The organism is Pseudomonas sp. LBUM1647, assembly GCF_059716175.1.
Map to the genome: position 1 here is coordinate 6,700,532 of NZ_CP166809.1, position 57,671 is coordinate 6,758,202.

Sequence of the window (57,671 nt, forward strand, 5' to 3'; positions counted from 1 at the left end):
TGGCGATACAAGGCGTCGCGGATGCCTTCGAGCTCGAGCATGCCGCGGGCTTGCACGCGGTACTTGCCTTCGAAACCGAGGGACAAGCACAGGTACATCAGCTCCAGCATCGGCAGGTGCTTGACCGGGTTTTTCGACAGGCGATCCAGCAGCTGGAAAAACTTCTCGCCGCCGAAGGTTTCGTTGTGGAAGCTGCTGAGCAGGCTCATCTGCGACCACTCGCTTTCGTTGCCCCACGGCGTGGTCACGACGGCTTCGTCGACCACGGTGCACAGCACATAACGCGCGGCCATCACCTGGCTGCTTTCGGCGCCGTTGTGCAGCGCACGCACTTCAAACAGTTTCAGCCCGGCAGTCAGTCGCTCGTTGAGCGCGTACATGTCTTCGCGGGTGGCGCTGTGCTTGAGCCGCACCACTTCCGACAACAAGTCGGACGCCCCCGCGACCAGCGAATTGAGGCTGATGTTGAAGGCTTCGGCCGGGCGCAGGCGCGCGGCATAAATCATCCGTTCTTCCAGCTGTTCAATACGCGGCGGTGCGGCGAAATCTGTCAGCGGACTCTGCGCCGGGCCGTGGCCCTGGCGGTCGAGCAGGACGGTTTTATCGTCCTGGTTGTGTTCCATGTCCTTGATCATGTCGGTCAGTTCCTGATGGCCCAGAATTTCAGTTCAAGCTCGGCAAATTCGCCGGACACGTGGAACGCGAAGCCGCCGGAGCGCTCGAGTTGTGCCAGGTCTTCGGAACTGAGTTCGAGAATGAAATAGGTTTTGTTGGAGTGGAACGCGATCTGCCGCGGGGCCACCGGCAACGGTTTGACCTTGATGCCCGGCAGATGCAGGTTGACCAGTTGGCGGATGCGCTCCACGGGGCCGACCTTGAGGTGCGCCGGCAAGCGATGGCGCAGTTCTTCGGAGTCGCAGTTGGCACTGGCGGCGAGCACGAACGAGGCCGAGCCCAGGAGTTTGTGGTCGTGCAACGGCGAGACGATGATCCCGTACTGGCGTGCTTGCAGGACCAGTTCGATGGCGTGCTGTTCGAGCACCATCGACAACACCTGACGAATCGCTTCCATCAGCTTGCGGAAGCTCGCGCCCTGGTCGCTGTGCTGGTAACGGCTGTCCAGACGCGGGCGTTTGCTGTCGCTGGAAAAGGTAGCCAGATCGCCGAGCATGGTCAGCAGCGTGCGGTACAACTCTTCCGGGTGAACCTGTTCCAGGCCGAGGTAGTGGCGCAGCAGCAGTTCGGTGCGGTTGATCAGTTGCAGCATCATGAAATCGCCGACTTCCGCGCCACCGACTTTGCCGTTGGAGCGGATCCGCTCGGCGATGGTGTCGCCACGGTGGCCGAGCATGCTGATCACTTCTTTCAGGCACGACAGCAGGTAGCTGGACGAATGCGCCTGAATGTAGGTCGGGACGAAATCCGGGTCGAGGCTGATCACGCCGTCGGGCGTGGTGTCGAGCACTTCGCAGATCTTCAGTTTCACGTAGGCCTGGTCGCTCTGCTGCTCGCCGAGCAACAGTTTGAAGTCCGGGCGGCCGCAGCTGACCTGGCTGGCGGAATCGTCGCCGGCGTTGGAGTCAGCGACTTCCGCTTCGTACGCGGTGTAGCGCGCCAGCACGTCGGATTGCTCCGGACGACGCGACTCGATGTGGTTACCGGTGACCAGCGGCAGCGCCAGGTAGATCGGCGTGTTGCCGGTGTTCGGCGGCACGTCGAGCGCCAGCGGTTCGGTGTTGCCGCCGAGTTCGAACAGGCTGCCGTCCGGCAGAATCCCCGAGGCCTGGCTGATCACCAGTTTGCCCATGTTGAGGAACTGCAAGTCGATGTCCAGGTTCAGGAAGCCCCAGGTGTAGCTGCCCAGCAACTGAGTGCGGGTCTTCATCTGGTGGTCGTAGTAGCGATCGTTGTGCTGGAAGTGCTGCGGGCGTAGCAGCATGCCTTCCTGCCAAATCACTTTATGGGAATTCATGATCAGTCATCCGCCTTGGCGAGCGTTTCGTTGCTATTGCGAATACCGGCCTGGTCGAGGGTCAGATCAGCGTCAGTGACTTCCACCGGGGTGACTTGCACCGTGTAGCGCCATTTGGTTTCCGGCAGATCGCGGTAGGCGGCGAGGATGCCGACGTAGCGACTGCCCTCCTCCACGCTGAGTTTCATCTCCACGGTTTCACCCGGGCGCAGTTCAATTTCTTCGCTGGCCACCAGGTCCGGGGCCAGGGATTCCTTGGCGCGCTCGTACAGGCTGAAGAAATCAGCGTTCTCGAACGTCACCGGATGCTTGAGCTCGAACAGACGCACAACGATCGGCGATGGACGCCCGTTGAGGTCCGGGTTCAGCTGATCGCTGGCGGTCAGCTTCAGGTTGAGTTTGGTGACGTGGGAATACGGCGACAGCGACGAGCAGCCGGCCAGAAGCACCAGGGCGGTGAGCGCAGTCAGCATCCTGAAAAAAGCGGTCGAGCAGCGAGACATGCGCATCATCCTTGGTGGTCGGTGTGAAGGGTGGAAATCAGGCGGATCTGTTCTTCGTAGGCCTGAGCGAAGTCGCGGGCCAGCAGGCGCTCGCTCCAGTCATCGTCCTGACGCAGGGCCTGGTGATAACGACCGTAAGCTCTCCAGCGACTGCCGGACGTGGCCATAATCGGCTTGTTGTCGCGCTCGAAACGCAGGGTCAACTGCTCTGGCGAGAAGTGCTCCAGCGTGCCGCGAACGGCGGCGCGGCTGGCGGTCAGCAAGGCCACCTGATGCGCCTGCAAATCACGGAACGCACGGGAGATTGCTTGCTCAGCTGGCAACTGACCTGGCTTGTTCGGCTGCAACAAAATGCCCAACGCTTCACCGGCATCGACGGCAAATTTCAGCGGGTTTTTGTTCGTGCCTTGCACGGTGGTCTGGGCCAGACGCAGTTCGTTTTTCAGTTCACTGCGGGTGCGCAGGCTCTGCTGCAAACCGCCGACGCTTTGCTTGAGCAGGCGTGCGGCGTTCAGCGCCAGGGCTTCGCGGGCATCGTGGTCGAGGCCTTTGAGGTCCACGCCCAACGCCGCACCGAAGTGCTCCCAGAAACCTTCGCTCTGACGCTCGACCGCTTTGGGCGGTGGTGCGGGTGCTGGCTCTGCGGGAGCGTTGATCAGCTCCGGCACCATCAGGCTTTCCATGTCGATGCGCGCATAGTCGGCGCGCTGACGGGTGTCCTCGATGGTCGTGCTCGGGGAGATCAGTTCGTCGATTTCCGAGTAAACGCGCTCTTGCTGATCGAGGGCATTGAGCGGGTCGAGATCGAGAAACGCATCGTCCGGAATGATGCTGCCCGCCGCTTGCGGACGGCCGACTTCAACGTCGAAGGTCGCCGGGTCGCGCACCAGCCGCGCACGGATCTCGAAGTCACCCAGCACGTAGACACTGCCGTGCTCGATGCGCATCGCTTCGCCCTTGCGCAGGCGTGCGCCGCTTTCGCTGTCCTTAATACCGTTGCTGCTGGTATCGGTCAGGAAAAACGTGCCTTCGCGGTAGCTGATCAACGCGTGGTGGTTGGACAGGTGACGCTTGCGGTCCGGGATGATCCAGTCGCAATCCTCGCCCCGACCGATCACGCCACCGGCCTGTTTGAAGGTCTTCTGGCACAAATCCGTGGGCACGAACTGCTTGGTGTTCAGCATTTCGAAAACCAGTTCCATGGTGATACTCCTTGCGGTCACTTGCCGCGATTGACCGCCTGCGGATCACCCAATGGGCGATAGGTGTTGTCGTTGTATTTGTAATTGCCGCTACAGCCGCCGAGGCCGCATAGAACGACGAGGGTCAGCAGGACGGCTTGCCAGTGACGAACAGACATCAGAGGGTCTCCAGGGGTAGACAAAGTACAAAGCGCCGACCCGTTTGGGCGGCGCTGTTAGAAGCGGATAAGTTGGATTGGGAGGCTCTATTCCAAGGCCTATAACCAATCACAAGGGAAATGGTGGTCCCCTGTGGCGAGGGGACTTGTCCCCGCTGGGTCGCGAAGCGGCCCCAAAACCGGCTGCCCCGTTTATTCAGGCAGACCGCGTTGGCTGGATTGCGACTGCTGCGCAGCCGAACGGGGATAAATCCCCTCGCCACGGGGAATTCCCTCGCCACAGGGAGCTTGCTCACCTCAGGAATTTGTTTTGGATTAACCATCGAAGTCACCCAGGTTGATATTCAGGCGCCCGAGGCGGTACAGCAGTGTGCGGCGTGGCAGCCCGAGTTCGCGGGCGGCGAGGGTCTGGTTGCCGTCGTTTTTGCGCAGGCAATCGAGCAGCAGACTGCGTTCGACCTGCTCCAGGCGTTCGCGCAGGTTCAGGCTGCTGCTGTCTTCCGGCATGGCTTCCATGCGCAGAGAGAAATGTTCGGCCAGTAACTCACCGCCCTCGCACAGCAGCACCGCGCGTTCGACCAGGCCTTTGAGTTCGCGCACGTTGCCAGGGAAGGCGTAACCGGACAGGTGATCCAGCGCCGCATCGGACCAGCACACCGCATCGCGCTGCAAGAACGAGCACGCCTTGTCGGCGAAGTGCCGGGCCAGGTCGAGGATGTCGCCTTCGCGCTGACGTAAGGCCGGCAACTCGATCGGGAATTGCGCGAGGCGGTAGTACAAGTCCTCGCGGAATTTGCCTTCGCTGACCAGCACCGACAAATCCCGGTGAGTCGCGGCGATGATGCGCACGTCGATCTTGTGGGTGTCGTTGGAACCCAGTGGGCGTATCTCGCCCTCCTGCAGAACCCGCAACAGCTTGGCTTGCAGGGACAACGGCATGTCGCCGATTTCATCGAGCAGCAAGGTGCCGCCGTTGGCCGCGTCGAACAGCCCGGCACGGTCGCGATCAGCACCGGTGAACGCACCTTTGCGGTAGCCGAACAGTTCGCTTTCCAGCAGGTTCTCGGGGAACGCCGCGCAGTTCTGCACGATGAACGCCTGTGAGCGTCGCGGGCCGCAATCGTGAATCGCCCGCGCCACCACTTCCTTGCCGGTGCCGGTTTCGCCGCGCAGCAGCACGGTATACGGGCTGTGCAGGACTTTGCTGATCAGCGAATAGGTCTGGCGCATGGCCGAACTCTTGCCGATCAAACCGTAACCGCTGGCGCTCGGAACGCTGACCTTCGCCGGTCGTGCCTCACCGGTAGGCTGACGCAGACGTTGCAACAAATGCAGTTGGCCGAGCACGAACGAACCGAGTTGACCGAGGGAATCGGCGAAGCCTTGCAGGTCGATGTGCCGGCGACTGGCGCACACCAGCAAGCCTTCCACGGCTTTCTGCTGATTGACCAGCGGCACACACAACAGCGACTGCCAAGGCATGGCCTGAGGCGGCAGGAAACTGGTTTCGTGCAGGCTGCCGCTCAACTCGCTGAGGCACACCACGCGGCTCTGGCACAGGGCGAACTGCAGCAGTTGTTCACCGTTGTAATCCGCCGGCAGGCTCGCCGCTTCCCGGGGTTGCAGGATGCCGTTGAGGCATTCGGCGTTCATCCCCAGGCACGTGTGAGTCGCGTCCAGCAGGTACAGCTGCGTCAACTCGCAACCGCTGAGCTCGGCCAAGCCGCGCACGAAGTCACCCAGCAGCGCAGCACCGTCCGCCGCGCGCGACAGGCTGGCGAATTGCGCCAGCAAGGCTTCGGCATAGACCAGCGGTTGCGGCACTTGAGTGAACATCACACCCACCTCAGACGAACTCGCAGGTCACGCTGGCGTTGCCGTCGAGCGTCGCGTGAACGCGCTTGAGGCTTTCGCCGGTGGCCATCGCATCGAGCAAGCGGTCGGCCACCAACGGCAGCACGTGCAGGTCGAGCAAATGGTCGATCAGGCGCGCGCCGCTGTCGCTTTGGGTGCAGCGTTCGGCCAAGTGATCGACGAGGTCTTGCGAGTACGTGAAATCCAGCTGACGACGATTCAGGCGCTCGCCCAAACGGCCGAGTTTGATTTCGATCAGCTCGCGCAGCACTGGGCCGCCCACCGGGTAGTAAGGCACCACACGCATACGCGCCAGCAGCGCCGGTTTGAAGTGTTTGCTCAGCACCGGGCGGATGGTTTCTTCAAGGACTTCGGCCGACGGCCGCGCGCCGTTTTCACAGAGCTCGGCGATGCGGTCGCTGCCCAGGTTCGAAGTCATCAGGATCAGCGTGTTGCGGAAATCGATCTCGCGCCCTTCGCCGTCGTTGGCCACGCCTTTGTCGAAGATTTGGTAGAACAGGTTGAGCACGTCCGGATCGGCTTTCTCGACTTCATCGAGCAGCACCACCGAGTACGGTTTCTGGCGCACGGCTTCGGTGAGCATGCCGCCCTCACCGTAACCGACGTAGCCCGGCGGCGCACCGATCAGGCGCGAGACGGTGTGTTTCTCCTGGAACTCGGACATGTTGATGGTGGTGATGAAACGATCACCGCCGTACAGCAAGTCAGCGAGGGCCAGCGCGGTTTCGGTCTTGCCGACGCCGCTCGGGCCGACCAGCAGGAACACGCCAACTGGCGCATCAGGTTTGTTCAGGCCGGCAGCGGTGGCGCGCATCGAGCGGTCCAGTGCGTGAACGGCTTGTTCCTGACCACGGATGCGGGTGCGCAAGTCGGTGGCGAAGCTCGCGACCTTGGCGTTGTGCTCACGGGCCAGTTGGGCCAATGGCACACCGGTCCAGGCGCTGATCACTTCGGCGACCAGACGCGGGCAGACTTCGAAGCTCACCAGACGCTCTTTGACCTGAAGCTCGGTCAGGGCTTTGTGGGTTTCATTGAGTGCGGCTTCCAAGGTTTCGACGCTTTGCGCTTCATCCTCAGGCACTTCGAGGGTTTCGATGACGGTGCCTTCGGTGTCTTCTTCAACCGTGACGGTTGGCTCGACGGCAGCAGCCTCCCGAGCCTTGGCCAGTTGCTGACGCAGGTCCAGCAGGCGCTCGGCCAGTTCTTTCTGTTCAGTCCACAGCGCTTCGAGGGCGACCATTTCGTCTTCGGCTTCAGCCAAACGATCTTCCAAAGCGTCCAGCGCTTCGTGATCGATCAGCAGACCCGCCTCGGCATCACGGCGCAGGGCCTGACGCTGACGGCCACCTTCAGCCAGTTCACCACGCAGGCGTTCAAGGCTTTCCGGTGCGGCGGCGAGGCTGATGCGCACACGGGCGCACGCGGTGTCGAGCACGTCGACGGCTTTGTCCGGCAGCTGACGGCCCGCGAGGTAGCGAGCAGACAACTCGGCCGCCGCAACCACCGCGTCGTCGCGCAGGTAGATGCCGTGGCTCTTCTCGTAGACCTGAGCCAGGCCACGCAGGATGGTCACCGCTTCGCTGACGGTCGGTTCGTGCAGTTGCACCGGCTGGAAACGACGGGCCAGGGCCGGGTCTTTTTCGAAGTACTTCTTGTACTCCGCCCAGGTGGTGGCGGCGATGGTGCGCAACTCGCCACGGGCCAGGGCTGGCTTGAGCAGGTTGGCCGCGTCGGAACCGCCGGCATTGCCGCCCGCGCCGATCAGCGTGTGGGCTTCGTCGATGAAGATGATGATCGGTTTCGGTGAGGCTTTGACTTCGTCAATTACGCCTTTGAGGCGACGTTCGAATTCACCTTTGACGCTGGCGCCGGCCTGCAACAGGCCCATGTCCAGCGACAGCAGCTCGACGCCTTTCAAGACTTGCGGCACTTCACCGGCCGCGATGCGCGAGGCCAGGCCTTCGACAATGGCGGTTTTACCGACGCCGGCTTCACCGACCACAATCGGGTTGTTTTTGCGGCGACGGGCGAGGATGTCGACCATCTGACGGATCGCGCCATCGCGGCACAACACCGGGTCGAGTTTGCCGTCGCGGGCCTGTTGGGTCAGGTTGTGGGTGAAGCGCTGCAGCAGCGATTCGCCGGGCACAGCGGTTTTACCGGTGGCCGGTTGTTCTTTCTGCGACAGGGCAAATTCTTTCAGGCGCTCGATGTTCAGCTTGGCCAGCAATGACTGGTAGCGGCTGCCGGCGTAGCGCATCGGATTGCGCAACAGCGCGAGAATCAACGCGGCTTGTTCGACCTGGCTTTGGCCCAATTCAAGGTTGGCCACCAGCAACGCGTCTTGCAGCCACTGCACCAGTTCCGGGGCGAACACCGGGTTGCGCGAAGCGCTGTGCTCGACCCGCGATTGCAACGCCGCGCTCAGCTCACCGGCATCCACTTCGGCGTCTTGCAGCGCGCGTGCGAGCAGGCCTTGCGGGCGCTCCAGCAAGCCCAGCAGCAAGTCTTCGACGAGGATCTTACTGCCGCCACGGGCGACACAGCGTTCGGCCGAACTTTCCAGGTCACGACGGGTTTCGGCGTCCAGCGCCTGGATAAGTTGTTGCAGGTCTACGTTGATCATAGGTCTCACGTCCTTAATGAATTTTGCTGCCCAGGGTCACCACGCCGTCCGCTTTTTCGCGGCCGAGCCAACTGGTCCATCCCAGGCGACAGGCGTTCTGCTCACCGATGCGCAGTTCGCGGATTTCTTCCTGGCGCAACACCAGGCGAATGTCGTAATCGAGCGGGTCACGCAGGGTGAACCGCACCAGCGCACAGAGCGGCTGGTAGCCGAAACCGATCGGCAGGAATTCGTGGAAGCGTTGCCAGTCGAGTTCGCGAATGTGGATGCGGAACTTGCCGCTGCGGTCGCGCACGTGTTCGCCCAGCACCAGGTCTTCGCCGAGCAGACTGTTGGCGCGGCCCAAACGATTGCGCTGCTCGTCGAGGATTTCGACGCGACGCTCGATGCACTGCTCGATGGTCAGTTCGGCATGCTTGAAGTAGTAACGCAGTACCGCTTCGATCAACGCCGCCGAATGCGCCCGCAAGCTGAGCAAGCCGAGATACGGCAGCAGGCGTTTCCAGTTCAGTTCCTGGGCTCTGCGGATCTCTTCGCCACCGAGGCCGATCAACGCAAACAGCTGCGACGAAAACGGGTCGAGGGCGCCGCTCTGGAAGCTTGCGCGGTAGCGGTACTTTTTCCAGATCGGCAGCATCAGCCGTTGCAGGCGATGGTGAAACAGGTCGAGGAAATTGCGGGTTGGGTTGCCGTCTTCGCTATCGCCCAAGGCCTGTTCGCCGTAGAACGCCGGCAGCGGCGAACCGGAACCGACCAGGCCGATCAGGTTGAAACGCAGACGCGCGCGCATCTGCCCGTGCTCTTCGAAAAACTCCACGCGATCGACGTCACTGCCGGGGAAACCCAGGCTCGGGTTGGCCTGGAATTCCAGCTGGTCGTACAGATCGTCTTCGCTCAGGTACGGGTGCGCCTCGCGCAGCCGGTCAACCACCAGCAGCACGGCCTGAAACAGCGAGTACTCGCGTATTACCCGGGTCAGCCCGCTTAAAGCAGGGGTTGCAGACCCATACGTGGTGTCCATTGGTACACCTCTCCCTGTGTGCTTTTTACTCGCAGCTCGTGGTACGAGTTGAGACTGGCGTAAAGCGCGAAAAACTCGTTAAGAACCGAAGCGAAAACGAACAGGTCGCCCTCGCCGATATACCCTTCCGGATCGATGGTCAGCTCGGTGCGCAACCCGCGTACCGGCAACCCTCGGTGCAAGCGGTCGACGTGTTGGTGCTTGATCGACTTGAGCCCGCCCAGCAGGCGCTTGCTGACTTTTTCAGCGTGTTGGTCGTAGTAGCGCGGCAGGTCGTAGGTTTCGAGAATCACCTTCAACGCATTGACGTCGGCCAGCGACAGATAGTTAAGCGACATGTTGCTGATCAGCTTCCAGAGGAAGTCACGGTTCAGCGGCGGCGCATAGCTGGGCGTGGCCGGGGTGATGTTGCGAAAACTGAGGAACTCCGGCGTCTCTTCGCAGGCCATGCAGATGTCGCCGAGCTTGAGCTTGCGCGGCAGGTTCTGGTTGGTGCACATCAGCTCGATCGACAGGGTTTCGTGGGCTTCGGTGTGACGGATGCCGAAGCTCAGGTAAGTGTCGAGGCCGTCGTGCAACGAGGACGAACGCTGGCGAATGCTGTAGTGCGGACGGCTGTTGGGCACGTCGAAACTCGGGTCGTGCTCGAACGATTCGAACGGCACGTACTCCTGATAACCGAGGCCGCCGGGTTTCCAGCCGGTGACGGTTTCCACCGAAAACACACCGCAGTTTTCCAGGTCGTATTCGGCTGGCAGCAGCAGGTATTCGTCCTGCTTGCCGTCGAGGCGGATCGGCAGTGCATCGTGCTTGAACAGGTTAACGATGGGCGTGCAGTAGAGCTTCACGTTGTCCAGCGTCGGGCGCAGGCGCTGGATGCCGCTCTTGCGAATGTCGAAGCGCAATTCCAGGCCGCGCACCTGCTTGAGCGTGTCTTCCGGCAGGGCCTTGAGCAGGTCCAGACCGTTAACATCGACGAACAGGAATTTGTCCTGGAAGGCGAAATATTCCTGCAAGTAGCGGTAGCCACGGAAGGTGTTCAGCGGATACGGGATCAACGCCTCTTCTTCGGCAAAACCCACCGGCTGCACGCGGTCGCCGGGCATCTTGAATGCCATTGGCGTGCCGTTCACACCGTTGATGGGCTTGCCGGCACCGTCCAGCGGGATCAGCTCGATGCCTTCCAGGTTGCGCAACAGGCTCAGGTACAGCATCTGGCTGATGTAGCGCTCACCGGCGAAGTGCAGACGCAGACGGCTCAGCTCCAGCTCACCGAGATGACCGTCAGCGCTCATCTCCAGACGCAGGCTCAACAGCGAACCGTCGCCTTTCACCGAGTAATTCAGCGCGGCCAGATCCAGCGGCAGGACTTCGGTCGGGTAGCAGGTACGGAAACGGCAACGCACGTCATCGATCGGCACACTCTCGACCGGTGTGTCGCGCTCGACCATCAACGCAGGTCCCGATCGCTTCAACGGATCGAACTGCAAAATGCTGAACGCCGGTAGCGGCCGCATGTAGTTGGGCCACAGCAAATGCATCAGCGAATGGCTGAGTTCCGGCAACTCGTCGTCGAGCTTCTGACGCAGGCGGCCGGTCAGGAAAGCGAAGCCTTCCAGCAACCGCTCTACGTCCGGATCCCGCCCGGCCTGACCCAGGAAAGGCGCCAACGCCGGGCTACGCTCGGCGAATCGACGACCTAACTGGCGAAGTGCGGTGAGTTCGCTTTGGTAGTAGTGGTTAAAGGACACGGGTTACCTGCCTGGTAGTGGATCTCATGGAAAAGCGGCCCTGAAGAACTCGGCCGTATGACCCAGAATCGCGATCATTGGCCGCCACCTGTGGACGGGACATGTTCGACACGACGAGTGAAGGTTCGTAAGGCCAAACGCAACTCGATGACTTGAGTAACAAGGATCGCCAACAACGTGGCACAGCCTTGAGCCACACCGTAAAACAGCGCTTATTCGGGGCGTTCCCATTTTTCACCTTTGGCTCAGGACCAACGCCGTGAAATCAGTCGATCTGCCATCAAACGCGAGACCAACGCCAAGAGGCTCATGCTGCTTGTTAGCCCGCTATAAGCCATTGCCCTGACCGGATTCTCAGGAAGAAAATAGAGTAGAACGATGCCTACCATTGCCCCTAACAACACCAGCTTTATTGCAAGCTTTGGAACTAAGAAGACGATCAGATTAATAAAAATGAAAAAATAGAACGTCAACTCTGCGGTCACGCCTATCCCGACACCTCGCGCAGTAAACCCACCCATATGCGTTTTATAAAAGTCCACACCATAGTCATGAACAAAGAAATACAGCACACCCACCAGCAAATAAATAATCAACCCAACAACAATCTTTAGAATCATGGTTTCCACGTCTTATATTTAGCAAGAACATCTGGAGTTATAGATGTTTTAAGTCGCACAACCGAAGACGGCACGAACACTGTATTCATAACTTCTGCGGCATTTGGACCAACTCTTTTTGCTCCAAGACTTTTCTTCTCGGAAACCAAAGTAAAGTTCTCAGATGCCCACAAACAAGCTCTGATAATTATAAAGTTGTCGTATACGTTTTCACTTCCTTTGTCGCTTCCACCCAGTGATCCATCTGCCCACTCCAGTCCGGTGACCCCAGTTTTCCGGATTGCGGAATCGACTTCGAGCGTCTTCTGCCAATACATCCGGAATGTATCTATGGCAAACGGTATCTGTCCCAGGCCGTCAGTCCAGTACGGCTCCCCCTCCACAAGGGTAAGCAGGAAACCGTTTCCGCCGTCTGACTGTCTCTTCCAATCGCCAGGCATATGGTTGTAAAACATCAGGGAGTCACGATCAACAATGGCAAAATCTATAATCGATTGCCATGTATGCTGTTTATATGCGCCATATACTTCCGAGCCTTCGAAACGACTCTTTGGATTAACCCATATCAACTCGCGATAATTATCTGCCAGTGGTTCGAACCATTGAATCGCTTCGGCATAAAGTTTTTCAGCAGTCAAAATACGAAATGGCTTATCGCAAGCATCCGGCTTTACAGCAAACAGGGGCACGCCATTAGAGCGAGTAATCACCCAGGCTTCTGGAAGCTTCAAATTTTCCGGAACCACATCATCACTCGCAGTAGTGACACTCTCGAGTTTTAGAGCTGCGGCGCCATCATTGACAACGAAGGTGTAAGGCAATCCGTCAACTTTAATAATCGTTTCCAAAAAGCTTACTCCGCCGAAATGTAAATCGTGACAGGCTCGGCTTTCTGACCTGTCGAAAAGCTCCCGGACATACTTGACATCGCTGTACCGACTTTTTCAGTTCCACTTTCAGAACGAAGGCTATAGTTCAGGCCCTCAACGGTTTTTCCATTAGCAGTTTTAAAAGAAAAAACACGATTGAATATCCCTGGAATAATCACCGGCAACGGCGCCACAAACGGCACCGGAGAATGCGAATTCCCGATAATCACCGTCCCGGACCCGGCCGTAACCTTGTTGCCATGCGTCCCAACGGAATCCACCGTCGCAGCCGCTTTCCCGTTAATCAAAACCGTCGTCGCCAACCCGCCCGACATCGCACCACCACACGCCGAGGCATCGCCTTGACGGGCGGCCGCGAGGCCGTCGAAGAAGACGTCGCCGGAACCGGCGACAATCGGGTTGGTGCCGTGGCCGGGGAGCGGGCAAGCGGTGGGGTCGGATACGCGTGCTGCGGGTTTGCCGGACATCGGAGTCTCCTTAGTTGACCTTGACTTGACCGCTACCATCCAGGCGCGCGGCGAAACTGACCTGACGCTTGAAACCATCAACTTCCAGCAAGCCTTCGATGCTGAAGGACAGGCGAAGCTGATCGTGGTCACGCGGCAGGGAGATGACACGCACATTGCTCAGGCGTGGCTCGTAGGCCTCGATGAAATTTTCGATGGCCAAACGGGCCTGACTCAGAGAGTCGTGCAGGCTCAGACGCATGTCATTGAGATCGGGTAGCCCGTAATCGGACAGCGTTTGCACGCTGCCCGCACGGGTGCTGAGCATCTTGGCCAGATGGGCAGCCACGGACGCCATGGCGGAGACCTCGCGGCTCCAGCCGACGCGTTTGTCCGCGTCGCCACCCAGGCGTTCGAAAAGGCTGCCGTATCCAGTCATGAGTTAGCTCCGCTTACTCTTTGTCCAACTTGCCAACCAGCGACAGGGTGAAATCGGCACCCATGTACTTGAAGTGCGGGCGCACGTTCAGGCTGACGCGGTACCAGCCAGGCTCGCCTTCAACATCGCTGACGATGATCTGGGCAGCGCGCAGTGGACGACGGCCACGCACTTCGGCGCTTGGGTTTTCCTGGTCGGCCACGTACTGGCGGATCCACTTGTTGAGTTCCAGCTCGAGGTCGGTGCGTTCTTTCCACGAACCGAGTTGCTCGCGCTGCAGCACTTTCAAGTAGTGAGCCAGGCGGTTGACGATCATCATGTACGGCAGTTGGGTGCCGAGCTTGTAGTTCAGCTCTGCGGCCTTGCCTTCTGCGCTGATGCCGAAGAACTTCGGCTTCTGCACCGAGCTCGCGGAGAAGAACGCCGCGTTGTCGGAGCCTTTGCGCATGGTCAGGGAGATGAAGCCTTCCTCGGCCAGTTCGTATTCACGACGGTCGCTAACCAGAACCTCGGTAGGGATCTTGGTTTCGATTTCCCCCATGCTTTCGAAATGGTGCAACGGCAGGTCTTCAACCGCGCCACCGCTCTGCGGGCCGATGATGTTCGGGCACCAGCGGAATTTGGCGAAGCTGTCGGTCAGCTTGGTGCCGAACGCGTAGGCAGTGTTGCCCCACAGGTAGTGCTCGTGGCTGTTGGCGACGGTTTCTTTGTACACGAACGATTTGACCGGGTTTTCTTCCGGGTCGTACGGGTTACGCAGCAGGAAACGCGGCACGGTCAGGCCAACGTAACGGGAGTCTTCCGACTGGCGGAAGCTCTGCCATTTGGCGAATTGCGGGCCTTCGAAGTGATCTTTCAGATCCTTCAGGTCCGGCAGACCGGTGAAGCTTTCCAGGCCGAAGAATTTCGGGCCGGCCGCGGCGATGAACGGCGCGTGGGACATGCAGGCGACGCTGGACACGTACTGCATCAGTTTCACGTCCGGCGAGCTTGGGGACATGAAGTAGTTGGCGATGATCGCGCCAACCGGCTGACCACCGAACTGACCGTATTCAGCGGTGTAGATGTGCTTGTACAGACCCGATTGCATTACTTCCGGCGAGTCTTCGAAATCGTCCAGCAGGTCTTCTTTGGAGACGTTGAGGATTTCGATCTTGATGTTTTCGCGGAAGTTGGTGCGGTCGACCAACAACTGCAGGCCACGCCACGACGATTCCAGGGACTGGAAGTCAGGGTGGTGCAGGATTTCGTCCATCTGGCGGCTGAGCTTGGCATCGATCTCGGCGATCATGCGGTCAACCATGGCTTTCTTGACCGGCTCACCGTTGTTCTGCGGCTTGAGCAGCTCTTCGATGAAGGCCGACACACCGCGCTTGGCGATGTCGTAGGCTTCGTCGTCCGGCGTCAGGCGGGTTTCGGCGATGATGCTGTCGAGAATGCTGTATTCGCCGTTCTCTTTGCTCTTTTGCTGTGCTGCGCTAGTGCTCATTGTGTTGGCTTCCTTGGCTGATGGAGACTCAGGCGTCCTGGGCTGCGGCGTTCAAGCCCAGCTCGCCCAGTACGCGACCGCGGGATTCGTCGTCGGCGAGAACGCCTTCGATGGCTTTGCGGAACGCAGGCGCGTTACCCAGCGGGCCTTTGAGGGCCACCAGCGCGTCGCGCAGTTCCATCAGTTTTTTCAGCTCAGGCACTTGCTCGACCAGGCTGGCCGGGTTGAAGTCCTTCATCGAGTTGACGCGCAGTTGCACGCCCAGCTCTTCAGTGCTGCCCTCTTCCTGAAGGCGGTTCGGCACGTTCAACGTCAGGGTCAGCTCTTGCTTGGCCAGCACTTCGTCGAAGGTCATCTTGTCGATGCTGATCGGCTTGCGATCTTCGACTTTACGTTCGTCCTTGCGGTGGGTGTAGTCACCGATTGCCAGTAGTTTCAACGGCAGTTCAATCTCTTCCTGAGCACCACCGGTGGCAGGTTTGAAAGTGACGTTGATGCGTTCCTTGGGGGCTACCGAGCCTTCTTTGGCCATGGCTATTCTCCTTGCGGTTGTGGCCCTGGGGCCTATTCGAGTACCACTTCGAGATCGAGGTGGCACAGCCTGCGATAAATCTCTTCCTTGCGTTCACGTACGGCATGGTTCTGCGGTAACAACTCGCAGCAGCTATGCAGTAAATGCAGCACTTCCAGCGCAAGATCGGGCTCCCAGGCGTTCAGGCCTGAGTCCTGTAATGTTTGGTCCAGCGTTTCGAGTTGGGTCCTGGCCAGTTCGTATTTCTTGGCCATGAAGCACAACCGCGCGAGGGCGAACTGCCAGAAGAATCGGACGCGTCCGCCTTGGGCGCTTTGCAGGCCTTGCTTGAGGATCTGCACGGCGGCCTTGAGGCCGTCCTTGCGCAGGATCGGCAAGACTTCTTCCAGGGCCAGTTCCCAGGCCGGCTGGGTGTCGGCGACTTCGACCTTGCGCGGCGCACTGGCGCTTTGCAGGTGCGGCATGACGTGGGCGCTGACCCAGGCGCGGGTGGCCGGATCGGCAAACGGGGCGCCGTCATGGAAACGCAATTCGATGATGCCGGGCAGGCGCTGAATCAAAAGCGCGAAGTGGATTTCCACTTCGCGCATAGCCATCTCGGCATTGAGCCCCTGGAGGCACTCCCAAACCATTCGCTGGCCATCGAACCAGAACGGCGCCTTCGCCAGGCTCGCCTCCAGTTCCACCAGCAGATCGGCGTATTTGGCCTGGTCGTAACGATCCTGGTAGGCCTTGAGCTTGTCGGCCGGCAACCCGCGCAGAACGGTGATCTGCTCGGCATTGCGCTCGGGCACCGCATCGATGGGCAACCACAACAGTGTGCGATTGAGGCGCAAGGCGCGCAGATCGGTGGCTTTCTGCTTGAGCCACCAGGCGCACAACGGCCGCGCGCTTTCCTGCTGGGCGCGCAGGGCTTTATGGGCTTCTTTTTCGTTGTCGATCGGTGCGCCGGGGGTGAACAGTTGCGTGGCGGCTTGTTTGACCTGAGCCACCGCTGCGCCGACGACGCCAGGTTCCGGCTGATTGTCGGCGGCACGCTGGACCATGTTCTTCAGGCGGCGGGAGATCGGCAGCAGCAACGGCGCATCGTCGCCCAAGTGCTCGGTGCAAGCGGCATCGAGACCTTCAAGGTGTTCGACCAGCCGCCGGAACATCGGCAACTGCTCTTTGATCGCGACGTTTTCGGTCAGTACCTGCTCAAGACGCGGTACCAGCCAACTGATGGCAGCGGAGCGGGTGCGGGCCTTGTTCGGGTGGACTTCGGCCCAGTGGCTTTCGCACAGGTAGTGCAGCAAACCGAGGCCGGCCAGCAGCCCTTGAAAGGATTCGCGCTGGTACAGCGCCCAGGTCAGCCAGGCGCCAACCCGCAAATCCTTGGACTGGGTGCGCAGGAGGCTTTCGCTGTTTTCGCGGATTTTCAGCCAGTCGATCTGACCGCTTTCGTGCATGGATTGGGCTTTGCCCAGCTCGCTTTCCAGCGCCTCATATTCGCTCGAAAAGCGAACATCCTCGCCCGCGAAATTCTCTTTGGAAACAGAGGCTTTTGCGAGTTCGAGGTAATGAGCGGAAAGTTTGCTTGAGTAGGACATCCATGGCCTTTAATTAGGATTACAGTCATACGCCCATTGGAGTTCCAATGACGCGAGACAGAATCAAAGAGCTGCGATGAGTCTCATCCAATTGAGTTCGTGCTCTTTCAAGTGCGCGCATCGTACTCACGATGATGGCCACTAGCAAGCATCTGATTAAACAACAAGACGAAGTGTCTTTTCATCTCGTAGGAGATCTCCCTATATGTAGCAGGGGAATCCCCGAGATCATTCTAATTATTCATCGCCCCACCCACTGACCGGAAACCGTTGAGATAGAGCCTTCCGTCGCTTCCGTCTTAATAAACGCAGTATTCATTGCCGATTCGCTCCCTGAGACAGGCGCGAAGCATGCCAAAAATAAAAAAAGATAAATGTAGGATCATTCCGAAATGTTACCGGCATCAGCGAATAAAACGATGAGTGACAACAGGCAATAAGAAAAGTGCCATCACTGTGATGGCATTTTATAGTTACAACAAAGTTCCAAAATGGAACTTTTGGTATCGCGGATATTTCATACCTGGCTTCAAGATCTCTCCTACATCAATACTTTGGATGCCTTGTTAGCGTGCCCGGCATTTTGGCGACCTGCTCGGACCAGGCATGGCTCGGGCATCGCGATTTTTTCTCTCTCAGCTTAAGGACGAGCTAAAAAAGCAAAAGGATAAGCGTGTTCGCACCGGCCAACGCTGCCCACTTGGCAGTCTCACCTGACTACCACAGATGCCTGCCCATCGAGCTGCACAGTCAGGCGGATGCATTTATCCGTTATCTGCACGAGCTACCCAATAAATCACCGGTCGAATGCCCGCAGTGTGGTCATCCACGCTTCAGACTGGAGGCCATGCCAAACCTGCGTCTTCCGTTTTACCGCTGTGCAGCTTGCAATAAAGGCTTTAACTGTCTGTCGAAAAATCCATTTTCGGGGTACGGGCTTATGCACCTGTGGTCCACCTATGGACAGTACCTCTTAGCAGGCTGGCCTATGCCCAATATTGCCAAAGCGCTGGGCATTTCCCCCAGTACCACGTGGCGCTGGATTAAACCCTGCCGAGCGGTAATGGCTAAAGAATTTCCAGCGTTGTACCACTGGTGGTCTGCGCGACAAGATCGAACCGATCTGGAACCGCCGCCGCATATTGCGGCCCAGGCACAGGCGTTCCTGAGTGGGTTAGAGCATTTACTGACGACTCAACAGGCTGTTTGCTCAAGGTGTGGCTCGCTTCAAATGCGGCGCGTCGATGAGCGGCGCCCCAATTTCTACTGTTCTGGCTGCTCAAGCACGTTGAGCTTACTGCGTGGCACGGTGCTGTCCCGATTGGGTTACCCGGAACACTGGCTGGGTTTAGCTCAAGGGGTGATCAATGGCGAAAGCGTGGTTGATTTGCAACGCCGTACGGGGCTTTGCGGAAATGCCTGCAAGCGCTGGCAAGTGCGTTTTACCCAGATGCTGGAACAGCAGGGATATACCGAGTTGATCCAGTGGATTACCTGGCTCCGTAGCCGCCGGGTTAAAGAGGTGAGTGATTTTGTGCGTGAAGGCGGGCAATTGGAGGTTGTAACCGGTTCTCGCTACACCGGTGATTCAAAGCGGCGTCTTTTCGTTCCGCCAAAACGCTTGCGCAAACAGTAATGAAGACATTTCGAGCAACAGGTCCTGAACGACATTAAAGGCTCTCACTGTTGTCAGCTAATTGTCCGAACAACAGTACGAAGGCCCTCTCTTAACGTATTGATTGCTACGCCTGCTTCGTACGTGGAAACAACATTCCGTAACCACCAACCGAATATTTCAGGCTCACCGACTGATCCGGGAGTTACCACTGAAAACCGGGGCTTCAAGCACGTCTCTATAACTCATGCGCGACGCTTATCGGTCGGATTCAAGCGCTGGACCTCGGCAAAAATCTCGGTAATGGCTCGTCTTGGCTGTCGCTTGTGCAGTGCTCGTACTTGTTCGCTCATGCGCAGCAGTTCGTCGCTTGGCTTGGCCCATTGTTCCTTCGGCAACGGCTCTGACCACTGACGCATTGCCTCGGGCAACGTGTGTTGGCCCATGGTTTTGATGCGGCGGATTTCCCATTCGGTCAGGTAGTTGGGAATCGTCCACAGCGTCATGACGTGGTAGAGGTACCAGAAAAATCCCGAGAGCCGGTTGCGTGAACCGTCGCGGATTTGCTGATGCATGCGCGCGCGGGCGTTGTGGAAGGTATGCAGGCCTTCGTGGGGCGGGTCGTCGGGGCCTTGCAGGTCTTGCGGGTCCTGGATGGATTTGAGGTCGTGGATTTCGTATTCCATGTAGCCACGAATCGCTTCCCAGTGGCTGATGGCGATAGGCAGGCCGGTGCAGGGGAATTCGACGCTGGTCAGGGTCTCGCCGTGCTGGAAACCGATGCCCATGCCGTATTGGCGGCGGATACCGTACTGGGTGGCGTTTTGGGCTTCGATGACCCAGGCCGAGAGGGACTCCCAGGGGACGAAGACCGGTTCGGTGGCGGCTTCGGGCATGAAACAGACTTCACGGCGCTGGCGGTTGAAGCGGGTGGGGATGATTTCGGCGCGTTTGTTGTGGTTGTGGAGCCAGACGCAGAGGCCGATGAATAGGGTGATGAAACTAGTTTGTAAAGATAGTCCGTAGGCTTCATGAAAGATCCCCTCTATGGCATGAGAAATATCGTCCCAACCCATCCCGAACAAAAAAAACATGAAGCCGCCAATTAATGGGAATAGGAAGGCAATCATAAAGGCAAGGGTGAATGGTCCGCCTAATATGACCTGCCATGAAAACACTTGAGGTGAACCCAACCCGAAGTCCATGTACACCTCATTTAACTCCCCTATATGAGGGCCATGAGGCGGCAACGGTGTAGGAAGCGGCAACGGCGCGAGATAGGTGATCTTCCCGCTTGGAAAGGGCTCGACATCTCCGGCTTTGCGCGATTGCTCAAGGTGCGGTGTCGGCGTGGGGCTATCAAGGTTTTGGGGCATGGTCGACCGGCTCCAGCAAATGGGTTTCAACCAGCAATAGAGGTGGAGGCTCGGTGACTGATTTTGGCGGCAGCGAAGGAAAATAGCCTTCGCCCCGAGGGTTTAAGTGAATGACGTGAGTGCGAGAGATCCACTCGCCTTTGGCGTTCAGCGTTTGCACGCACACCCCCAGCTCCAGTGTCTCGACCACCGGCGTCAGAGGGGCGTCACGGTTCAGTGGATATTGAAGGCATAGAATCAGCGGGTCTGCTTGCACGACCTGCAGGCTGTCAGTGACTTCATCGCTGATCACATCCTTGCGTTCACGCGCGGTCCCGCGGCTGTCCAGTGGGCGGAAAAGCCGATGGGCGCCGATACCCAGGCGGTGAGACGGTTTACCGCTTAACGGTGGCTGGAAGTCGCTCAGGTTCACCCCCGGCAGCGCCAGATGTATATCACTGGGTTTGGCGCGCAAAAACAGGTTCTTCAGCAATGAATCATGCTTGTTCAGGCCAAGTTGTGCAGAAGGGGCGTGAAGCAATTCGCCGAGGTAACGTTGGTACTGATCCAAGGTGTAGTTACCGCGTTCATCGCTGTCCAGGCTCCATGGCGTGGTTTTGAGCCATTTGTCGTGGGCGCTGATGTTGTAGCGGTTGAATAGCCAGGTGCCGCCGAACTCCAACACGGTAAACAGGAAGCCGGCCAGGTTGACTCGGAAAAACACAGTAGACAGGCGTGTACCGGCTGCGGCCCAAGCGGCTGTGCGTGCCGCGGCACTCCTTGCAGCCACTACTTTAAAAGTGGCGTGGACAGTATGACTAAGGCCATAAGCATTAACAGCTGTCATGCCGGCTGCACCCACTGTAGCCAGAGCAGCACTGCTTTGGGCCGCGCGATTGCCGCTGCGCGTTGCTTGCTGCCAATTCTGCTGTTGGGTACTCAGGCTGTATATTGAAGAAATAAGACCAAGCCCGTAGGTAACGAAACCCAGTCCCACATGCATCTTCCCCATTTGCACATGCACACTCTCCAAGGCGTGATGTTGAGCTGCCCAGACCAGCTTATCGCTACGTGCCTTCAGAGCGGTGTCTGCCAGGCTCTGTGCTGCGGCAAACCCTGCGGCACCTGTGGCTGTGAGGGCGTTGATAACTGGTCTCCAGACCCGTTCGTCCCTGGATTGATTCACCAACACCCTAATGACCACCACCAAATTCACCGCCTGCGCCAAAAACACCAACAACCCAACCCCTTCGCTCTTGATCAAGTCTGCCTTCGGCACGCTCTGAACCCCCAGCCGAATGTTCTTCAGCAAACTCCTCACTTCCTGCTGCTGCGCCGGTGGAAACACCACCGTCACCCCCGCCCGAGCCGGGGTAGCACCGTACGTGCGCACCGACCCATCCGGCAACTCAGCAATCGGGCTCAACGCACCCGCCAGTCGGCCTTCGAGTTGAGTCAATTGCGCTCGCACCCGGACGATCTCGGTCTGCAACTCAATCGCCCGTTGGGTCTTGTGTCCCGGCAGTTTTTTGTTGTGGGTCAGCCGGTTGCGCTCACTGGTCAAACTCTTTTGGTAAGCGCGCTCACTGAGCACGTCCTTGATGTCGGTTTGCAGCGCCGTGTGTTCGGCCGGGGTGGCGACGGTGAACGTCACCCCGGTGCTTTTCGCCGCATCGAGGATCCGTGCCGGCAGCGCTTTGGGCAGATGGCGGAACAGTTCGTCGAGGTCGGGGACTTTTCCACCCGCCAGATCGAAGCCTTCCAGCGCCCGGCTCAGGCCCAGGTTCAACGCTGGGCTGTAGCTGTGTTGCACCGCGTCGGCCATGGCGCGGGTGTGTTCGGGCAAATCGTCGAGGGCAGGCAGGTGCGGTTGTTCGATTTTTCGCAGGGTTTCCAACCATTGGGGCAGCTTGCTGAACAGACCGGTACCCGCATTGGACACCAGGCTGTATTGCACCAGCAGCTCAGGCCTGACGCGCAACGGCAAGGTATAGAACGGGGACCGCGTCAACTCCGGGTGTTCTTCCAGATAGCCAAGCATTTCTTTGCTTGCGTGGTCGCTGCGGCAGATGTCTTTGATGCAGGCGTATTCGGCAGCGAAGACCTCGGCCAATTGCTGCGGCTCGTGCGCGTCGTAGTACCAGGCCGAACGATGGTAACGCCCGGCACATACCAGCATCGTACGGTCAGCGGTGATGCGTTCGAGCAAGCGGTTCCAGCGCCCGAGGTCTGCGCGGTGCTGAAACAACGCGTCGTCCATGGCGGGGCGGTCGATGAAATCGTTGATCCCGCGTTTGCCCGTGAAATCGGAGCCCTCGATCACGTCCTCAATGCGTTTGTTTTGCTCCTTGCCGAGCTTGATCAGGGTTTTGAGGTGCTGCCCAACGAAGTCGGTGGGGGCCATCGCAAAGTGCTGGCGGGTGTAGTAACTGCGGTCCGCGTCGTCAATGGCGCGCCTGTGTGCAGTGATGTCTGGATTGCCCCCCTGATACTTGAGCATCTCCTGGACTTCGGCTTGGGCTTCCTTGCGCAGTTGCACCAGCTCCGGGGGGGCTGGTACGTCGACCGGCTCGACCTTGCCACCCTTGTTCAGGTAATCCAGCAAGGCTTTGCGGATGTGTTCCCGGGTTGGTTCAGGCAACTGTTGCAGATCGACAAGCAGCGCATTGACCGCCGGGTCGTCGCTGGCGTCGGCCAGGTTGCCGACATCCGCCGGACTGAGCTGGCTCAAGGATTCGATGTAGCAAGCCAGCAGATAATCGCGTTCGTTGTGGTCGGTATTGCTCCAGCCGTCGACCCAACCGACCACGGTGTCCTGATATTTGGCCAGATCGCGCAATACGCCGAGGTCATCCTGCACCACGAGGAACAGCGTGTCGTCCTGATAGGCCGGGCGGACCCGCCCGAGGAACTCGCCGATATGCGCCTCGCGAAAGCGCGGCGGCTTTTCCCACAAATAGGGTTCACGTTCGTGCTCGGGGGCATCGCTGACGTGCACCGTCGGCAATGGAACGGCGTCCGGTGGCAACTCGGCTTCCTGTTCCGCGCGGTCTTGTGCGGCTTGTGCGGCTTGCGCCTGCCGGGCCGGATCGGTCGCAATCTCTGCCAGCCACTGTTTGCCTTGCGCGACCGTCAGCAGATGCTCACCACCGGTTTGGCAATGCACCGGGCCGAGATCGACGGCCTGCATGAAGTGGTCACGCTCGGCGCGGCTGTCGAGCACTTGCATGCATTTGGCCGCCGTCCATTGCACTTCGGCGAAGGTCACATGCAGGGTGCTGCGCCGCGAAAACACCAGCGCCGGACGCTCTTCGATGGGCGTGCGCTGATCGCTGTCGACCTTGGCGCCCTTGTGCAACAAGGCGCTGACCAGTCCGTTGAGTACCTGGTATTCGTGCAGGTGGCCGGTCACGCTGTCGATGATGTACATCCAGCCATCGCGCAGCATGCGAATGCCCAGCGGACGGGTCGTCAGGGTGTACGGCAGCTTCAGCTTGGCACTCGGGTCGAGGGGCTTTTCCACCAGTCCGTAACGCAAGGGCAGCAGCTGCACGTGGGTTTGGCGCAAAGGGCAAGCACCCAGAGAGCCGATGGGGGATTTGGATGCCGCCGCTGCGGCGAGGTTCGCAGGGTGAGTCATTGGTGTCCTCCTTGGCTGGCCCAGCGCTGGGCCAGATCAGCGGCCAGCGCAACGCGCTCGCCGGGCGATTGCAGTGATGGCGTATGCAGCAACCCGTTGATCTGCGGATGCTGGTCGAGTGGTGAGCCGTCCAGCCAGGCCATGACGTTGGCATAGTGGAAAAGCTCGGATTGGCTGCTCAAGCCCAAGGCGCCGGCCTCGGCCTCCAGTTGTTCGAGCGTTGGCCAACGCTGGGCCACGGCTTCACCGCCATAACGTTCGGGAAAGTAAGCAAGCAGGTGAGTGTCGAGTTCGAGCAGTACGCGGCGCCGATCAGCGTGGTCCAGCGCCGAATTCTGTTCAGGGCTCAGGCGATAAGGCGTCGGCAGGTCAGGACGCTCGGACGACCGGGGTTGGTGGCGATGCCAATTCGCGTCGACGCTATCGGCGGTTACCACACAGGACAGAGGCCCAAACAATCGCTGATCGCCGCTACCGAACAGGGCACGCGCCACGGCGGCATCGGCCAGTCGTAGCAAGACCGGCAACCCCTCTGGCAACTCAACCGTCAACAGTTTGCGCAAGTGCTGAGCGACGTCATGCGCAGGCGTGGTGCTGAACAACAGCACGCCCCACTCTTCGTGCGCTTGTTGCAGATAGAACTGAACAATCGTCTCGTCAGGTTGTTGGATCGCCACCAGCATCGGCGAGATATCCCGTAGCGCAGTAAACGACGGGCAGTCATACAGCGCGACGGCGTTGGCGCCGGGACTCAGTTGATTCAAGCGTTCCGGCAAATCGCTCAAGGTCGCGCCGTCCAGCAACAGGAAAGCCTGTTGCTCGCTCCAGGGCAGGTCTTCAGGCAGAGAGGTCGAGAGGTGGTTCATCCTTGGGCGGCCTCACAAATCAGGCAGCGCGAGGTGCGGGTTGAAATCAGCGCATGACGTTGCTGTACCGCGTCGAACGTCACTTTCAGCAAGGGCAAGGCGCCCGGCATCAGGGGCTCGGCGGGTAGACCCACGCCCGGGGCGCCGCCCACTAGAATCGGCACGCTGCTGAAAATGCCTTCCGGCCCCAGCGTCAGCCAATGACCGCCAGCCTGGACTGCCAGGTGCGCTCCGCCATCAATGACGACTTGTTGCCCGGCACTCAGGTGAATCTGTTGCGTGGCGCTGAGTCGCTGACTAGCGACGCGGATATGTTGATCGCCATGGACCAACAGGTGGTCGTCCTGCTTGAGTTCGGTCAAACGGTTGCCGTGGGTCAGGTGATGTTCTTCACCGCGCAGGTCGTGGCTGGCAACCCCGCCGATGACCACGGTGCGTTGGTTATCGACTTGAAGGCGTTCGTCGTTGAGAACGTGCTGGACAAAGTCGCGCTGGGCACGCAGGGCAATCTCCTCGGCGCCTTGTCTGTCCTCGATGCGCAACTCGTTGTAACCGCCGCCGCCGGGACTGCTCTGGCTGCGCAAAATGCTTTGCGTATGCTGAGCGGGCAGATCCAGTGGCACCGGGGTTGAGGCGTTGGGCATACAGCCAAGGACGAAGTGTTTGTCAGGATCGCCCTCACTGAAGCCCACCAACACTTCCATGCCGACTCGCGGGATCAGCACGCTGCCATAGCGGTCATGGGCCCAGCCAGCGGCAACTCGTAGCCAACAGCTTGAGTGTTCGTTGTGTTGGCCATCGCGGTCCCACGGCAGTTGAACCTTTACCCGACCGTAGTCGTCGCAGTAGATCTCTTCACCGGGCGGGCCGGTGACGATGGCATGCTGGTTGCCCGTTATTCGCGGCTTGGCGTGTTCAAGAGCCGGCCTGAACAGGACGTCCCAAGGTGTCGCGACGAAGTGGTTACGGTAGCCCTGACTGAAACCGTCCGCCGGGCTGACGTCTGTGATCGACTCTTCCAGCGGTTGGGGTTGTAAGCCAACATGCTCGACCTCGGTCAACAACCACAAGCCATTGCGGTCAGCGCGTGGGTGTTCCGTCATGTCGACGAAATGGCCGCTGCGCATCGTACTTTCGTCACTACGTCCATCGGCTAGCTGGTAATCGGCGCGGTGACGTTCCAGTGCCCGATTGGCCAGATGTTTACCGCGCTCACGATGGGTGAACTGGCCTGGGAAACCATAATCCTCAAGGTGCGGCAGCAGCGGGTTTTGGGCCTCGCTTTCCAGTTCCAGACGCGGTTTCTCGAAGTCGTAATCACGACGGCTGACGTGGGTCGGGCGGGTTTCCAGTCGCAGTTTGAAACGGTCAATCACCGGCGCTTCGGCGACCATGCCACTGCCTGGCCTGTACGCGGTTGACTGGGAGGGTTTCGAGAAGCTGGTTTGATCGTCGCCGAACACCAGCACATGGCCGTCGGGGCTGTGCTCGAAATGAAAGTGCAGACCTTCTTCCTCGCACAACCTTTGAACGAAGTGCAGGCTGGTCTCGTACTGAACGCAATACAGCCGTGGTCGGTACTCGGCGCTCAACTGGAAGCGCCAGGTATCGGGCTGCATTCCTTGGTCTTTCAGCACGCTGGCGATGATTTGCGGCACGCTCAGGTGCTGAAAAATGCGCTGGTTATGGCAGTGGGTGAGGTAGGCGAGCTGGGGCACCAGGGTCATCTGATAGCGGGTCAGGCGTTTGCCTGAATCGCCTTGGGCGATTCGATAGACCTGCCCATGAATGCCGGAGTTGTCAGGACCGAAGCGCAGAAAAGCCGGGTGATGAAGCAGAGACTCGAGGTCCAGGTCGGGGCGTTCGCTGACCAGTTCGAGTTTGACTGCGTAGGGTCGGTTGAGCCTTTCCTTGGCGCGGAATTCGAGTACCTGAAGGTCGTGGGGAAAACCTTCAATGTCGAGTTTGAAAACGACCTGCTTGGCATCGCTGAGCATCCACATGTCCCTGTGTCTATTTGTAGGCACGGGACTTTGCGTGGATCTATAAATTGGCGCAGTCAGACGAATCGATATTTGGCGTAGGACGCTTCCGTTAAGCCGAATGGTTGTCGAATATCGTTTCTTGCCAACATTTCCGATAGCCAAACACCGCTCGACAGCGCTTGTTTAAAACGGCTCAAGGTTACTTCCTGCAAGCTACAACACCTTGCGTCGTTGCCTACAGCTACGCCAGAATCCGCCGGCTTGTGCGCCTTAGCCTTGGCCTCTATCGTTTCCCTGCCACTGCCCATCAGTGGTCGGGTTTAGTCGCCCGTCGTTGCTAAGTCGCATAGTTCCAATTGGTCAGGTATCCCATCCCTGTACTTATGGTGGCTGTGCGCAGGGCACTCTTGGGTGCGCCGATTTCTTAGCTCGTCGGTCGACTAACCTGTGCACAGCTGCCTCCCATTCGTTTAGTCGCGAACTGGTTGCAGCCTCACTCAAGAGAGAGAGCTAAGACATGTTCAAGGTAACTCCAAATCCGCCGGACACCGATCCGGTCTCCCCCTACGAAAGCCCCGACTCAAACAAACTCAACGAAGCCGCCGAGCGCGCCCTCGACCATCACTTCCCGCCAGCCGACCCCAAACCACCGAAACGCATCGGCCAGCTCTTCAGCGTCTGCCCGGGTATCAACCCTGAAACCCTTCTCGCCAATGCCTCGGAAGATTTGCTGTCCATCAGCGCCATCGCCGCCAACCTCGCCGATGATGTGGACGGCTCACGCCGCTCCGTAGCCTTGGCGCTCAGCCGCATGGCTGACGGCGTGCATTTGTTGGTGGAGCGAATGCTGGATCATCTGGATGAACCCGAGATGGCGGCGATTTTCGCCAAGCAACAAAGCAAAGTCAGCTAATTCACCAAGTCGTAAAGCAACCCCGATGAGTGTGTTCCTCGCCATCGGGGTTTTTCTCGTCACGGTGCCCTGCACACAGCTGGGAGCACAAAAACCAACACAATTACCTTCTCTGTTTCCGGAACACTTGTAGGACGCGTCCGGTTTGGTCTCCTTGGGCTTGAAGTGCCTATCTGCTTCGGTAGTTTGCACAAGCACTCTCAATGCTGAGTCGGTGCGGCACGTCGCTTATGGCTGCGCGCTCACGCTTAGGGCGACCACAGACAGGGAGTTCAACCAGATCATGACTACTCGACGCAATAAAAAATGGACTGTGGCCTTCGGGAGCGTATGGGGGGCCATGATCACACTCGTAGGTAGCGACTCTGTTCGGGCTGAGCCTACTTATACCCCCTCGTCATTCACTGGATACGGGTTGCTCATCACAACGGTCGGACCGTTTATTACGACAACGAACGACATCAAAAAAGGCTTTTCCAAACTCTACATTCAGGCAGTGAAAGACGATGCCGCCGCTTATATCGCTACCGACGGCGACCTCGATGGATCCGTACTTGAATCTGCATGGCGCGCGCACCTGGAGCAGCAAGCTGATTTTCGGCCAAGCAAGAAAGAGTTTGCCCACATGGTATTAGCTACCTATGGTTGAACAGCCGAACGCAGGCTTCGCCAGCTGCTACACGGATCGCGTCTTGGCTTAACTGATTGGCGTTACCCTCGCCCCATAAAAAAATGGGCACCCAACCTCGTTGGCGTGCCCATTTTTTATCCCGCTCACCCGCTACGCGGGAAGTCGGTGCGTGTTACGGATTAACGCTGTCTTTCAACGATTTGCCTGGCTTGAACGCAACAGTGTTGCTGGCCTTGATTTTGACGGGCTCACCGGTTTGCGGGTTTTTGCCGGTGCGGGCACCGCGGTGGCGTTGCAGGAAGGTACCGAAGCCCACCAGCGTAACGCTGTCCTTGCGGTGCAGAGCGCCGGTGATTTCTTCGAGAACGGCGTTGAGAACGCGGTTGGCCTGCTCTTTGGTGAGGTCTGCTTTTTCAGCAATTGCAGCGGCGAGTTCTGGTTTACGCATTAGTGAAGCCCCTTTGACGGTTTTTTGTTGTTATGTCCGTGCTGTTCTCGTTGGAACAGCGCCCAAAGCGCCGCAGGTGCTCTACTCTGCGGCAGACGGGAGTGAGGATGGCACGCAGCGAAGAGCCGCGCCAGTCTCGACGCGACCTTTGTAAGGGCAAAAGAGGGGTGATTCCGACAGAACGACCGGTATTTACGCCAGCAGTGCCGGAAGCTCTTTGTTCAGGGCCAGTTTTTCCATCACCGCCGCGCCTGTCAGGGCATAACCCAGCAGTTTGCCGCTGGCATCGCGGCACAATACCTTGATGTCCGCGCCCTGCCCTTCGACTGTCCAGACGCCTTCCAAACCCCGTGGTGGCGGTGAAACCACCAGTGGGCAGACCGGCGTTTTAACGGTGATGGGCATCGGGCCATAACTCACCGCCGTCGGGTTTCCGGCGAGGGTCTGAGCCAGCGCTCTCGCACAGCTCATGAGGGGCATGACGTACAACAGATTCAGCCCATCGACTTCGGCGCAGTCGCCCAAGGCATAGATATTGGCGTGGGAGGTTTTCAGCTGACGATCGACCACCACCCCGCGATTGACCTGCACACCGGCCGCAGCCGCCAGGTCGATGCGCGGACGCAGACCAATAGCCGACACCACCACATCGCAAGGGATCACCTGGCCATCGGACAGATGCGCTTCCAGTCCATCAGCAACTCGCTGCAAGCGATTGAGCACCGGCCCCAAGTGGAAGCGTGCGCCCAGGCTTTCCAGCCCGGCCTGGACCGCAGCGGCTGCCGCCGGATGCAGCAGGGTCGGCATGACCTGCTCGCACGGTGCAACCAGTTGCACCTCGTAGCCGCCAAGGATCAGGTCGTTGGCGAACTCGCAACCAATCAGGCCGGCGCCCAGTAACAACACTCGACGCTTGCCGGCCGCCGCTGCGCGAAAGCGCGCGTAGTCTTCCAGGTCGTTGATCGGGAAAACGGCGTCAGCCGCATCGCCTTCGATCGGCACTCGCACGGTTTCCGCGCCCCAGGCGAGGATCAGGTCACGGTAAAACACCGCTTCCTCACCGATCCACAAGCGCTTGTGGCCAGGATCGATGCCGCTGATGCGCGTGTGAGTACGCACTTCGGCCTTCAATTGCTCGGCCATGGTGCCGGGTTCGGCCATGCTCAGGCCGTCGGCGTCTTTGTTTTTTCCGAATCCGGTGGAAAGCATCGGCTTGGAGTAGGAGCGTCCGTCATCGGCAGTAATCAGCAGCAGCGGGGTTTCGCCATCGAGTTTGCGAAACTCCCGGGCCAGGTTGTAGCCAGCCAGCCCGGTGCCGACGATCACGACAGGTGCGTTCATTCCTTACTCCTCTAAATGTCTTAGTTGATTTCGATCATTTCAAAATCCATCTTGCCCACGCCGCAGTCCGGGCACAGCCAGTCTTCCGGCACGTCCTGCCACAGGGTGCCCGGCGCAATGCCGTCATCCGGCCAGCCGTCGGCTTCGTTATAAATCAGGCCGCAGACCACACATTGCCACTTTTTCATTCACGTACATCCTCAAGATTCAGGCTTTTGCCGGCGCGAACGGTCAATGGTTGGAGCGCTGCCGTTCGGCTCAGGGGCGTTTTGTACTGATCGGGCCCGGCAGATGCAAGCCTGTTCGATGCAACGGCTGGCCGGATCAATCAAAATCGCCAGCTGACATGGTAAGCTCGCCGCCTCATTTGCTGCCAATAATGACTCACTGTGCCGCACTCAAAATCCCCCGCCGCGACCCCGCTTTGGCTCCCTCGAAGCCAACTGATGCCCCTCCCCGACACGTCTACCCTCGACTGGCTGTTCGACGAAGGCTCTTTGACCCGACGGCTGATCCGTCTGTCGAATGACGGCTTCAGCGTCACGCCACTCTTCGAAGGCTGGCAATCACTGCGCGCCGACGAATGTGCTGCGCTGGACCTGGCCGAAGGCAGCGAGGGCTGGGTGCGCGAGGTGTATCTGCGCGGCCACGGCGAAGCCTGGGTATTTGCGCGCAGCGTTGCGGCGCGTAGCGCGTTGCAGGGCGACGGTCTGCACATGGACGAATTGGGCAGCCGCTCCCTGGGCGAATTGCTGTTTTGCGATCAAGCGTTCCAGCGCCGCGCTATCGAGGTTTGTCACTATCCTCAGGAGTGGCTGCCGATGGAGTCCCGGGCACCTGAGCTGTGGGGCCGGCGTTCGCGTTTCGACCGCGGCGCCTTGAGCGTGCTGGTGGCCGAAATTTTCTTGCCGACCTTGTGGAACGCGACCCGCGCCCATCCGGAGAATTGCTGATGTACCAGAGCCTGCTCAAGTCCCTGAATCGCTTGAATCCACGGGCCTGGGATTTCATTCAGCTGACGCGCATGGACAAGCCGATCGGCATTTACCTGCTGCTGTGGCCGACGCTGTGGGCCTTGTGGATCGCTGGTAAAGGTTCACCGTCACTGGCCAACGTCGTGATTTTCGTCCTGGGCGTGGTGCTGACCCGCGCCGGCGGCTGCGTGATCAACGATTGGGCAGACCGCAAGGTCGACGGCCACGTGAAACGCACCGAACAGCGGCCATTGGTGAGCGGCAAGATAAGTTCCAAAGAAGCGCTGGTGTTCTTCGCACTGCTGATGGGCGTGAGTTTCCTGCTGGTGCTGTGCACCAATGCGGCAACGGTCTGGCTGTCGTTCGGTGGTTTGGCACTGGCCTTCACTTACCCGTTCATGAAGCGCTACACCTATTACCCGCAAGTGGTGCTGGGCGCGGCGTTCTCCTGGGGCATGCCAATGGCGTTCACTGCCGAAACCGGTGAACTCCCGGCGGCGGCGTGGTTGCTGTGGATCGCCAATCTGCTGTGGACGGTGGGCTACGACACCTACTACGCCATGACCGACCGCGACGACGACTTGAAGATCGGCGTGAAATCCACGGCGATTCTGTTTGGCGAGGCGGACCGGGTGATCATCCTGACCCTGCAAGGGTTGGCGCTGGGTTGCCTGCTGCTGGCCGGGTCAAAATTCGAGCTTGGCGGCTGGTTCCACCTCGGATTGCTGGCGGCGGCGGGTTGTTTTGCGTGGGAGTTCTGGTACACCCGTGGCAAGGACCGGATGCGTTGCTTCAAGGCGTTTCTGCACAACCACTGGGCCGGGTTGGCGATATTTGTCGGGATCGTGCTGGATTACGGGCTGCGTTGATGGGCACGCTTTTATGTAGCAGCTGGCGCAGCCGAACGCAGGCTTCGCCAGCTGCTACAGGTTTACATTTTCGGCCCGGAGTTGGTGATGACGTGCCAGACGTCCTTCATTTTGTCACCAGCCTTGTCTCCCGGTTTCGCGTCCTTCACGAAGTAGTACAGCGGTTTGCCCTTGTAGGCCCACTGCATCGTGCCGTCGTCACGCTTGACGATTGTCCAGTCACCTTCGGCCTTGGCACCCGCTTCCGCCTTGAACGGCGGCCAGTTATCCGCGCACTGGCCGGTGCACACAGACTTGCCACCCGTGTCTTTGTCGAAGGTGTACAGGGTCATGCCCTTGTGGTCCGCCATCACACCTTCTTTCATCATCACAGGCTCAGCCGCGAAGGCCATTGATGGCAACGCCAAGGCTGCGGTCAGCATCAGAGCCTTGAAGGATTGCGAGTATTGCTTCATGGAAACCTTCCTTTTGTGGTTGTCAGGATTCGGAATTAGAGCTTAGTTCAGGATCACGACAATCGCAGGGCGACTAAAATACTGTCACACGACTGCAATAATTCCGTTATCTAATGCGGCGCAAGACAGTTAAATGACAAGAGGATTAAAGGCATGGTTGGCAGGAGCATTCTGATCGTCGACGACGAAGCGCCCATTCGCGAAATGATCGCCGTTGCGTTGGAAATGGCCGGCTATGACTGCATGGAGGCTGAGAACTCGCAGCAGGCCCACGCCATCATTGTCGACCGCAAGCCGGACCTGATCCTGCTCGACTGGATGCTGCCCGGCACGTCCGGCATCGAGCTGGCCCGACGCCTCAAGCGCGATGAGCTGACCGGGGACATCCCGATCATCATGCTCACCGCCAAGGGCGAAGAGGACAACAAGATCCAGGGCCTGGAGGTCGGCGCTGACGACTACATCACCAAACCCTTTTCACCACGTGAGTTGGTTGCGCGCCTGAAGGCCGTGCTGCGCCGTGCCGGTCCAACCGATGGCGAGACGCCGATCGAAGTCGGCGGCCTGCTGCTGGACCCGATCAGCCACCGCGTGACCATCGACGGCAAGCCCGCCGAGATGGGCCCGACCGAATACCGTCTGCTGCAATTTTTCATGACCCACCAGGAACGTGCCTACACCCGCGGCCAGTTGCTGGATCAGGTCTGGGGCGGCAACGTTTATGTCGAAGAGCGCACCGTCGACGTGCACATCCGTCGCCTGCGCAAAGCCCTCGGCGATGCTTACGAAAATCTGGTACAAACCGTGCGCGGCACCGGTTACCGGTTTTCCACCAAGGCCTGACCCGGACCTTTCCCGCCCGACAAGCTGACAAGGACGCGCGTTCAAGTGAACCAAAACTGGCATGGCACCCTGATCCGCCACATGCTTTTGCTGGTGACCGGTTGTCTGGTGATCGGCCTGATTACCGGCTATTACGGCTGGAGCCTCGCCGCGGGCCTGGGCCTTTACCTGGCCTGGACCCTCAAGCAACTGCTGCGTCTGCACGAATGGCTGCGCCTGCACAAACCCGATGAAGCACCGCCCGATGGCTATGGCCTGTGGGGCGAAGTGTTCGACAGCATCTACCACCTGCAACGTCGCGACCAACGTGTGCGCGGGCGATTGCAAGCAGTGATCGACCGAGTCCAGGAATCCACCGCCGCGCTGAAAGACGCGGTGATCATGCTCGACAGCGACGGCAACCTCGAATGGTGGAACCGCGCCGCCGAAACCCTGCTCGGCCTCAAGACCCCGCAAGACAGCGGCCAACCGGTCACCAACCTCGTCCGCCATCCGCGCTTCAAGGAATACTTCGAGCAGGACAGCTACGCCGAGCCGCTGGAAATCCCGTCACCGATCAATGATCGCCTGCGCATTCAGCTGTACATCACCCGCTACGGCAACAACGAACACTTGATGCTGGTGCGCGACGTGACGCGTATCCATCAACTGGAACAGATGCGCAAAGACTTCATCGCCAACGTCTCCCATGAACTGCGTACGCCGCTGACGGTGATCTGTGGCTATCTGGAAACCCTGCTCGACAACGTCGAGGACGTGAACCCGCGCTGGTCCCGTGCCTTGCAGCAGATGCAGCAGCAAGGCGGACGCATGCAGACGTTGCTCAACGATTTGCTGCTGTTGGCCAAACTGGAAGCCACCGATTACCCGTCGGACAACCAGCCGGTGGCCATCGACGGCTTGCTGCAATCGATCAAGAGCGACGCTCAGCAACTGTCCGCCCAGCGCAATCAGAAGATCACGCTGGAAGCCGACCCGACGATTCTGCTCAAGGGCAGCGAAGCCGAGTTGCGCAGCGCGTTTTCCAATCTGGTGTTCAACGCGGTGAAATACACCCCGGCCGAAGGCAATATCCGTATTCGCTGGTGGGGTGATGAGCAAGGCGCACACCTGAGCGTGCAGGACTCTGGCATCGGCATCGACAGCAAACACTTGCCGCGCTTGACCGAACGCTTCTACCGCGTCGATTCCAGCCGCAACTCCAACACCGGCGGCACCGGGCTTGGGCTGGCGATCGTCAAACACGTGCTGCTGCGCCACCGCGCGCGGATGGAAATCAGCAGTGTGCCGGGCCATGGCAGCACCTTTACCTGCCATTTTGCGCCGGCCCAGGTCACCAAATCCCGGGTCATCAGCGCCACCGACTGATACCGGCCGGCACGCGCCACTAGTCAATCACTTGGTCAGCCGCTACATTGGCTGACTTGCGCCTGCCCTTCAGGCGCACTTTTTTCTTTCCTTTCGAATACACGGAACCCGCAAAACTCCATCATGGACCCTTCCCCTGGCTTGACCCTCGCGACACTCTTCGCCGATTTCGGCATGATTCTTTTTGCTCTGATCCTGGTTTTGCTCAACGGTTTTTTCGTTGCGGCGGAATTTGCCATGGTCAAATTGCGCTCGACCCGGGTCGAAGCCATCGCTGAAAAAAACGGCTGGCGCGGACACATCCTGCGCACCGTTCACAGTCAGCTCGATGCTTATCTGTCGGCGTGCCAATTGGGTATCACGCTTGCGTCCCTTGGTCTTGGCTGGGTCGGTGAACCGGCGTTCGCGCACATCCTCGAACCGCTGCTTGAAGCCGTCGGCGTGCAGTCGGCCGAAGTGATCAAAGGCGTGTCGTTCTTCGCCGCATTCTTCGTCATCTCGTACCTGCACATCGTGGTCGGTGAGCTGGCCCCAAAATCCTGGGCCATCCGCAAACCCGAACTGCTGTCGCTCTGGACCGCCGTGCCGCTGTACCTGTTTTACTGGGCGATGTATCCGGCGATTTACCTGCTCAACGCCAGCGCCAACACGATCCTGCGGATCGCCGGCCAAGGCGAACCCGGCCCTCATCACGAGCACCATTACAGCCGTGAAGAACTGAAACTGATCCTGCACTCCAGCCGTGGCCAGGACCCGAGCGATCAAGGCATGCGCGTTTTGGCCTCGGCGGTTGAAATGGGCGAGCTGGAAGTGGTCGACTGGGCCAATTCCCGGGAAGACCTGGTGACCCTGGAATTCAACGCACCGCTGAAGGAAATCCTGGCGATGTTCCGTCGCCACAAATTCAGCCGTTATCCGGTGTACGACAGCGATCGTCAGGAGTTCGTCGGCCTGCTGCACATCAAGGATTTGCTGCTGGAACTGGCGGCTTTGGACCACATTCCCGAGTCGTTCAACCTCGCCGAACTGACCCGGCCGCTGGAGCGGGTTTCGCGCCATCTGCCGCTGTCGCAGTTGTTGGAACAGTTCCGCAAAGGCGGCTCGCACTTCGCCCTGGTCGAAGAAGCCGATGGCAACATCATCGGCTACCTGACCATGGAAGATGTGTTGGAAGTACTGGTCGGCGACATTCAGGACGAACACCGCAAGGCTGAGCGCGGGATCCTGGCGTACCAGCCGGGCAAGCTGCTGGTACGCGGCGACACGCCGCTGTTCAAGGTCGAGCGCCTGCTGGGCATCGATCTGGACCACATCGAAGCCGAGACCCTCGCCGGGTTGGTCTACGAAACCCTGAAACGGGTGCCGGAAGAGGAAGAAGTGCTGGAAGTCGAAGGCTTGCGGATCATCATCAAGAAGATGAAAGGGCCGAAGATCATTCTGGCCAAGGTGTTGATGCTGGATTGATCAGGAGCTGGCGGGCTTTTGTGGAGAGGGGATTTATCTGTGGCGAGGGGATTCATCCCCGTTGGGTCGCGAAGCGACCCCGCTTTAACCAGCAGCTTTGGGACGGCTTCGCCGTCCAACGGGGATAAATCCCCTCGCCACAATTAATCGCCATCACCTTCACTGTTTGCCGAGCGCAAAGTTCGGCAGGCTGCCCACCGGTTGATTGAACTGGTACGGAATCGACACCAGCCCCAACCCGGTATTGCGCTGCACCACGAAATGCAGGTGCGGCCCGCTGCTGTTGCCGGTATTGCCCGACAAGGCCAGCGCACTCCCCACCGACACCCGTTGCCCCTCGCGAACGCTCACCGAACCTTGTTTGAGGTGCAGATACACGCCCATCGTCCCGTCATCGTGCAGCACCCGCACGAAGTTGCCCGATGGGTCTGTACCGCGCCCGGTCTGGGCATTCTCGGTTTTCACCACCACCCCGCCTCGCGCCGCGATGATCGGCGTGCCTTCGGGCATGGCGATGTCCATGGCGTAGCGGTTCTTGGGACCGAAGTGGCTGTATTGACCGTTGGCCCCCTGACTCAGCCGAAACGGTCCGCCACGCCACGGCAGCGGGTATCGATAGGCCATGGCGGCCCCTGAGGGGTCGCCCAGGGAGTATTCAAATTTTGGGGTATACGCGAGCGGCCTTTCGGGCTGCGTGGCCGTGAGCAGCGCCAGACGAATACTGCTGCGTGCCGGCATCACCCGGCGAATCGGTCGGCTCGGCGCACCACTGACGTTCTTCAGCCCGCCGAAGCTCAACTCGATTTCTACCGGCGCATACAGGTCATTGCGCACGTAAACGCTGTCCACGCCCTTCTTCTTCGTGATGACGACGTACACCTGGCGCTCAAGATTCTCGACCATGCGATCACGAAAAACGAACACCTTGGAGCCTGTCGTGGGGCGGTCGCTGTAGGAGACCACGCCATTGGCGTCGGTGGACTTGTAGATGGTCATGGCCATGGCCGCGGTGGACGCCATGAACAGACCACAGAAAAACAGCAGGCGCGCGAGCATGGGCAGGATTCTGTCGAGTAAGGCCTGGGTAGGAGCCTAGCAGCTGCAATGGACCCGGGTAGTCGGCAGATGTTTCAAAATGGGCCGTTCAGCGGATGTGCGGTGACTCTGATGGCCCCTTCGCGAGCAGGTCGGATCGCCGCACCGTCGCTCCCACATTGGAATGCATTTCAAATGTGGGAGCGAGCCTGCTCGCGAAGGCGGCCTGTCAGGCGATGAAGATTACGCGCCTGGAACGAAATGCTTCTGCGCCGTACCACGTGCTATCAATCGGGAGATGTAATCGAGCTTCTGCGCATCCTGGTCGACGAAGCGGAAGGTCAGTTGCAACCAGTCGCTGTCGGGCTTCGGCTCGTGGGCGACGATGGCGTGCAGGTAGCCGTTCAGACGGGCGGTTTCGGCGTTATCGCCCTGCTCCAGGTCGAGCACGGCGCTGTCGAGAACTTGCGGCAGAGTGTCGGTGCGCTTCACTACCAGCAAGGCTTCCTTGAGACTCAAGGCCTTGATCACACATTGCTGAATGCCGTTCGGCAGGCGCAATTGGCCCTGGCCACGACCGCCCGTTGGCGCTGCGGAGGACGCTGGAGGCTTGATCGGTGGGCTGTTGAGCAGACCGCGAGACGGAGCAGCCGCCGGGGCCGGGGCGGCGGCGACAGGTTTGGCGAACGGGTTGACCGGCGCCGCGGCGGGTGCGACCACGGCAGCCTTGCCGCCGGTCAATGCGCTCAGGGAGTCGTTGCCGAACGCCGAGTTCATTTTGGTCGGGGCGCTGTTCATCAAAGTGTCGAGCTTGCCGACCTTGTTCAGGGCCTGCTTGACCTTGGTCAGCAACTGCTCGTTGGTGAATGGCTTGCTGACGTAGCCGGAAACGCCGGCCTGGATCGCCTGGACGACGTTCTCTTTATCGCCCCGGCTGGTCACCATCACGAACGGCATGGTCTTGAGGTTGTCCTGCTCGCGGCACCAGGTCAGCAATTCCAGGCCGGACATTTCCGGCATTTCCCAGTCGCACAGGACCAGGTCGAACGCTTCCCGTGCCAGCAAGGCCTGAGCCTTTTTGCCGTTGACCGCGTCTTCGATCCGAATCCCCGGGAAGTAGTTGCGCAAGCACTTCTTCACCAGGTCACGAATGAACGACGCGTCGTCCACGACCAACACACTGACCTTACTCATCCATCACCCCTTTAAAAAATCCCGGCAAGCATACCGCTTTGCTGATGGCACATTGCCAAAAACCTTCAGTCACGCCGGGACTTTTCGTTCGCGGGTGCTGCTTTCGAATTCATCAACCACAAACAAAAACGCCCGGCCAAAAGGCCGGGCGCTTTTCTCAGGCAATCTTACTTATCGTCAGCTTTGCCCGGAACATTAGCGGTTTCGCCACTTGTGCCTTCAACTTCTTCTTTCATGCGTTTGAGGCCCAGGTGCCGCACGTCGGTGCCGCGCACCAGGTAAATCACCAGCTCCGAGATATTGCGCGCGTGGTCGCCGATCCGTTCCAGCGAACGCAGCACCCAAATGATGCTCAAGACACGCGAGATAGAGCGCGGGTCTTCCATCATGTAGGTGGCGAGCTCGCGCAACGCGGTTTTGTATTCGCGGTCGATGATCTTGTCGTACTGGGCCACCGACAACGCCAGGTCGGCGTCGAAGCGGGCAAAGGCGTCCAGCGCATCGCGAACCATGTTGCGCACCTGGTCGCCGATGTGGCGAACCTCGACGTAACCTCGCGGAGCTTCGCCTTCTTCACACAACTGGATGGCGCGACGGGCGATCTTGGTCGCTTCGTCACCGATGCGCTCCAGGTCGATCACCGACTTGGAGATGCTGATGATCAAACGCAAGTCCGACGCTGCCGGCTGACGACGGGCCAAAATGCGCAGGCATTCTTCGTCGATGTTGCGTTCCATCTGGTTGATCTGGTCGTCGATCTCGCGAACCTGCTGGGCCAGGCCAGAATCGGCCTCGATCAGCGCGGTCACCGCGTCGTTGACCTGCTTTTCCACCAGCCCGCCCATGGCCAGGAGGTGGCTGCGCACTTCCTCGAGCTCAGCGTTGAACTGCGCGGAGATGTGATGGGTAAGGCCTTCTTTGCTAATCATGTTGGCGTCCTTGGAGCGTCCGGTAAGGTGCGGTGGACCGCAGCGTCAGTTCAGTGAGCAACAACAGCTTCCTAGCCGTAGCGACCCGTGATGTAGTCTTCGGTCTGCTTCTTCGCCGGATTGGTGAACAGGGTGTCGGTGTCGCCGAATTCCACCAGTTTGCCCATGTACATGAACGCCGTGTAGTCGGAAACCCGCGCGGCCTGTTGCATGTTGTGGGTCACGATGACGATGGTGAACTTGGATTTCAGTTCGTAGATCAGCTCTTCGACTTTCAGCGTGGAGATCGGGTCGAGTGCCGAGCACGGTTCATCGAGCAGCAGCACCTCCGGCTCCACGGCGATGGTGCGGGCGATCACCAGACGTTGCTGCTGACCACCGGACAGGCCAAGTGCCGACTCGTGCAGACGGTCTTTGACTTCGTCCCACAGCGCTGCGCCTTTCAACGCCCACTCGACGGCTTCGTCGAGGATGCGCTTCTTGTTGATGCCCTGGATGCGCAAGCCGTAGACCACGTTTTCGTAGATGGTTTTCGGGAACGGGTTCGGCTTCTGGAACACCATGCCGACGCGACGACGCAGCTCGGCCACGTCTTCGCCCTTACGGTAGATGTTGTTGCCGTAGAGGTTGATTTCGCCTTCTACGCGGCAGCCGTCGACCAAGTCATTCATGCGGTTGAAGGTGCGCAGCAGCGTGGACTTGCCGCAGCCGGACGGGCCGATGAAGGCGGTCACGCGCTGTTTCGGGATGTTCAGGCTGACGTCGTACAGCGCTTGTTTGTCGCCGTAGAACAGGTTCAGGCCCGGCACTTCGATGGCCACGGTTTCCTGTTCAAGACTCAGGCTCTGTTTGTCGCGGCCCAGGGCAGACATGTTAATGCCGTGGGTATGTGCTTCGTGCTGCATGGGAGGCTCCCTGTGCTAACAAATTCGGTTCGGTTTTTGTGGGAGCCAGCCTGCTGGCGATCAGCCGGGGTCGCGCTCGACCAACGCGGTCAATCTGTAAACCGCGGTGATGCCATCGCCAGCAGGCTGGCTCCCACATAAGAAATCAGCTATCCAGCGCTTTGTATTTTTCGCGCAGGTGGTTACGGATATAGACGGCCGACAGGTTAAGTGTGGCGATCACCAGCACCAGCAGCAGCGCCGTGGCGTACACCAGCGGCCGTGCGGCCTCGACGTTCGGGCTCTGGAAGCCGACGTCATAGATGTGGAAGCCCAAGTGCATGATCTTCTGGTCCAGGTGAAGGTACGGGTAGTTGCCGTCCAGTGGCAGCGACGGCGCCAGTTTCACCACACCCACCAGCATCAGCGGCGCCACTTCACCGGCGGCGCGAGCCACGGCGAGGATCATGCCGGTCATCATGGCCGGGCTGGCCATCGGCAGCACGATCTTCCACAAGGTTTCAGCCTTGGTCGCTCCGAGGGCCAACGAGCCTTCACGCACGGTGCGAGGAATCCGCGCCAAGCCTTCTTCGGTGGCCACAATCACCACCGGTACCGCCAGCAATGCCAGGGTCAGCGAGGCCCAGAGCAGACCCGGTGTACCGAAGGTCGGCGCCGGCAGTGCTTCAGGGAAGAACAACCGGTCAACCGAACCGCCGAGTACATAGACGAAGAAGCCCAGACCGAACACGCCGTAAACAATCGCCGGAACGCCCGCCAGGTTGTTCACCGCGATGCGGATAATACGAGTCAGCACGTTCTGCTTGGCATATTCGCGCAGGTAAACCGCTGCCAATACGCCGAACGGTGTAACGATCATCGCCATGATCAACGTCATCATCACGGTGCCGAAAATCGCCGGGAAGATCCCGCCTTCGGTGTTCGCTTCACGCGGGTCGTCGCTGAGGAATTCCCAGACCTTGCTGAAGTAGAAACCGATCTTGGTCATCGTGCCCATGGCGTTCGGCTGGTAGGCGTGAACCACTTTGCCGATGTCGATCACGATCTCTTTGCCGTTCGCATCGCGGGCCGTCAGGCTGTCGCGGTTGAACTGGGCATGCAGGTCGGCAAGACGTGCCTCGATGTCCTGATAACGTGCGTTCAGCTCGGCGCGCTCGGACTCCATGTCCGCTTGTGCGGTGGCGTCGAGGGTGCCGGCCAGTTCCAGTTTGCGACCGTGCAGACGGATGCGTTCGAGACCGGAGTTGATCGCGCCGATGTCGACTTTTTCCAGGGTCTTGAGCTGTGCCGCGAGCTGGTTGACGCGAGCCACACGGGCCTGCAACTCAGGCCAAGCGGCCTCGCCTTCAGCGATGACCTTGCCGTCCTGTTTGACGTTGACCAGGTAACCGTAGAAATTGCCCCACTCGCGACGCTCGATAGCCATCAGCTCAGGTGGAGTTTTCTGGTTGGTCAGCCACTCGCCGACGATCCAGGTGAAGTCGTTGCCGTTCAAGTCACGGTTGCCGACCTTGATCAGCTCGCGGGTCATGAACTCCGGGCCCTGATCGGGCACCGGCAGGCCAGCACTTTTCAGGCGCTCGCGCGGCACTTCTTCTTTCTGCACCACTTCGCCGATGACGAGGTGGTTGGCCTGGCCCGGCACGTCGTAGCTGGCGTGGATCAGATCCGCCGGCCAGAAGTGACCCAGACCGCGCACGGCAATCACCGCCAGCAGGCCAATGGTCATGATGACCGCGATGGACACCGCGCCACCGCTGATCCAGACGCCGGGGGCGCCGCTCTTGAACCATCCATTCAGGGAGTTCTGTTTCACAGACTTCTACCTTTCTTAAAGCGACGAGTATTTCTTGCGCAGACGCTGACGAATCAGTTCCGCGAGGGTGTTCATGACGAAGGTGAACAACAGCAGCACCAGCGCCGAGAGGAACAGCACGCGGTAGTGGCTGCCGCCGACTTCCGATTCGGGCATTTCCACCGCGACGTTGGCCGCCAGGGTGCGCAGGCCTTCGAACAGGTTCATTTCCATGACCGGGGTGTTACCGGTGGCCATCAGCACGATCATGGTTTCACCGACCGCACGGCCCATGCCGATCATCAGCGCCGAGAAGATGCCCGGGCTGGCGGTGAGGATCACCACGCGGGTCATGGTCTGCCACGGCGTGGCACCGAGGGCCAGGGAACCGAGGGTCAAACCGCGAGGCACACTGAACACGGCGTCTTCGGCGATGGAGTAGATGTTCGGGATCACCGCGAAGCCCATGGCCAGACCGACCACCAGTGCGTTGCGCTGGTCGTAGGTGATGCCCAGGTCGTGGGAGATCCACATGCGCATGTCGCCACCGAAGAACCAGGTTTCCATGTACGGGCTCATGTACAGCGAGAGCCAGCCCACGAACAGGATCACCGGAATCAGAATCGCGCTTTCCCAGCCGTCCGGCACTTTCAGGCGGATGGACTCAGGCAAACGACTGAAGACGAAACCGGCCACCAGAATGCCGATCGGCAAGAGCATCAGCAGGCTGAAGATGCCCGGCAAGTGACCTTCCACATACGGTGCGAGGAACAGGCCGGCGAAGAAGCCGAGGATCACCGTCGGCATCGCTTCCATCAGCTCGATCACCGGTTTGACCTTGCGGCGCAAGCTCGGGGCCATGAAGTACGCGGTGTAGATCGCGGCAGCGACGGCCAGCGGCGCGGCCAGCAACATGGCGTAGAACGCGGCCTTCAAGGTACCGAAGGTCAGCGGAGACAAGCTCATCTTCGGTTCGAAGTCAGTGTTGGCAGCGGTCGATTGCCAGACGTATTTAGGTTCGTCGTAGTTCTCGTACCAGACCTTGCTCCACAACGCGCTCCACGAAACTTCCGGGTGCGGATTGTCCAGCAGCAACGGCTGCACCTTACCGTTGGCCTCGACGATGATGCGGTTGGCACGCGGCGACATGCCGAAAATGCCCTGGCCTTCCACCACCTGATCGACCAGCAACGTGCGGTGAGCGGTACTGTGGAAGACGCCAAGCTTGCCGGATGCGTCGAGGGCTACGAAGCCTTTGCGACGCTCTTCAGCACTGATTTCAACAATCGGCGTGGTGCCCATCTGGAAGGTACGAATCTGCTTCAGACGCAGTTCGCCGTCCGGGTCGCGAGCCATGAACCACTGGGCCAGACCACCTTTGGAGTCACCGAGGATCAGCGAGATACCGCCCACCAACTGGGTGCTGGCGGTAATTTCGGCATCGCCGTTTTCGAGCAGTTTGTAGCGACCGTTGAGGCTCTTGTCGCGCAGGCTGAACACGTCGGCCTGAGCACGACCGTTAATCACGTACAGCCACTGCTGACGCGGGTCGACGAAGATGTTCTTCACCGGCTCGTTCATCTGCGGCAGATCGATACGCTTTTGCTCATTGGTGACTTCGCCGGTCATCATGTTTTCTTCGCTGGTCAGCGACAAAACATTGAGTTGCGAACCGGTGGAACCGACCAGCATCAGCGTCGTATCGGTCGCGTTGAGGCTGACGTGCTCCAGGGCTCCGCCCGCCTCGTTCAACGCAATCGGCGTTTCGCCATAGGGGTATTCAATGGCCGGCGAGATGGTTTTCTTGCCGTCCGGGTAGCTGACTTTATAAGTGTGACGGAATACCAGCGCCTGGCCGTTGGACAAGCCCACCGCCACCAATGGATGGCCTGGTTGGTCTTCGCCGATGGAGGTCACTGTAGTGCCGGCCGGAATCGACAGATCGACACGCTTGAGTTCAGCGCCACTGTCGATATCGAAGAACAACGCCTGGCCCTTGTCGGAAACCCGCATGGCGACCTGGTTCTGTTCTTCCAGGGAGATCATCAACGGCTTGCCGGCGTCTTGCATCCAGGCGGGCGTGATGGCGTCCTTGGCGGTCAGGTCGGCGCCCTGAAACAGGGGCGCGACAACGTAAGCGAGGAAGAAAAAGATCAGCGTGATCGCGCCGAGAACGGCGAGGCCGCCCACGAGGACGTACCAACGGGTCAGGCGATCTTTGAGCGCGCGGATGCGGCGCTTGCGTTGCAACTCAGGCGTATTGAAGTCAATTCGCTTGGGGGGATTTGTAGTCATGGTGGAATTGGCCAGATCATTCATTCGCACACCCTAGCGATCCTGTATGACAGAAAGATGACAATGCAGTGACGCAACAAATCCGCCGCCCGTGGGAACTGGCAGCGGAGTGGAAATTGGGGGGCGTAGGAGCTGCCGAGGGAACCGAGGCTGCGATCTTTTGATCTTGCGGTTAGGGGCCAGATCAAAAGATCGCAGCCTCGTTTCACTCGACAGCTCCTACAGAGTCAGGGTTTATCCCGGACTCAGGGTTTTACTTTTTTGCGACTTCAGCGCCGCCTTCCGCCAGACCCAGGTCAGCCAGTGCTTTTGCAGCAACCTTGGCCGGCAGGGGGATGTAGCCGTCTTTCACGACAACTTCCTGGCCCTGTTTGGACAGAACCAGTTTCACGAACTCGGCTTCCAGCGGGGCCAGAGGCTTGTTCGGGGCTTTGTTGACGTAAACGTAGAGGAAACGCGACAGCGGGTACTTGCCGTTCAGGGCGTTTTCTTCGGTGTCTTCGATGAAGTCAGTGCTGCCTTTCTTGGCCAGGGCCACAGTCTTCACGCTAGCGGTCTTGTAGCCGATGCCCGAGTAACCGATGCCGTTCAGCGAGGAGCTGATCGACTGCACGACCGAAGCCGAACCTGGTTGCTCGTTGACGTTTGGCTTGTAGTCGCCTTTGCACAGGGCTTCTTCTTTGAAGTAGCCGTAGGTGCCGGATACCGAGTTACGACCGAACAGCTGAACCGGCTTGTTGGCCAGGTCGCCGGTCACACCCAGGTCGCCCCAGGTTTTCACGTCGGCTTTAGCGCCACACAGACGAGTCGAGGAGAAGATCGCGTCGACTTGTTCCATGGTCAGGTGCTGGATCGGGTTGTCTTTGTGAACGAAGACAGCCAGGGCGTCCACGGCAACCGGGATTGCGGTTGGCTTGTAGCCGTACTTCTGCTCAAAGGCAGCCAGTTCGGTGTCCTTCATCTTGCGGCTCATCGGGCCCAGGTTAGAGGTGCCTTCAGTCAGCGCAGGTGGCGCAGTGGCGGAGCCAGCGGCCTGAATCTGGATGTTTACGTTCGGGTATTCTTTTTTGTAGTTCTCAGCCCACAGGGTCATGAGGTTGGCCAGGGTATCGGAGCCGACGCTGGACAGGTTGCCCGACACACCAGTGGTTTTGGTGTAGCTCGGGATAGCAGGGTCAACAGCGGCAACCGCGTTGGCAGTCGCAACGCCAGCAGCGACAAAAGTCATTGCCGCCATCAAACGCTTCAGTTTCATGCCTTACTCCTAGCAGATAGGTGTGTTAAGTCGGGGCCAAGTATCAGCAGGCCGTGTGAACACTCTATGGCTGAAATATGACAATTGGATGAAAGGCCAGCATTCGGCTTTTTTGCAGGATATTTCGAGTCGCCTTCATCGCGAGCAAGCTCGCTCCCACAGGGATTCTGCGGCGAACACAGAACCAATGTGGGAGCGAGCTTGCTCGCGATGGGGCCCGTACAGGCGATGAAAAGGTCGGCTTAGCGGCCCTTCTTCCAGAGATAAGCACCCACCAGGACCCCGACACCGCAAATGATCGCCACGTAGTAGGCAGGCCCCATCGGGCTTTCCTTGAGCAGCAGGGTGACAACCATCGGGGTCAGGCCGCCGAAGATGGCGTAGGCCAGGTTGTAGGAGAACGACAGCCCACTGAAGCGCACCACCGCCGGGAAGGCTTTGACCATCACGTAGGGCACGGCGCCGATGGTGCCGACCAGCAGGCCGGTCACGGCGTACATCGGGAACAGCCAGTCCGGGTGGTTGAACAGGCTGTGGTAGAAGGTCCACGAACTGATCAGCAACGCAGCACTGCCGAACACGAAGACACGACCCGCGCCGAAGCGGTCAGCCAAAGCACCGGACGCCACGCAGCCCAGGCTCAGAAACACGATCGCCAGGCTGTTGGCCTGCAACGCGGTGGTTGGCGAGAAGTGGTAGACGGTCTGCAGCACGGTCGGGGTCATCAGGATGACCACGATGATGCCGGCGGACAGCAGCCAAGTCAGCAGCATGGAAATCAGGATCGCCCCGCGATGGTCGCGCAACACCGCGCGCAACGGCACTTCTTCAGCCAGGGCCTTGCGCAGTTGCAGCTCGGCGAATACCGGGGTCTCGTGCAGCCAGCGGCGCAGGTAAACCGAGAACAGGCCGAACACGCCACCCAGCAGGAACGGGATCCGCCAGGCGTAATCCGAAACTTCGACCGGGGTGTAAATGCTGTTGATCGCGGTGGCGACCAGCGAGCCCAGCAGGATACCGGCCGTCAGGCCGCAGGTCAGGGTGCCGCAGGCGTAGCCGATGTGCCGTTGCGGCACGTGTTCGGAAACGAATACCCATGCGCCCGGCACTTCACCGCCAATCGCCGCGCCCTGAATCACCCGCATCAGCAGCAACAGGATCGGCGCCCACATGCCGATCTGCGCATAAGTCGGCAGCAAACCCATGATCAGGGTCGGCACCGCCATCATGAAAATGCTCAGGGTGAACATCTTTTTGCGTCCCAGCAGGTCGCCGAAGTGCGCCATGACGATGCCGCCCAGCGGCCGTGCCAGGTAGCCGGCGGCAAAGATCCCGAAGGTCTGCATCAAGCGCAGCCACTCGGGCATGTCGGCCGGAAAGAACAGCTTGCCGACCACCGTGGCGAAGAACACGAAGATGATGAAGTCGTAAAACTCCAGCGCACCGCCCAGGGCAGACAGCGATAACGTCTTGTAGTCGTTGCGAGTCAGCGGACGTGCGGACTGGGTTGGCTGCGCGATGCTCGAAGGCGCTGTGGTCATGGCAAGGCTTCTCTTATAGTCGGATCTGCAACCCCAACAACGCTGGCGGAGGCTTGGGCAGGTCCGGCACGATAACAAATTGTTCGAAAAAGCACATAGAGGTGCGTAATTGACGGTCGAAATGAGAACCGGACGGTCGTCTCGGAGTCTACCGATCGATATACTCGCAATCCTGCATCTGCTTGTAAGGGGTTGCTGTGCGAAAACGTCGTTGGCACCCGCCAGCCGATTTCGCAGAGTTTCCCTTTAGGCGCCTTACGAAAAACGTGACGAACGTAGTATGTTCGGGGCTGAATCGTTTTTCCAAGACGGCTATTCACCCGCTACACCTATGAAGAGTCACGGGTCAGAGGCACCCCCGGCATGATAGAGCTCGAACAAGAAGATCCAATCCCGCAAGGCGACCTTGCCCTGCAAATTACCGCGCTCCCTCGCGAAACCAACGGCTTTGGCGATATTTTCGGCGGTTGGCTGGTGTCGCAGATGGATTTGGCCGGCACCGCAATGGCCAGCAAAGTCGCGGGTGGCCGCGTGGCTACGGTTGCGATCGACCGCATGGCATTTCTGGTTCCGGTAGCGGTGGGCGCTCAGCTCTCCTTCTATACCCAGGCGCTGGAAATTGGTCGCAGCTCGATTCAGATGATGGTCGAAGTCTGGAGTGACGATCCGCTGTCCAGCGAATGGCGTAAAGTGACTGAAGCCGTGTTTGTGTTCGTTGCCATCGACGGCAGCGGTCGCACCCGTTCGGTTCCGCCTAGAGCTCGTTAAACACTGCGACCTTTCTGCGGTCCATTGCAGTCATTGTCCCTGATCGAGAGTTGCCCCATGAGCACGCCCAACGTTGAAGCCGTGAAACTGGATGAACTGAACTGCTGGCGCATCCGCCACGGTCAGGCCGAACTGCTGGTTGCCCAGCAGGGCGCGCACATCCTCAGTTATCAAGTGGCCGGGCAACCGCCGCTGATCTGGCTCAACGACGAGGCAGTGTTCAAGACTGGCAAGAGCATCCGCGCCGGGGTACCGGTGTGCTGGCCGTGGTTCGGCAATCTGCCGCGCAACCCGCAGAGCGTTCAGGCGATGCGCGTCAGCAACGAAGCGCCGACCGCCCACGGGCTGGTAAGGGCGATGGACTGGGAACTGGGCGGCATTGAAACCGAGGGTGAAAGCCTGAAGGTGGAGTTTGTTCTGCCTTACCCTGAAGGCGGCTTGCCAGGCTGGCCGCATCAAGTGGATTTGAAGCTGAGCATTCGTCTGGATGAGCAACTGCATATCAGCCTGACCAGCCATAACCAGGGCGCTGACAAAGTCACCATCAGCCAGGCGCTGCACAGCTATTTCGCCGTCAGTGATGTGCGCAATGTGCATGTCGACGGGGTGGATGGCTTGAGCTATATCGAGACGCTGGATGACTGGAAAACCAAGACCCAGAGCGGCGATTTGCATTTTACTGGCGAGACCGACCGCATCTACCTCAATACCCCGGCGAAGCTGAGCATTGTCGATCCGGCCTGGGAACGGCGCATCGAGCTGACCAGCAGCGGTTCGCGCTCAGCGGTGATCTGGAACCCGTGGATTGATCGTGCCGCAGCGTTCAGCGACATGGCCGACGATGGCTGGCAGAAGATGCTGTGCATCGAGACGGCGAATGTGATGGATGATGTGGTGTCGCTGGCGCCGGGTGCTAGTCATACCCTCGGCGTGAGCATCGCCAGCAAACCGCTGTAACACCGCAAAACCAATGTGGGAGCGAGCCTGCTCGCGATGGGGCCATAACGTCCAACATCAATGTTGACTGTTAAACCGCCATCGCGAGCAGGCTCGCTCCCACATTTGGATCACCTACAAATCTGACTCTTGCACCACCCGCACCTTCGCCGCATCCAGCGCATACGCTGCGTCAGCCAGGTCGTTGTTGACCTTCTCGATCTTCAGCGTGCCGGTCACCCACAGCGGTGTATAGATGTCATTCAGCTTCAAACCTTTCGGATAACGCACCAGCACCAGTTGATTAGGTGGCGGCGGCGGCACGTGGATGCAGGCGCCCGGATACGGCACGAGAAAGAACAGCGTGCTGCGGCCCTTGGCGTCGGATTCCAGCGGCACCGGATAACCACCGATGCGGATGTTCTTGTCGTTCATCGACGACACGGTTTTGGTCGAATACATCACCGCCGGCAAACCCTTGCTCTGCTTCATGCCACCCTTTTCGGTAAAGGTGCCATTGGCTTCGGGGGAGTTGTGGTCGATTTCAGGCATGGCCTCGAGGGCTTTCTGGTCCGACTTGGGCATCAGTTCGAGCCAGTCGGTCTCCGGCAGTTCGCCAGCGTGGGCAAGGCCCGTGCCCAGTAATAGGAAAGTCAGCAAAAGACGGCGCATGGAGGTGCTCGGTTAAGAATAGGACTATGCAACGCCGAGCATTCTAGCCCTCCCCGGCTGCGCAGCAGAGAGGGCTTTGTCGCTTAAATCAGTTCTTTTTGATCAAGCCGTAGATCACCAGCAAGATCACGGCGCCCACCAGCGCACCAAGGAAGCCTGCGCCTTGGCCGGCCTGATAGAAGCCCAGAGCCTGGCCGCCATAAGTGGCCGCCAGCGAACCGCCGATACCGAGCAGGATGGTCATGATCCAGCCCATGCTGTCATCGCCCGGTTTCAGGAACCGAGCCAGCAGGCCGACGATCAAGCCGATAAAGATGGTTCCGATAATTCCCATGGCATTTCCCTCTGATTGAATGGCAATGCCCAAAGCCTAGTCAGACTTTGGCATCCTGCCATGAGAGAACGGCGGGCCCTGAATGGTTCCGCCGCTGCCACATGAAACTATTCGGCGATGAGCGCTTCGACCTTGAGGATCTGTGCCGCCAGCGTCTCGCGGTCCGCACAACGCAGGTTGGCGTGACCGACCTTGCGACCGACCTTGAACGCCTTGCCATAGTGATGCAGATGGCAATCGGCAATGGCCAGGACTTTTTCGGTCTCCGGCACTTTACCGATGAAGTTGAGCATCGCACTCTCGCCGACCTTGGCCGTCGAACCCAGCGGCAGACCGGCAACGGCCCGCAGGTGGTTTTCGAACTGGCTGCACTCGGCACCTTCAGTGGTCCAGTGACCTGAGTTGTGCACGCGCGGAGCAATCTCGTTTGCCTTGAGGCCACCGTCGACTTCAAAGAACTCGAACGCCATCACGCCGACGTAATTCAGCTGCTTGAGCACACGGCTGGAATAGTCTTCCGCCAAGGCTTGCAGCGGGTGATCGGTGCTGGCCACGGACAGTTTAAGAATGCCGCTGTCGTGAGTGTTGTGAACCAGCGGATAGAACTTCGTTTCGCCATCGCGAGCGCGCACGGCGATCAACGAGACTTCACCGGTAAACGGCACGAAGCCTTCCAGCAGGCAGGCCACGCTGCCCAGTTCGGCGAACGTGCCGACCACGTCTTCAGGCTTGCGCAGGACCTTCTGGCCCTTACCGTCGTAACCCAGGGTGCGGGTTTTCAGCACGGCCGGCAGACCGATGGAAGCCACGGCAGCGTCCAGATCGGCTTGCGATTGAATGTCGGCAAACGCCGGGGTGGGAATCCCCAGGTCCTTGAACATGCTCTTCTCGAACCAGCGATCACGGGCGATGCGCAGGGCTTCGGCGCTCGGGTAGACCGGGACGAATTGCGACAGGAAGGCCACGGTTTCGGCCGGGACGCTTTCGAACTCGAACGTCACCAGATCGACTTCATCGGCCAGCTGACGCAGGTGATCCTGATCGCCGTAATCGGCCCGCAGGTGCTCGCCCAACGCGGCTGCGCAAGCATCCGGCGCGGGGTCCAGGAAAGCGAAGTTCATGCCCAGCGGAGTGCCCGCCAGCGCCAACATGCGACCCAACTGGCCGCCACCGATTACACCGATCTTCATCGTCAACAACCTCAGGCGATGCGTGGGTCTGGATTTTCCAGGACGCTGTCTGTCTGCTCAGCGCGGAATTTTTTCAGCACCGCGTGGAACTGCGGGTGCTTGGCGCCGAGGATGCTCGCCGAGAGCAGCGCTGCGTTGATCGCGCCGGCCTTGCCGATGGCCAGGGTGGCGACCGGAATGCCCGCGGGCATCTGCACGATAGACAGCAGCGAATCGACGCCCGAGAGCATCGACGACTGCACCGGCACGCCCAGCACCGGCAGGTGGGTCTTGGCCGCACACATGCCTGGCAAGTGGGCCGCGCCGCCGGCACCGGCGATGATCACCTCGATGCCACGCGCCTCGGCCTCTTCGGCGTACTGGAAGAGCAGGTCCGGGGTGCGGTGGGCAGAGACCACTTTCACCTCGTAAGGAATGCCGAGCTTTTCCAGCATATCGGCGGTGTGGCTAAGGGTGGACCAATCGGACTTGGAGCCCATGATCACGCCAACCAGTGCACTCATCGTCGTGCCTCTTCTCTCTGGGCGCCCGCAGGCGCGTCAAAAAACAACAAGCCACGCAAAATGCGTGGCTTGATTGTACGAATTATGGCCGGACGAACCGGCCGAAGGCCGCGCAGTATACCTCAATGAAGCAGATAAACAGCCCCCGATACGACCATCTGTCATTCGGCGCAAAGTGCCGGTTTTATTGACCTGAAGGTCAATCAATTACACCACCAATCCCTGTGGGAGCGAGCCTGCTCGCGAAAGCGTTGTGTCAGGCGACATTGATGTCGACTGATGTACCGCATTCGCGAGCAGGCTCGCTCCCACATTGGACATTCGCAGGTCTCAGGAACCGGTCGTGCCTTGGGCGGCGCCGCCCTCGAGTTTGCGCCACAACAACCGCACGTTCGCCTTGCGCACCAGCGCGCAACGGTACAGGCGAATCTCCAGTGGCACATGCCATTGCGGGCCGCCGCAAACCACCAGTTCACCCCGAGCCAGTTCGGCGCGCACGCTGAGCTTCGGCACCCAGGCAATGCCCAATCCTTCCAGTGCCATGCTTTTAAGACTGTCGGCCATGGCGGTTTCGTAAATGGTGCTGAAGCGCAGCGCGCGCTGACGCAGCAGCATGTTCACCGAACGCCCGAGAAATGCACCAGCACTGTAGGCGAGCAGCGGCACACTGCCTTCGCCTTCCAGATCGAACAGCGGCTTGCCCTCGACGTCCGCCGCGCAGACCGGGAGCATTTCGGTGTCGCCAAGGTGCAGCGACGGGAAGATTTCCGGGTCCATCTGCATCGCGGCATCCGGGTCGTAAAACGCCAGCATCAGATCGCAACCGCCTTCACGCAGGGCATGCACCGCATCACCGACGTTGGTTGCCACCAGGCGCGTCGCGATGTTCAGGCCTTCATTACGCAACTGCGCGATCCAGCGCGGGAAGAAACCCAGCGCCAGGGAGTGAGCAGCAGCAACCTGCATCACTTCGCCCTGCCCGCCTTCCAGGTGATGAAGGTGACGCAACACTTCACCGAGCTGCTCGACCACCGTCCGCGCGGTGACCAGAAACAACTGCCCCGCCGCCGTCAGCTCGATCGGCGTGCGCGAGCGATTGACCAGGGTCAGCCCCAGCGCGGCTTCAAGGCTGCGGATCCGTCGACTGAACGCCGGCTGAGTCACGAAGCGTCGTTCGGCAGCCTGGGAGAAGCTGCGGGTGGCGGCCAGAGCACTAAAGTCCTCAAGCCATTTACTTTCAAGGTTCATCACGGCCTCCCGGACACGCACCAATTTAGGTCACACGCTCGCCGCAGACACGGCGTCACATGGGCATTATGCCGAATGTGCATAGGCTAGTGTTTAACAGCATTGGCCCAAAATTCTCCACAAGCCTAGCATTTGCAGTGTTCCGGCACAGACCGGGTCCATATCGAGATGATTTCTATCATGTCCTCCGCTGCATCTTTCCGCACAGAAAAAGACCTGCTTGGCGTACTCGAAGTACCTGCTCAAGCGTATTACGGCATCCAGACCCTGCGAGCGGTGAACAACTTCCGTCTCTCCGGCGTTCCGATTTCGCACTACCCGAAGCTGGTTGTCGGCCTGGCGATGGTCAAACAGGCCGCCGCTGACGCCAACCGCGAGTTGGGTCACCTGAGCGAAGCCAAGCACGCTGCCATCAGCGAAGCCTGTGCACGTTTGATCCGCGGCGATTTCCACGAAGAGTTCGTGGTGGACATGATTCAAGGCGGCGCTGGCACTTCAACCAACATGAATGCCAACGAAGTCATCGCCAACATTGCGCTGGAGGCCATGGGTCACCAGAAAGGCGAATACCAATACCTGCACCCGAACAACGACGTGAACATGGCGCAGTCGACCAACGACGCCTACCCGACCGCGATCCGTCTGGGTCTGCTGCTGGGTCACGATGCGCTGCTGGCCAGCCTCGACAGCCTGATTCAGTCGTTCGCCGCCAAAGGTGTAGAGTTCAGCCACGTATTGAAGATGGGTCGTACCCAGCTGCAAGACGCCGTGCCGATGACCCTGGGTCAAGAATTCCGTGCCTTCGCCACCACATTGAGCGAAGACCTGGCACGCCTGAAAACACTGGCACCTGAGCTGCTGACCGAAGTGAACCTGGGCGGCACCGCGATTGGCACCGGCATCAACGCCGACCCACGCTACCAACTCCTGGCCGTTCAGCGTCTGGCGCTGATCAGCGGTCAACCGCTGGTTCCGGCCGCCGACCTGATCGAAGCCACCTCCGACATGGGCGCCTTCGTGCTGTTCTCCGGCATGCTCAAGCGCACCGCAGTCAAGCTGTCGAAGATCTGCAACGACCTGCGCCTGCTGTCCAGCGGCCCACGTACCGGCATCAACGAAATCAACCTGCCTGCGCGTCAGCCAGGCAGCTCGATCATGCCCGGCAAGGTCAACCCGGTTATCCCGGAAGCGGTGAACCAGGTGGCGTTCCAGATCATCGGCAACGACCTGGCCCTGACCATCGCAGCCGAAGGCGGCCAGTTGCAACTGAACGTGATGGAGCCGCTGATCGCGTTCAAGATCTTCGACTCGATCCGCCTGCTGCAACGCGCCATGGACATGCTGCGCGAGCACTGCATCGTCGGCATCACCGCCAACGAAGAGCGTTGCCGTGAACTGGTCGAACACTCGATCGGTCTGGTCACCGCGCTGAACCCGTACATCGGCTATGAAAACGCTACCCGCATCGCCCGTATCGCCCTCGAAAGCGGCCGCGGCGTGCTGGAACTGGTGCGCGAAGAAGGCTTGCTCGACGACGAAATGCTCGCCGACATCCTGCGCCCGGAAAACATGATTGCTCCGCGTCTGGTGCCTCTAAAGGCTTAACCGAACGCAACGCCGGCGCTTGCTCTTTTAACGAAGAGCACGAAGCGCCACGCTCACCAGGTCGAGGGACTAGACACCTCTCACCTTTTGAGGGCTTGGGGATTTATTCCCCAAGCCCTTTTTTTTAACTCTTTTGCGGATAGCGAATATGTCTGACACCGCAAAGATCGCAGCCTTCGGCAGCTCCTACAGGATTTGACGTACACCCTGTAGGAGCTGCCGAAGGCTGCGATCTTTTGATCTTGGCAGCACCTCGTTTCGATGCTTGCACCACAACCGTGCAGACGGACGGCGCGCTCATAGGTATAGTGCCGCCCCTCTTCGCTTGAGCGGTCGTTGGTAACGAGGCCCAAACCCATGCGAAACCCGAACTAATAACAAACCCGCAATATGAAATCGGGACAAACTATCGCCTCACCTGTTTTGCCGCGCGCAAACCGGTGTAACGCGATGTGTCTGACCGCCCAGCATTTGCCTACACAAAAAACAGCGAGGAATAATCCATGCTCGAAGTCATTAACGACTTCCTCTCAGGGAAAGTACTGATCGTGCTCATTGTCGGGCTCGGTAGCTACTTCACGATCCGCTCGCGTTTCGTTCAATTGCGTCACTTCTTCCACATGTTCGCGGTGTTCCGCGACAGCCTGAAAAGCAGCGCCGGTCAACTCAGTTCGTTCCAGGCCTTGATGCTCAGCCTCGCCGGCCGCGTCGGTGCGGGTAACATCGCCGGTGTCGGTATCGCCGTGACCCTCGGTGGTCCGGGTGCGGTGTTCTGGATGTGGGTGACCGCGCTGGTCGGCATGTCCAGCAGCTTCTTCGAATGCTCCCTCGGCCAGCTCTACAAGCGCTGCGACTCCGACGGCACGTACCGTGGCGGCCCGTCCTATTACATCCAGCACGGCCTGCAGAAACGCTGGCTGGGGATGATCATGGCGTTCCTGCTGCTGATCACCTTCGGCTTCGCCTTCAACGGTCTGCAATCCCACGCCGTGACCCACTCGCTGAACAACGCTTTCGGCCTCGACACAACCTGGACCGGCCTGGCCTTGGCGGTATTGTTGGGTCTGGTGTTCATCGGCGGGATCAAGCGCATCGCCAAGGTCGCTGACCTGCTGGTGCCGGTGAAAACCCTGGTGTACATCGGCGTGACCATCTACGTGATCGTCCTGCAATTCGACCACGTTCCAGCGATGCTGATGACCATCGTCAAAAGCGCCTTCGGTCTGGATCAAGCCTTCGGTGGTCTGATCGGCAGCGCCATCGTCATGGGCGTGAAGCGCGGCGTGTTCGCCAACGAAGCAGGCCTTGGCAGTGCGCCAAACGTGGCTGCGGTCGCGTCGGTCGAGCACCCGGTGGCACAAGGTGTGGTTCAGGCGTTCAGCGTGTTCCTCGACACCTTCGTGATCTGCACCTGCACCGCGTTGCTGATCCTGCTCTCCGGCTTCTACACCCCAGGCTTCGAAGGCGACGGCATTGCCCTGACCCAGAACTCGCTGGCTGCCGTAGTCGGTGACTGGGGCCGGAGCTTCATCTCCGTGGCCCTGTCGTTGTTCGTGTTCACCTCGATCCTCTACAACTACTACCTGGGCGAGAGCAACCTGCGTTTCCTGATCGGTGAAAACCGCAAGGCGCTGATCGGCTACCGCGCGCTGGTATTGGTGTTGATTTTCTGGGGCGCTATCGAGAACCTGGGCACGGTGTTCGCCTTCGCTGACATCACCATGACCCTGCTGGCGTTTGTGAACCTGATCGCGCTGTTCCTGCTGTTCAAAGTCGGCATGCGCATCCTGCGTGACTACGATGACCAGCGCGCGGCCGGCATCAAGACGCCCGTGTTCGATTCGAGCAAGTTCCCGGACCTGGACCTGGACTTGAATGCCTGGCCAGCCAATCCGCCAGCGGCCGCCACCAAGGCTGAAGCCGAGCCGCAAGGCGTACCCGCAGCGCAACGCTGATCGGTAAAAAACCGGGCGCATCCCCTGCGCCCGGCGTGACACAGCGTGCGGTCAGCGTCATGCTCGACCGCATGCTGTCATCGTTCTCGGAGAACCCCCATGAATTCCTCGACCTACCCTGCCGCCCAGCACGTCATGGTGCTCTACACCGGCGGCACCATCGGTATGCAAGCCAGCGCTCATGGCCTGGCACCGGCGTCCGGTTTCGAAGCCCGGATGCGCGAGTATCTGCACAGCCAGCCTGACCTTGTCGTGCCGCAGTGGCGCTTTCGCGAGATGTCGCCGCTGATCGACAGCGCCAACATGAGCCCGGCTTACTGGCAGCAACTGCGTGAAGCGGTGGTTGACGCCGTCGATGTCCAGGGTTGCGACAGCGTGCTGATCCTGCATGGCACCGACACCCTCGCCTACAGCGCGGCGGCCATGAGTTTTCAGTTGCTCGGCCTGCAGGCTCGCGTGGTGTTCACTGGTTCGATGCTGCCGGCTGGTGTGACTGACAGCGACGCCTGGGAAAACCTCAGCGGTGCGCTGGTTGCTTTGGGTCACGGCCTGGCACCGGGCGTTCATCTGTACTTCCACGGCGAACTGCTGGACCCGACTCGTTGCGCGAAGGTGCGCAGTTTCGGTCGTCATCCGTTCAAGCGACTGGAACGTCAGGGCGGCGGCGTGAAAGCGCCAGCGCTGCCAGTGGAGTTGCATTACCGCAAGATCAAGCAGTTGGCGAAAGTCGCTGTGCTGCCGTTGTTCCCCGGCATTGGCGCCGAGCAGCTCGATGGCGTGCTGAACAGCGGTATTCAAGGTCTGGTGCTGGAGTGCTACGGCAGCGGCACCGGGCCGAGCGACAATCCAGAGTTCCTCGCGAGCCTGGAACGGGCGCGGGATAAGGGTGTTGTGGTTGTAGCCGTCACCCAATGCCATGAAGGTGGCGTCGAGCTGGATGTTTACGAGGCTGGCAGTCGGTTGCGCGGTGCCGGCGTGCTTTCGGGTGGCGGCATGACCCGTGAAGCCGCGTTCGGCAAGTTGCATGGCTTGCTGGGTGCCGGGCTCGACACCGCTGAAGTGCGTCGCCTTGTAGAACTCGACCTCTGCGGCGAACTCAGCTGATACCGCAAGGCCTCTGTAGGAGCTGTCGAGTGAAACGAGGCTGCGATCTCTGATCCTGCTTGTAAAAAAACAAAGTCAAAAGATCGCAGCCTCGTTTCACTCGACAGCTCCTACAAGGTTTTCCGCTCGGCATGTAACTTGCTGCCGTTCCAGCATCCTAAGGCTGGAACACGCCATGCTTCACTCCCACCTCACCACCCTCAACGCTGTCTCCCTGGTGCTCAACACCTTCAAGGCCGAAGGCTTGTCCAGCGAAGCACTGCTCGCGGGAAGCGGCATCAGCCCGGCGGATCTGAGCCGGGCGGACACGCGCATCACCACCAATCAGGAGATGCAGGTCTGCGCCAATGCTGTCGCGCTCAAGCGTGACATCGGCCTGGAACTGGGCCGCCGGATGCACGTTTCGTCCTACGGCATGCTCGGTTATGCGCTGCTCACCAGTGCCACCTTCGGTGACGCTTTGCGGTTGGCGATGCGTTATCCGGCGCTGTTGGGAACACTTTTCGAGCTGAGCCTGGAAGACGACG

51 protein-coding genes (2 of these 51 running past the window's edge) are annotated in these 57,671 nt (G+C 59.6%); 14 read left to right on the forward strand and 37 right to left on the reverse strand.

The annotated features are described in order from the left end of the window. The 16 genes from icmH to tssA all read right to left on the reverse strand — a co-directional run. Positions 1-635, reverse strand: partial view of a type IVB secretion system protein IcmH/DotU gene (icmH, locus tag ACA059_RS31040; protein WP_497632127.1) — the 5' portion only. It extends 241 nt beyond the left edge of the window; only the first 635 of its 876 coding nucleotides appear in the window; it begins with the start codon at positions 633-635; its stop codon lies beyond the left edge, outside the window. Between the two features lie 5 nt (positions 636-640). After that, positions 641-1,972, reverse strand: coding sequence for a type VI secretion system baseplate subunit TssK (gene tssK / locus ACA059_RS31045; protein ID WP_046045022.1), 1,332 nt, complete (start codon positions 1,970-1,972; stop codon positions 641-643). A 2-nt stretch (positions 1,973-1,974) separates the two neighbouring features. Beyond that, positions 1,975-2,475 carry a type VI secretion system lipoprotein TssJ gene (gene tssJ, locus ACA059_RS31050; protein WP_497632128.1) on the reverse strand — a complete coding sequence of 167 codons (501 nt, stop codon included), beginning with the start codon at positions 2,473-2,475 and terminating at the stop codon, positions 1,975-1,977. 5 nt (positions 2,476-2,480) lie between these two features. Beyond that, positions 2,481-3,677 (reverse strand): type VI secretion system-associated FHA domain protein TagH, encoded by a 1,197-nt coding sequence (gene tagH, locus ACA059_RS31055; protein WP_497632130.1) that lies wholly within the window; start codon positions 3,675-3,677, stop codon positions 2,481-2,483. 17 nt (positions 3,678-3,694) lie between these two features. Beyond that, positions 3,695-3,835 (reverse strand): hypothetical protein, encoded by a 141-nt coding sequence (locus ACA059_RS31060; RefSeq protein ID WP_008150087.1) that lies wholly within the window; start codon positions 3,833-3,835, stop codon positions 3,695-3,697. A gap of 315 nt (positions 3,836-4,150) precedes the next feature. Next, the gene (locus ACA059_RS31065) at positions 4,151-5,671 is read right to left on the reverse strand and encodes a sigma-54 interaction domain-containing protein (RefSeq protein ID WP_497632132.1); all 1,521 of its coding nucleotides are present in this window, start codon (positions 5,669-5,671) and stop codon (positions 4,151-4,153) included. 10 nt (positions 5,672-5,681) lie between these two features. Then, complete coding sequence (gene tssH / locus ACA059_RS31070) at positions 5,682-8,336, reverse strand: type VI secretion system ATPase TssH (RefSeq protein ID WP_497632134.1); 2,655 nt, start codon at positions 8,334-8,336, stop codon at positions 5,682-5,684. 13 nt (positions 8,337-8,349) lie between these two features. Then, on the reverse strand, positions 8,350-9,357 hold the full coding sequence (gene tssG, locus ACA059_RS31075; protein WP_033059313.1) for a type VI secretion system baseplate subunit TssG: 1,008 nt from the start codon (positions 9,355-9,357) through the stop codon (positions 8,350-8,352). Further along, complete coding sequence (gene tssF, locus ACA059_RS31080) at positions 9,321-11,108, reverse strand: type VI secretion system baseplate subunit TssF (protein WP_497632137.1); 1,788 nt, start codon at positions 11,106-11,108, stop codon at positions 9,321-9,323. Before tssF ends, tssG begins: the two co-directional genes overlap by 37 nt. 245 nt (positions 11,109-11,353) lie before the next feature. Beyond that, a complete protein-coding gene (locus ACA059_RS31085; protein WP_497632139.1) occupies positions 11,354-11,728 on the reverse strand; it encodes a hypothetical protein in 375 nt (124 codons plus the stop codon). Next, on the reverse strand, positions 11,725-12,576 hold the full coding sequence (locus ACA059_RS31090; protein WP_497632141.1) for a hypothetical protein: 852 nt from the start codon (positions 12,574-12,576) through the stop codon (positions 11,725-11,727). Before ACA059_RS31090 ends, ACA059_RS31085 begins: the two co-directional genes overlap by 4 nt. Before the next feature lie 5 nt (positions 12,577-12,581). Continuing rightward, positions 12,582-13,085: a PAAR domain-containing protein gene (locus ACA059_RS31095; RefSeq protein ID WP_497632143.1), complete on the reverse strand. Its 504-nt coding sequence runs from the start codon at positions 13,083-13,085 to the stop codon at positions 12,582-12,584. A gap of 10 nt (positions 13,086-13,095) precedes the next feature. Then, positions 13,096-13,503, reverse strand: a complete 408-nt coding sequence (tssE, locus tag ACA059_RS31100; protein ID WP_008150080.1) for a type VI secretion system baseplate subunit TssE — start codon at positions 13,501-13,503, stop codon at positions 13,096-13,098. A 13-nt stretch (positions 13,504-13,516) separates the two neighbouring features. After that, the gene (tssC, locus tag ACA059_RS31105; RefSeq protein ID WP_497632144.1) at positions 13,517-14,992 is read right to left on the reverse strand and encodes a type VI secretion system contractile sheath large subunit; all 1,476 of its coding nucleotides are present in this window, start codon (positions 14,990-14,992) and stop codon (positions 13,517-13,519) included. Between the two features lie 28 nt (positions 14,993-15,020). Beyond that, on the reverse strand, positions 15,021-15,524 hold the full coding sequence (tssB, locus tag ACA059_RS31110; RefSeq protein WP_008150078.1) for a type VI secretion system contractile sheath small subunit: 504 nt from the start codon (positions 15,522-15,524) through the stop codon (positions 15,021-15,023). 32 nt (positions 15,525-15,556) lie between these two features. Beyond that, positions 15,557-17,113 (reverse strand): type VI secretion system protein TssA, encoded by a 1,557-nt coding sequence (gene tssA / locus ACA059_RS31115; protein WP_497632147.1) that lies wholly within the window; start codon positions 17,111-17,113, stop codon positions 15,557-15,559. Positions 17,114-17,786: 673 nt separating this feature from the next. Between tssA and ACA059_RS31120 the strand changes: the two genes are divergently transcribed. Continuing rightward, on the forward strand, positions 17,787-18,749 hold the full coding sequence (locus ACA059_RS31120; protein WP_497632149.1) for a transposase: 963 nt from the start codon (positions 17,787-17,789) through the stop codon (positions 18,747-18,749). 224 nt (positions 18,750-18,973) lie between these two features. On the opposite strand, the gene ACA059_RS31125 is transcribed toward ACA059_RS31120, so the two are convergent. The 4 genes from ACA059_RS31125 to ACA059_RS31140 all read right to left on the reverse strand — a co-directional run bounded on the left by ACA059_RS31125 (position 18,974) and on the right by ACA059_RS31140 (position 26,586). After that, positions 18,974-19,822, reverse strand: a complete 849-nt coding sequence (locus tag ACA059_RS31125; RefSeq protein WP_497632150.1) for a hypothetical protein — start codon at positions 19,820-19,822, stop codon at positions 18,974-18,976. A 265-nt stretch (positions 19,823-20,087) separates the two neighbouring features. Further along, positions 20,088-23,723: a toxin VasX gene (locus ACA059_RS31130; RefSeq protein ID WP_497632152.1), complete on the reverse strand. Its 3,636-nt coding sequence runs from the start codon at positions 23,721-23,723 to the stop codon at positions 20,088-20,090. Further along, positions 23,720-24,589 (reverse strand): DUF4123 domain-containing protein, encoded by an 870-nt coding sequence (locus tag ACA059_RS31135; protein WP_497632154.1) that lies wholly within the window; start codon positions 24,587-24,589, stop codon positions 23,720-23,722. The genes ACA059_RS31130 and ACA059_RS31135 overlap by 4 nt, the downstream gene beginning before the upstream one ends. Continuing rightward, on the reverse strand, positions 24,586-26,586 hold the full coding sequence (locus ACA059_RS31140) for a type VI secretion system Vgr family protein (RefSeq protein ID WP_497634752.1): 2,001 nt from the start codon (positions 26,584-26,586) through the stop codon (positions 24,586-24,588). The genes ACA059_RS31135 and ACA059_RS31140 overlap by 4 nt, the downstream gene beginning before the upstream one ends. Before the next feature lie 505 nt (positions 26,587-27,091). Between ACA059_RS31140 and ACA059_RS31145 the strand changes: the two genes are divergently transcribed. Next, positions 27,092-27,487, forward strand: a complete 396-nt coding sequence (locus ACA059_RS31145) for a DUF6124 family protein (protein WP_497632155.1) — start codon at positions 27,092-27,094, stop codon at positions 27,485-27,487. A gap of 283 nt (positions 27,488-27,770) precedes the next feature. Beyond that, complete coding sequence (locus ACA059_RS31150; protein ID WP_497632156.1) at positions 27,771-28,136, forward strand: DUF2388 domain-containing protein; 366 nt, start codon at positions 27,771-27,773, stop codon at positions 28,134-28,136. Positions 28,137-28,290: 154 nt separating this feature from the next. Here the strand turns inward: ACA059_RS31150 and ACA059_RS31155 are convergent, their stop codons facing one another. The 3 genes from ACA059_RS31155 to ACA059_RS31165 all read right to left on the reverse strand — a co-directional run bounded on the left by ACA059_RS31155 (position 28,291) and on the right by ACA059_RS31165 (position 30,095). Next, positions 28,291-28,566 carry an HU family DNA-binding protein gene (locus ACA059_RS31155; protein ID WP_003213368.1) on the reverse strand — a complete coding sequence of 92 codons (276 nt, stop codon included), beginning with the start codon at positions 28,564-28,566 and terminating at the stop codon, positions 28,291-28,293. Between the two features lie 192 nt (positions 28,567-28,758). Beyond that, entirely contained in the window at positions 28,759-29,907 is a 1,149-nt protein-coding gene (locus ACA059_RS31160) for an NAD(P)/FAD-dependent oxidoreductase (RefSeq protein ID WP_201184625.1), read from the reverse strand. A gap of 20 nt (positions 29,908-29,927) precedes the next feature. Next, positions 29,928-30,095: a rubredoxin gene (locus ACA059_RS31165; RefSeq protein WP_007954349.1), complete on the reverse strand. Its 168-nt coding sequence runs from the start codon at positions 30,093-30,095 to the stop codon at positions 29,928-29,930. A gap of 201 nt (positions 30,096-30,296) precedes the next feature. Here ACA059_RS31165 and ACA059_RS31170 point away from each other — a divergent pair, with 201 nt between their 5' ends. Together ACA059_RS31170 and ubiA are read left to right on the forward strand one after the other, a co-directional pair. Next, positions 30,297-30,860 carry a chorismate--pyruvate lyase family protein gene (locus ACA059_RS31170; RefSeq protein WP_497632157.1) on the forward strand — a complete coding sequence of 188 codons (564 nt, stop codon included), beginning with the start codon at positions 30,297-30,299 and terminating at the stop codon, positions 30,858-30,860. Next, the gene (gene ubiA, locus ACA059_RS31175; protein WP_497632158.1) at positions 30,860-31,750 is read left to right on the forward strand and encodes a 4-hydroxybenzoate octaprenyltransferase; all 891 of its coding nucleotides are present in this window, start codon (positions 30,860-30,862) and stop codon (positions 31,748-31,750) included. The genes ACA059_RS31170 and ubiA overlap by 1 nt, the downstream gene beginning before the upstream one ends. Positions 31,751-31,812: 62 nt before the next feature. On the opposite strand, the gene ACA059_RS31180 is transcribed toward ubiA, so the two are convergent. Then, a complete protein-coding gene (locus ACA059_RS31180; protein WP_462020521.1) occupies positions 31,813-32,205 on the reverse strand; it encodes a COG4315 family predicted lipoprotein in 393 nt (130 codons plus the stop codon). Between the two features lie 153 nt (positions 32,206-32,358). Between ACA059_RS31180 and phoB the strand changes: the two genes are divergently transcribed. From phoB to ACA059_RS31195, 3 genes are all read left to right on the forward strand, one after another. Next, positions 32,359-33,048, forward strand: a complete 690-nt coding sequence (gene phoB, locus ACA059_RS31185) for a phosphate regulon transcriptional regulator PhoB (protein WP_046045002.1) — start codon at positions 32,359-32,361, stop codon at positions 33,046-33,048. A gap of 81 nt (positions 33,049-33,129) precedes the next feature. Further along, complete coding sequence (gene phoR, locus ACA059_RS31190; protein ID WP_219732363.1) at positions 33,130-34,416, forward strand: phosphate regulon sensor histidine kinase PhoR; 1,287 nt, start codon at positions 33,130-33,132, stop codon at positions 34,414-34,416. 123 nt (positions 34,417-34,539) lie between these two features. Beyond that, the gene (locus ACA059_RS31195) at positions 34,540-35,880 is read left to right on the forward strand and encodes a hemolysin family protein (protein WP_497344821.1); all 1,341 of its coding nucleotides are present in this window, start codon (positions 34,540-34,542) and stop codon (positions 35,878-35,880) included. Between the two features lie 159 nt (positions 35,881-36,039). Here ACA059_RS31195 and ACA059_RS31200 read toward each other — a convergent pair whose 3' ends face one another. From ACA059_RS31200 to ACA059_RS31235, 8 genes are all read right to left on the reverse strand, one after another. Further along, on the reverse strand, positions 36,040-36,936 hold the full coding sequence (locus tag ACA059_RS31200; RefSeq protein WP_497632159.1) for a peptidoglycan DD-metalloendopeptidase family protein: 897 nt from the start codon (positions 36,934-36,936) through the stop codon (positions 36,040-36,042). 222 nt (positions 36,937-37,158) lie between these two features. Next, entirely contained in the window at positions 37,159-38,109 is a 951-nt protein-coding gene (locus tag ACA059_RS31205) for a response regulator (protein WP_129439905.1), read from the reverse strand. A 167-nt stretch (positions 38,110-38,276) separates the two neighbouring features. Next, the gene (phoU, locus tag ACA059_RS31210) at positions 38,277-39,038 is read right to left on the reverse strand and encodes a phosphate signaling complex protein PhoU (RefSeq protein WP_008150055.1); all 762 of its coding nucleotides are present in this window, start codon (positions 39,036-39,038) and stop codon (positions 38,277-38,279) included. A 71-nt stretch (positions 39,039-39,109) separates the two neighbouring features. Then, positions 39,110-39,943 (reverse strand): phosphate ABC transporter ATP-binding protein PstB, encoded by an 834-nt coding sequence (pstB, locus tag ACA059_RS31215; RefSeq protein WP_497296692.1) that lies wholly within the window; start codon positions 39,941-39,943, stop codon positions 39,110-39,112. A 145-nt stretch (positions 39,944-40,088) separates the two neighbouring features. Further along, on the reverse strand, positions 40,089-41,759 hold the full coding sequence (gene pstA, locus ACA059_RS31220) for a phosphate ABC transporter permease PstA (protein WP_497632160.1): 1,671 nt from the start codon (positions 41,757-41,759) through the stop codon (positions 40,089-40,091). Positions 41,760-41,774: 15 nt separating this feature from the next. After that, the gene (locus tag ACA059_RS31225) at positions 41,775-44,057 is read right to left on the reverse strand and encodes an ABC transporter permease subunit (RefSeq protein WP_497632161.1); all 2,283 of its coding nucleotides are present in this window, start codon (positions 44,055-44,057) and stop codon (positions 41,775-41,777) included. Between the two features lie 229 nt (positions 44,058-44,286). Continuing rightward, on the reverse strand, positions 44,287-45,288 hold the full coding sequence (locus ACA059_RS31230) for a phosphate ABC transporter substrate-binding protein PstS (protein ID WP_477746076.1): 1,002 nt from the start codon (positions 45,286-45,288) through the stop codon (positions 44,287-44,289). A gap of 242 nt (positions 45,289-45,530) precedes the next feature. After that, positions 45,531-46,829, reverse strand: a complete 1,299-nt coding sequence (locus ACA059_RS31235; protein WP_462000258.1) for an MFS transporter — start codon at positions 46,827-46,829, stop codon at positions 45,531-45,533. Between the two features lie 363 nt (positions 46,830-47,192). On the opposite strand from ACA059_RS31235, the gene ACA059_RS31240 reads away from it, so the two are divergent. Both ACA059_RS31240 and ACA059_RS31245 read left to right on the forward strand, forming a co-directional pair. After that, positions 47,193-47,597 carry an acyl-CoA thioesterase gene (locus ACA059_RS31240; RefSeq protein ID WP_003177184.1) on the forward strand — a complete coding sequence of 135 codons (405 nt, stop codon included), beginning with the start codon at positions 47,193-47,195 and terminating at the stop codon, positions 47,595-47,597. A 57-nt stretch (positions 47,598-47,654) separates the two neighbouring features. Next, entirely contained in the window at positions 47,655-48,554 is a 900-nt protein-coding gene (locus ACA059_RS31245) for a D-hexose-6-phosphate mutarotase (RefSeq protein WP_497632162.1), read from the forward strand. A gap of 114 nt (positions 48,555-48,668) precedes the next feature. Here ACA059_RS31245 and ACA059_RS31250 read toward each other — a convergent pair whose 3' ends face one another. The 5 genes from ACA059_RS31250 to ACA059_RS31270 form a co-directional block, all read right to left on the reverse strand. Beyond that, positions 48,669-49,205 carry a DUF3299 domain-containing protein gene (locus ACA059_RS31250; RefSeq protein WP_497632163.1) on the reverse strand — a complete coding sequence of 179 codons (537 nt, stop codon included), beginning with the start codon at positions 49,203-49,205 and terminating at the stop codon, positions 48,669-48,671. Between the two features lie 88 nt (positions 49,206-49,293). Continuing rightward, positions 49,294-49,539, reverse strand: coding sequence for a GlsB/YeaQ/YmgE family stress response membrane protein (locus ACA059_RS31255; protein ID WP_033059272.1), 246 nt, complete (start codon positions 49,537-49,539; stop codon positions 49,294-49,296). A gap of 107 nt (positions 49,540-49,646) precedes the next feature. Further along, a complete protein-coding gene (locus ACA059_RS31260; RefSeq protein WP_497632164.1) occupies positions 49,647-50,729 on the reverse strand; it encodes a 5-(carboxyamino)imidazole ribonucleotide synthase in 1,083 nt (360 codons plus the stop codon). An 11-nt stretch (positions 50,730-50,740) separates the two neighbouring features. Next, the gene (gene purE / locus ACA059_RS31265) at positions 50,741-51,232 is read right to left on the reverse strand and encodes a 5-(carboxyamino)imidazole ribonucleotide mutase (protein ID WP_008150032.1); all 492 of its coding nucleotides are present in this window, start codon (positions 51,230-51,232) and stop codon (positions 50,741-50,743) included. A 330-nt stretch (positions 51,233-51,562) separates the two neighbouring features. Further along, positions 51,563-52,480 (reverse strand): LysR substrate-binding domain-containing protein, encoded by a 918-nt coding sequence (locus ACA059_RS31270; protein ID WP_497632165.1) that lies wholly within the window; start codon positions 52,478-52,480, stop codon positions 51,563-51,565. A 180-nt stretch (positions 52,481-52,660) separates the two neighbouring features. Between ACA059_RS31270 and aspA the strand changes: the two genes are divergently transcribed. From aspA to ACA059_RS31290, 4 genes are all read left to right on the forward strand, one after another. Further along, the gene (gene aspA / locus ACA059_RS31275) at positions 52,661-54,085 is read left to right on the forward strand and encodes an aspartate ammonia-lyase (RefSeq protein WP_461956362.1); all 1,425 of its coding nucleotides are present in this window, start codon (positions 52,661-52,663) and stop codon (positions 54,083-54,085) included. Positions 54,086-54,588: 503 nt separating this feature from the next. Then, a complete protein-coding gene (locus ACA059_RS31280; protein WP_497632166.1) occupies positions 54,589-56,040 on the forward strand; it encodes an alanine/glycine:cation symporter family protein in 1,452 nt (483 codons plus the stop codon). 99 nt (positions 56,041-56,139) lie between these two features. Further along, positions 56,140-57,144: an asparaginase gene (locus ACA059_RS31285; protein ID WP_497632167.1), complete on the forward strand. Its 1,005-nt coding sequence runs from the start codon at positions 56,140-56,142 to the stop codon at positions 57,142-57,144. Positions 57,145-57,319: 175 nt separating this feature from the next. Then, a protein-coding gene (locus ACA059_RS31290; protein ID WP_497632168.1) for an AraC family transcriptional regulator crosses the window boundary here: on the forward strand, positions 57,320-57,671 show its beginning. The gene runs 641 nt beyond the window's last position; the window shows 352 of its 993 coding nt (coding positions 1-352); its start codon is at positions 57,320-57,322; the stop codon falls past the right edge of the window.

Excerpts from the sequence above, each read along its gene's own strand:
- ACA059_RS31155 (WP_003213368.1), bottom strand. The coding sequence starts at position 28,566 with ATGCGTAAACCAGAACTCGCCGCTGCAATTGCTGAAAAAGCAGACCTC.
- pstB (WP_497296692.1), bottom strand. The coding sequence starts at position 39,943 with ATGCAGCACGAAGCACATACCCACGGCATTAACATGTCTGCCCTGGGC.
- ACA059_RS31160 (WP_201184625.1), bottom strand. The coding sequence starts at position 29,907 with ATGAACGCACCTGTCGTGATCGTCGGCACCGGGCTGGCTGGCTACAAC.
- ACA059_RS31205 (WP_129439905.1), bottom strand. The coding sequence starts at position 38,109 with ATGAGTAAGGTCAGTGTGTTGGTCGTGGACGACGCGTCGTTCATTCGT.
- ACA059_RS31270 (WP_497632165.1), bottom strand. The coding sequence starts at position 52,480 with ATGAACCTTGAAAGTAAATGGCTTGAGGACTTTAGTGCTCTGGCCGCC.
- tssK (WP_046045022.1), bottom strand. The coding sequence starts at position 1,972 with ATGAATTCCCATAAAGTGATTTGGCAGGAAGGCATGCTGCTACGCCCG.
- ACA059_RS31280 (WP_497632166.1), top strand. The coding sequence starts at position 54,589 with ATGCTCGAAGTCATTAACGACTTCCTCTCAGGGAAAGTACTGATCGTG.
- ACA059_RS31235 (WP_462000258.1), bottom strand. The coding sequence starts at position 46,829 with ATGACCACAGCGCCTTCGAGCATCGCGCAGCCAACCCAGTCCGCACGT.
- tagH (WP_497632130.1), bottom strand. The coding sequence starts at position 3,677 with ATGGAACTGGTTTTCGAAATGCTGAACACCAAGCAGTTCGTGCCCACG.
- tssH (WP_497632134.1), bottom strand. The coding sequence starts at position 8,336 with ATGATCAACGTAGACCTGCAACAACTTATCCAGGCGCTGGACGCCGAA.
- ACA059_RS31150 (WP_497632156.1), top strand. The coding sequence starts at position 27,771 with ATGACTACTCGACGCAATAAAAAATGGACTGTGGCCTTCGGGAGCGTA.
- phoB (WP_046045002.1), top strand. The coding sequence starts at position 32,359 with ATGGTTGGCAGGAGCATTCTGATCGTCGACGACGAAGCGCCCATTCGC.
- tssC (WP_497632144.1), bottom strand. The coding sequence starts at position 14,992 with ATGAGCACTAGCGCAGCACAGCAAAAGAGCAAAGAGAACGGCGAATAC.
- ACA059_RS31165 (WP_007954349.1), bottom strand. The coding sequence starts at position 30,095 with ATGAAAAAGTGGCAATGTGTGGTCTGCGGCCTGATTTATAACGAAGCC.
- ACA059_RS31285 (WP_497632167.1), top strand. The coding sequence starts at position 56,140 with ATGAATTCCTCGACCTACCCTGCCGCCCAGCACGTCATGGTGCTCTAC.
- ACA059_RS31085 (WP_497632139.1), bottom strand. The coding sequence starts at position 11,728 with ATGATTCTAAAGATTGTTGTTGGGTTGATTATTTATTTGCTGGTGGGT.
- ACA059_RS31250 (WP_497632163.1), bottom strand. The coding sequence starts at position 49,205 with ATGCGCCGTCTTTTGCTGACTTTCCTATTACTGGGCACGGGCCTTGCC.
- ACA059_RS31230 (WP_477746076.1), bottom strand. The coding sequence starts at position 45,288 with ATGAAACTGAAGCGTTTGATGGCGGCAATGACTTTTGTCGCTGCTGGC.
- tssE (WP_008150080.1), bottom strand. The coding sequence starts at position 13,503 with ATGACTGGATACGGCAGCCTTTTCGAACGCCTGGGTGGCGACGCGGAC.
- ACA059_RS31240 (WP_003177184.1), top strand. The coding sequence starts at position 47,193 with ATGATAGAGCTCGAACAAGAAGATCCAATCCCGCAAGGCGACCTTGCC.
- tssB (WP_008150078.1), bottom strand. The coding sequence starts at position 15,524 with ATGGCCAAAGAAGGCTCGGTAGCCCCCAAGGAACGCATCAACGTCACT.
- ACA059_RS31245 (WP_497632162.1), top strand. The coding sequence starts at position 47,655 with ATGAGCACGCCCAACGTTGAAGCCGTGAAACTGGATGAACTGAACTGC.
- aspA (WP_461956362.1), top strand. The coding sequence starts at position 52,661 with ATGTCCTCCGCTGCATCTTTCCGCACAGAAAAAGACCTGCTTGGCGTA.
- ACA059_RS31195 (WP_497344821.1), top strand. The coding sequence starts at position 34,540 with ATGGACCCTTCCCCTGGCTTGACCCTCGCGACACTCTTCGCCGATTTC.
- phoR (WP_219732363.1), top strand. The coding sequence starts at position 33,130 with ATGCTTTTGCTGGTGACCGGTTGTCTGGTGATCGGCCTGATTACCGGC.
- ACA059_RS31130 (WP_497632152.1), bottom strand. The coding sequence starts at position 23,723 with ATGACTCACCCTGCGAACCTCGCCGCAGCGGCGGCATCCAAATCCCCC.
- ACA059_RS31065 (WP_497632132.1), bottom strand. The coding sequence starts at position 5,671 with ATGTTCACTCAAGTGCCGCAACCGCTGGTCTATGCCGAAGCCTTGCTG.
- ACA059_RS31125 (WP_497632150.1), bottom strand. The coding sequence starts at position 19,822 with ATGTTTTTTTTGTTCGGGATGGGTTGGGACGATATTTCTCATGCCATA.
- tssJ (WP_497632128.1), bottom strand. The coding sequence starts at position 2,475 with ATGTCTCGCTGCTCGACCGCTTTTTTCAGGATGCTGACTGCGCTCACC.
- ACA059_RS31180 (WP_462020521.1), bottom strand. The coding sequence starts at position 32,205 with ATGAAGCAATACTCGCAATCCTTCAAGGCTCTGATGCTGACCGCAGCC.
- ACA059_RS31060 (WP_008150087.1), bottom strand. The coding sequence starts at position 3,835 with ATGTCTGTTCGTCACTGGCAAGCCGTCCTGCTGACCCTCGTCGTTCTA.
- ACA059_RS31145 (WP_497632155.1), top strand. The coding sequence starts at position 27,092 with ATGTTCAAGGTAACTCCAAATCCGCCGGACACCGATCCGGTCTCCCCC.
- phoU (WP_008150055.1), bottom strand. The coding sequence starts at position 39,038 with ATGATTAGCAAAGAAGGCCTTACCCATCACATCTCCGCGCAGTTCAAC.
- ACA059_RS31255 (WP_033059272.1), bottom strand. The coding sequence starts at position 49,539 with ATGGGAATTATCGGAACCATCTTTATCGGCTTGATCGTCGGCCTGCTG.
- ACA059_RS31260 (WP_497632164.1), bottom strand. The coding sequence starts at position 50,729 with ATGAAGATCGGTGTAATCGGTGGCGGCCAGTTGGGTCGCATGTTGGCG.
- ACA059_RS31140 (WP_497634752.1), bottom strand. The coding sequence starts at position 26,586 with ATGCTCAGCGATGCCAAGCAGGTCGTTTTCAAACTCGACATTGAAGGT.
- ACA059_RS31135 (WP_497632154.1), bottom strand. The coding sequence starts at position 24,589 with ATGAACCACCTCTCGACCTCTCTGCCTGAAGACCTGCCCTGGAGCGAG.
- tssA (WP_497632147.1), bottom strand. The coding sequence starts at position 17,113 with ATGTCCTACTCAAGCAAACTTTCCGCTCATTACCTCGAACTCGCAAAA.
- ubiA (WP_497632158.1), top strand. The coding sequence starts at position 30,860 with ATGTACCAGAGCCTGCTCAAGTCCCTGAATCGCTTGAATCCACGGGCC.
- tssG (WP_033059313.1), bottom strand. The coding sequence starts at position 9,357 with ATGGACACCACGTATGGGTCTGCAACCCCTGCTTTAAGCGGGCTGACC.
- ACA059_RS31200 (WP_497632159.1), bottom strand. The coding sequence starts at position 36,936 with ATGCTCGCGCGCCTGCTGTTTTTCTGTGGTCTGTTCATGGCGTCCACC.
- purE (WP_008150032.1), bottom strand. The coding sequence starts at position 51,232 with ATGAGTGCACTGGTTGGCGTGATCATGGGCTCCAAGTCCGATTGGTCC.
- ACA059_RS31225 (WP_497632161.1), bottom strand. The coding sequence starts at position 44,057 with ATGAATGATCTGGCCAATTCCACCATGACTACAAATCCCCCCAAGCGA.
- ACA059_RS31095 (WP_497632143.1), bottom strand. The coding sequence starts at position 13,085 with ATGTCCGGCAAACCCGCAGCACGCGTATCCGACCCCACCGCTTGCCCG.